This is a genomic window from Pontibacter pamirensis, from assembly GCF_010015475.1.
Classification (GTDB): domain Bacteria; phylum Bacteroidota; class Bacteroidia; order Cytophagales; family Hymenobacteraceae; genus Pontibacter; species Pontibacter pamirensis.
Genome location: NZ_SSNI01000032.1, coordinates 1 through 57,671 on the forward strand (window position 1 = coordinate 1; position 57,671 = coordinate 57,671).

Annotated in this window: 51 protein-coding genes and 2 pseudogenes (1 of these 53 running past the window's edge); 27 read left to right on the top strand and 26 right to left on the bottom strand. The window is 48.6% G+C overall.

All coding sequences use genetic code 11. The annotated features are described in order from the left end of the window. Positions 1 to 416 precede the first annotated feature (416 nt). From kynU to E1919_RS20460, 5 genes are all read left to right on the top strand, one after another. Positions 417 to 1,691, top strand: coding sequence for a kynureninase (gene kynU / locus E1919_RS20440; protein WP_162055351.1), 1,275 nt, complete (start codon positions 417 to 419; stop codon positions 1,689 to 1,691). A 147-nt stretch (positions 1,692 to 1,838) separates the two neighbouring features. After that, the gene (locus E1919_RS20445; RefSeq protein WP_162055285.1) at positions 1,839 to 3,299 is read left to right on the top strand and encodes a potassium/proton antiporter; all 1,461 of its coding nucleotides are present in this window, start codon (positions 1,839 to 1,841) and stop codon (positions 3,297 to 3,299) included. Between the two features lie 182 nt (positions 3,300 to 3,481). Further along, positions 3,482 to 3,925: a GNAT family N-acetyltransferase gene (locus E1919_RS20450; RefSeq protein WP_162055286.1), complete on the top strand. Its 444-nt coding sequence runs from the start codon at positions 3,482 to 3,484 to the stop codon at positions 3,923 to 3,925. 46 nt (positions 3,926 to 3,971) lie between these two features. Then, complete coding sequence (locus E1919_RS20455; RefSeq protein WP_162055287.1) at positions 3,972 to 4,601, top strand: CatB-related O-acetyltransferase; 630 nt, start codon at positions 3,972 to 3,974, stop codon at positions 4,599 to 4,601. Between the two features lie 258 nt (positions 4,602 to 4,859). Continuing rightward, positions 4,860 to 5,441: an EF-hand domain-containing protein gene (locus tag E1919_RS20460; protein WP_162055288.1), complete on the top strand. Its 582-nt coding sequence runs from the start codon at positions 4,860 to 4,862 to the stop codon at positions 5,439 to 5,441. Between the two features lie 134 nt (positions 5,442 to 5,575). On the opposite strand, the gene E1919_RS20465 is transcribed toward E1919_RS20460, so the two are convergent. Continuing rightward, on the bottom strand, positions 5,576 to 6,952 hold the full coding sequence (locus tag E1919_RS20465; protein WP_202915958.1) for an alanine/glycine:cation symporter family protein: 1,377 nt from the start codon (positions 6,950 to 6,952) through the stop codon (positions 5,576 to 5,578). 354 nt (positions 6,953 to 7,306) lie between these two features. Here E1919_RS20465 and E1919_RS20470 point away from each other — a divergent pair, with 354 nt between their 5' ends. The 4 genes from E1919_RS20470 (at position 7,307) to E1919_RS20485 (ending at position 11,395) form a co-directional block, all read left to right on the top strand. Then, positions 7,307 to 8,581 carry a cation:proton antiporter gene (locus E1919_RS20470; protein WP_237144720.1) on the top strand — a complete coding sequence of 425 codons (1,275 nt, stop codon included), beginning with the start codon at positions 7,307 to 7,309 and terminating at the stop codon, positions 8,579 to 8,581. A gap of 64 nt (positions 8,582 to 8,645) precedes the next feature. Continuing rightward, positions 8,646 to 9,224 carry an alpha-ketoglutarate-dependent dioxygenase AlkB family protein gene (locus E1919_RS20475; RefSeq protein WP_162055290.1) on the top strand — a complete coding sequence of 193 codons (579 nt, stop codon included), beginning with the start codon at positions 8,646 to 8,648 and terminating at the stop codon, positions 9,222 to 9,224. A 69-nt stretch (positions 9,225 to 9,293) separates the two neighbouring features. After that, a complete protein-coding gene (locus tag E1919_RS20480; RefSeq protein WP_162055291.1) occupies positions 9,294 to 10,673 on the top strand; it encodes an FAD-dependent oxidoreductase in 1,380 nt (459 codons plus the stop codon). 116 nt (positions 10,674 to 10,789) lie between these two features. Further along, positions 10,790 to 11,395: a hypothetical protein gene (locus E1919_RS20485; protein WP_162055292.1), complete on the top strand. Its 606-nt coding sequence runs from the start codon at positions 10,790 to 10,792 to the stop codon at positions 11,393 to 11,395. A 28-nt stretch (positions 11,396 to 11,423) separates the two neighbouring features. Here E1919_RS20485 and E1919_RS20490 read toward each other — a convergent pair whose 3' ends face one another. The 3 genes from E1919_RS20490 to E1919_RS20500 are packed head-to-tail and all read right to left on the bottom strand — an operon-like array spanning position 11,424 to position 14,016. Further along, positions 11,424 to 12,194: a LytR/AlgR family response regulator transcription factor gene (locus E1919_RS20490; RefSeq protein WP_162055293.1), complete on the bottom strand. Its 771-nt coding sequence runs from the start codon at positions 12,192 to 12,194 to the stop codon at positions 11,424 to 11,426. Beyond that, positions 12,194 to 13,297, bottom strand: coding sequence for a sensor histidine kinase (locus E1919_RS20495; protein WP_162055294.1), 1,104 nt, complete (start codon positions 13,295 to 13,297; stop codon positions 12,194 to 12,196). Before E1919_RS20495 ends, E1919_RS20490 begins: the two co-directional genes overlap by 1 nt. A gap of 20 nt (positions 13,298 to 13,317) precedes the next feature. Next, the gene (locus E1919_RS20500) at positions 13,318 to 14,016 is read right to left on the bottom strand and encodes a DUF2306 domain-containing protein (protein ID WP_162055295.1); all 699 of its coding nucleotides are present in this window, start codon (positions 14,014 to 14,016) and stop codon (positions 13,318 to 13,320) included. A 257-nt stretch (positions 14,017 to 14,273) separates the two neighbouring features. Here E1919_RS20500 and E1919_RS20505 point away from each other — a divergent pair, with 257 nt between their 5' ends. Then, positions 14,274 to 14,768, top strand: coding sequence for a DUF4168 domain-containing protein (locus E1919_RS20505; RefSeq protein WP_162055296.1), 495 nt, complete (start codon positions 14,274 to 14,276; stop codon positions 14,766 to 14,768). Between the two features lie 95 nt (positions 14,769 to 14,863). Here E1919_RS20505 and E1919_RS20510 read toward each other — a convergent pair whose 3' ends face one another. The 3 genes from E1919_RS20510 to asnS all read right to left on the bottom strand — a co-directional run bounded on the left by E1919_RS20510 (position 14,864) and on the right by asnS (position 19,612). Further along, positions 14,864 to 16,417 (bottom strand): hypothetical protein, encoded by a 1,554-nt coding sequence (locus E1919_RS20510; protein WP_162055297.1) that lies wholly within the window; start codon positions 16,415 to 16,417, stop codon positions 14,864 to 14,866. 141 nt (positions 16,418 to 16,558) lie between these two features. Then, entirely contained in the window at positions 16,559 to 18,055 is a 1,497-nt protein-coding gene (locus E1919_RS20515) for a hypothetical protein (protein ID WP_162055298.1), read from the bottom strand. A gap of 117 nt (positions 18,056 to 18,172) precedes the next feature. Beyond that, the gene (gene asnS, locus E1919_RS20520; RefSeq protein ID WP_162055299.1) at positions 18,173 to 19,612 is read right to left on the bottom strand and encodes an asparagine--tRNA ligase; all 1,440 of its coding nucleotides are present in this window, start codon (positions 19,610 to 19,612) and stop codon (positions 18,173 to 18,175) included. 335 nt (positions 19,613 to 19,947) lie between these two features. Here asnS and rpoN point away from each other — a divergent pair, with 335 nt between their 5' ends. The 3 genes from rpoN (at position 19,948) to E1919_RS20535 (ending at position 23,353) form a co-directional block, all read left to right on the top strand. Continuing rightward, positions 19,948 to 21,387, top strand: coding sequence for an RNA polymerase factor sigma-54 (gene rpoN, locus E1919_RS20525; protein WP_162055300.1), 1,440 nt, complete (start codon positions 19,948 to 19,950; stop codon positions 21,385 to 21,387). A gap of 174 nt (positions 21,388 to 21,561) precedes the next feature. Further along, entirely contained in the window at positions 21,562 to 22,545 is a 984-nt protein-coding gene (gene yiaK / locus E1919_RS20530) for a 3-dehydro-L-gulonate 2-dehydrogenase (RefSeq protein WP_162055301.1), read from the top strand. Between the two features lie 187 nt (positions 22,546 to 22,732). Continuing rightward, positions 22,733 to 23,353 carry a hypothetical protein gene (locus E1919_RS20535; RefSeq protein WP_162055302.1) on the top strand — a complete coding sequence of 207 codons (621 nt, stop codon included), beginning with the start codon at positions 22,733 to 22,735 and terminating at the stop codon, positions 23,351 to 23,353. Positions 23,354 to 23,486: 133 nt separating this feature from the next. Here the strand turns inward: E1919_RS20535 and E1919_RS20540 are convergent, their stop codons facing one another. Further along, positions 23,487 to 24,170, bottom strand: coding sequence for an ABC transporter ATP-binding protein (locus E1919_RS20540; RefSeq protein ID WP_162055303.1), 684 nt, complete (start codon positions 24,168 to 24,170; stop codon positions 23,487 to 23,489). A 208-nt stretch (positions 24,171 to 24,378) separates the two neighbouring features. Between E1919_RS20540 and E1919_RS20545 the strand changes: the two genes are divergently transcribed. Together E1919_RS20545 and E1919_RS20550 are read left to right on the top strand one after the other, a co-directional pair. Then, a complete protein-coding gene (locus tag E1919_RS20545) occupies positions 24,379 to 24,627 on the top strand; it encodes a hypothetical protein (protein WP_162055304.1) in 249 nt (82 codons plus the stop codon). Between the two features lie 208 nt (positions 24,628 to 24,835). After that, a complete protein-coding gene (locus E1919_RS20550; RefSeq protein WP_162055305.1) occupies positions 24,836 to 25,405 on the top strand; it encodes a DUF4142 domain-containing protein in 570 nt (189 codons plus the stop codon). Positions 25,406 to 25,457: 52 nt separating this feature from the next. On the opposite strand, the gene uvrA is transcribed toward E1919_RS20550, so the two are convergent. The 8 genes from uvrA to E1919_RS20590 all read right to left on the bottom strand — a co-directional run bounded on the left by uvrA (position 25,458) and on the right by E1919_RS20590 (position 34,503). Then, positions 25,458 to 28,373, bottom strand: a complete 2,916-nt coding sequence (gene uvrA, locus E1919_RS20555) for an excinuclease ABC subunit UvrA (protein WP_162055306.1) — start codon at positions 28,371 to 28,373, stop codon at positions 25,458 to 25,460. A gap of 127 nt (positions 28,374 to 28,500) precedes the next feature. After that, on the bottom strand, positions 28,501 to 28,884 hold the full coding sequence (locus E1919_RS20560; protein WP_162055307.1) for a YidH family protein: 384 nt from the start codon (positions 28,882 to 28,884) through the stop codon (positions 28,501 to 28,503). 164 nt (positions 28,885 to 29,048) lie between these two features. Continuing rightward, on the bottom strand, positions 29,049 to 30,422 hold the full coding sequence (locus E1919_RS20565; protein WP_162055308.1) for an alpha-amylase family glycosyl hydrolase: 1,374 nt from the start codon (positions 30,420 to 30,422) through the stop codon (positions 29,049 to 29,051). 74 nt (positions 30,423 to 30,496) lie between these two features. Continuing rightward, complete coding sequence (locus E1919_RS20570; RefSeq protein ID WP_162055309.1) at positions 30,497 to 31,066, bottom strand: TetR/AcrR family transcriptional regulator; 570 nt, start codon at positions 31,064 to 31,066, stop codon at positions 30,497 to 30,499. Between the two features lie 141 nt (positions 31,067 to 31,207). Further along, positions 31,208 to 32,071 (bottom strand): LOG family protein, encoded by an 864-nt coding sequence (locus tag E1919_RS20575; RefSeq protein ID WP_162055310.1) that lies wholly within the window; start codon positions 32,069 to 32,071, stop codon positions 31,208 to 31,210. A 126-nt stretch (positions 32,072 to 32,197) separates the two neighbouring features. Continuing rightward, positions 32,198 to 33,448, bottom strand: a complete 1,251-nt coding sequence (locus tag E1919_RS20580) for an ABC transporter permease (protein ID WP_162055311.1) — start codon at positions 33,446 to 33,448, stop codon at positions 32,198 to 32,200. Between the two features lie 582 nt (positions 33,449 to 34,030). Further along, positions 34,031 to 34,336, bottom strand: a complete 306-nt coding sequence (locus E1919_RS20585; RefSeq protein ID WP_162055312.1) for a hypothetical protein — start codon at positions 34,334 to 34,336, stop codon at positions 34,031 to 34,033. After that, on the bottom strand, positions 34,279 to 34,503 hold the full coding sequence (locus E1919_RS20590; protein ID WP_162055313.1) for a hypothetical protein: 225 nt from the start codon (positions 34,501 to 34,503) through the stop codon (positions 34,279 to 34,281). Before E1919_RS20590 ends, E1919_RS20585 begins: the two co-directional genes overlap by 58 nt. A gap of 210 nt (positions 34,504 to 34,713) precedes the next feature. Between E1919_RS20590 and E1919_RS20595 the strand changes: the two genes are divergently transcribed. Further along, positions 34,714 to 35,808, top strand: coding sequence for an acyltransferase family protein (locus tag E1919_RS20595; RefSeq protein WP_162055314.1), 1,095 nt, complete (start codon positions 34,714 to 34,716; stop codon positions 35,806 to 35,808). Positions 35,809 to 36,084: 276 nt separating this feature from the next. On the opposite strand, the pseudogene E1919_RS20600 reads toward E1919_RS20595, so the two are convergent. Further along, a pseudogene (locus E1919_RS20600) lies at positions 36,085 to 36,222 on the bottom strand (IS3 family transposase); the annotation flags it as partial. A gap of 56 nt (positions 36,223 to 36,278) precedes the next feature. Continuing rightward, a pseudogene (locus E1919_RS27955) lies at positions 36,279 to 36,476 on the bottom strand (transposase); the annotation flags it as partial. Positions 36,477 to 36,778: 302 nt separating this feature from the next. Here E1919_RS27955 and E1919_RS20610 point away from each other — a divergent pair. After that, entirely contained in the window at positions 36,779 to 37,072 is a 294-nt protein-coding gene (locus tag E1919_RS20610) for a hypothetical protein (protein WP_162055316.1), read from the top strand. Between the two features lie 75 nt (positions 37,073 to 37,147). On the opposite strand, the gene E1919_RS20615 is transcribed toward E1919_RS20610, so the two are convergent. Next, positions 37,148 to 37,639, bottom strand: a complete 492-nt coding sequence (locus tag E1919_RS20615) for a CIA30 family protein (RefSeq protein ID WP_237144721.1) — start codon at positions 37,637 to 37,639, stop codon at positions 37,148 to 37,150. Between the two features lie 829 nt (positions 37,640 to 38,468). Between E1919_RS20615 and E1919_RS20620 the strand changes: the two genes are divergently transcribed. The 4 genes from E1919_RS20620 to E1919_RS20635 all read left to right on the top strand — a co-directional run bounded on the left by E1919_RS20620 (position 38,469) and on the right by E1919_RS20635 (position 43,034). Beyond that, entirely contained in the window at positions 38,469 to 39,629 is a 1,161-nt protein-coding gene (locus E1919_RS20620; RefSeq protein WP_162055318.1) for a putative sensor domain DACNV-containing protein, read from the top strand. Positions 39,630 to 40,310: 681 nt separating this feature from the next. Beyond that, the gene (locus E1919_RS20625) at positions 40,311 to 40,517 is read left to right on the top strand and encodes an SPW repeat domain-containing protein (protein ID WP_162055319.1); all 207 of its coding nucleotides are present in this window, start codon (positions 40,311 to 40,313) and stop codon (positions 40,515 to 40,517) included. Positions 40,518 to 41,158: 641 nt separating this feature from the next. Beyond that, positions 41,159 to 42,205: a tRNA preQ1(34) S-adenosylmethionine ribosyltransferase-isomerase QueA gene (queA, locus tag E1919_RS20630; RefSeq protein WP_162055320.1), complete on the top strand. Its 1,047-nt coding sequence runs from the start codon at positions 41,159 to 41,161 to the stop codon at positions 42,203 to 42,205. Between the two features lie 151 nt (positions 42,206 to 42,356). Next, a complete protein-coding gene (locus tag E1919_RS20635; RefSeq protein ID WP_162055321.1) occupies positions 42,357 to 43,034 on the top strand; it encodes a 2-C-methyl-D-erythritol 4-phosphate cytidylyltransferase in 678 nt (225 codons plus the stop codon). 139 nt (positions 43,035 to 43,173) lie between these two features. Here the strand turns inward: E1919_RS20635 and E1919_RS20640 are convergent, their stop codons facing one another. From E1919_RS20640 to E1919_RS20650, 3 genes are all read right to left on the bottom strand, one after another. Beyond that, complete coding sequence (locus tag E1919_RS20640) at positions 43,174 to 43,896, bottom strand: ABC transporter ATP-binding protein (RefSeq protein WP_162055322.1); 723 nt, start codon at positions 43,894 to 43,896, stop codon at positions 43,174 to 43,176. 98 nt (positions 43,897 to 43,994) lie between these two features. Next, positions 43,995 to 44,216 (bottom strand): DUF2795 domain-containing protein, encoded by a 222-nt coding sequence (locus E1919_RS20645; protein ID WP_025608825.1) that lies wholly within the window; start codon positions 44,214 to 44,216, stop codon positions 43,995 to 43,997. A gap of 300 nt (positions 44,217 to 44,516) precedes the next feature. Then, positions 44,517 to 45,830, bottom strand: coding sequence for a DUF349 domain-containing protein (locus tag E1919_RS20650; protein WP_162055323.1), 1,314 nt, complete (start codon positions 45,828 to 45,830; stop codon positions 44,517 to 44,519). Between the two features lie 354 nt (positions 45,831 to 46,184). Between E1919_RS20650 and ettA the strand changes: the two genes are divergently transcribed. The 3 genes from ettA (at position 46,185) to E1919_RS20665 (ending at position 50,632) form a co-directional block, all read left to right on the top strand. Beyond that, positions 46,185 to 47,855, top strand: a complete 1,671-nt coding sequence (gene ettA / locus E1919_RS20655; protein WP_162055324.1) for an energy-dependent translational throttle protein EttA — start codon at positions 46,185 to 46,187, stop codon at positions 47,853 to 47,855. 639 nt (positions 47,856 to 48,494) lie between these two features. Then, on the top strand, positions 48,495 to 49,481 hold the full coding sequence (locus tag E1919_RS20660) for a GNAT family N-acetyltransferase (protein ID WP_162055325.1): 987 nt from the start codon (positions 48,495 to 48,497) through the stop codon (positions 49,479 to 49,481). Positions 49,482 to 49,714: 233 nt separating this feature from the next. Further along, a complete protein-coding gene (locus E1919_RS20665; protein ID WP_162055326.1) occupies positions 49,715 to 50,632 on the top strand; it encodes an ion channel in 918 nt (305 codons plus the stop codon). A 14-nt stretch (positions 50,633 to 50,646) separates the two neighbouring features. Here E1919_RS20665 and E1919_RS20670 read toward each other — a convergent pair whose 3' ends face one another. Both E1919_RS20670 and E1919_RS20675 read right to left on the bottom strand, forming a co-directional pair. Next, positions 50,647 to 51,624 (bottom strand): zinc dependent phospholipase C family protein, encoded by a 978-nt coding sequence (locus E1919_RS20670; protein WP_162055327.1) that lies wholly within the window; start codon positions 51,622 to 51,624, stop codon positions 50,647 to 50,649. Between the two features lie 72 nt (positions 51,625 to 51,696). Continuing rightward, on the bottom strand, positions 51,697 to 52,581 hold the full coding sequence (locus E1919_RS20675) for a DUF3078 domain-containing protein (RefSeq protein ID WP_162055328.1): 885 nt from the start codon (positions 52,579 to 52,581) through the stop codon (positions 51,697 to 51,699). A gap of 385 nt (positions 52,582 to 52,966) precedes the next feature. Here E1919_RS20675 and E1919_RS20680 point away from each other — a divergent pair, with 385 nt between their 5' ends. Together E1919_RS20680 and E1919_RS20685 are read left to right on the top strand one after the other, a co-directional pair. Then, complete coding sequence (locus tag E1919_RS20680) at positions 52,967 to 54,616, top strand: alpha-amylase family protein (RefSeq protein ID WP_162055329.1); 1,650 nt, start codon at positions 52,967 to 52,969, stop codon at positions 54,614 to 54,616. Positions 54,617 to 54,855: 239 nt separating this feature from the next. Continuing rightward, positions 54,856 to 56,115 carry a hypothetical protein gene (locus E1919_RS20685; protein WP_162055330.1) on the top strand — a complete coding sequence of 420 codons (1,260 nt, stop codon included), beginning with the start codon at positions 54,856 to 54,858 and terminating at the stop codon, positions 56,113 to 56,115. Between the two features lie 102 nt (positions 56,116 to 56,217). On the opposite strand, the gene def is transcribed toward E1919_RS20685, so the two are convergent. After that, positions 56,218 to 56,787, bottom strand: a complete 570-nt coding sequence (gene def / locus E1919_RS20690; RefSeq protein WP_162055331.1) for a peptide deformylase — start codon at positions 56,785 to 56,787, stop codon at positions 56,218 to 56,220. Continuing rightward, positions 56,784 to 57,200 (bottom strand): Holliday junction resolvase RuvX, encoded by a 417-nt coding sequence (gene ruvX / locus E1919_RS20695; protein ID WP_162055332.1) that lies wholly within the window; start codon positions 57,198 to 57,200, stop codon positions 56,784 to 56,786. Before ruvX ends, def begins: the two co-directional genes overlap by 4 nt. Positions 57,201 to 57,641: 441 nt before the next feature. On the opposite strand from ruvX, the gene E1919_RS20700 reads away from it, so the two are divergent. Beyond that, a protein-coding gene (locus tag E1919_RS20700; RefSeq protein ID WP_162055333.1) for a S41 family peptidase crosses the window boundary here: on the top strand, positions 57,642 to 57,671 show its 5' portion. Its footprint extends 1,632 nt past the window's final position; only the first 30 of its 1,662 coding nucleotides appear in the window; its start codon is at positions 57,642 to 57,644; its stop codon lies off the right edge, out of view.

The following is a 57,671-nucleotide window of genomic DNA, read 5'->3' on the forward strand; positions in this document are numbered from 1 at the left end:
CCAATGACAAACAGCTGCCTTACTCTTTTCCCCTTCTTCTTTTGCTTTTAAAGCTACAGACTCAGCCCTTCTTTGTAAAGACTATTTTAGGACTCTTGCACATCCATTCAAAGATAGGATGACAAAATAAAGCTTAAGTTGACGGCATTACCCCTAACCCCTTCTTATCCAAGGCAGGGAATCTGTAGTTGCTGGTTTGTAGGCTGTTTTTGCATTGCATCTGTTCTCCTTGATACAGAACAGATGCTAGTATATGTTGCGCCTGCTCTAAAGACCTCGCAGCGTGCGCAGCTCCTGCGAGCGTCTGCCACAGTAGCCTTTCTTACTCGTAACTCAGCACTCATTTCCTTATATTAGCAGCATTCAGAAAACATTAGCTGCGTAAAGTAGCTTACATGTACAATATTCGCACAGGCATGAACTACCAGAATACCCTCGCTTTCGCACAGGAGCAGGACCAGCAAGACCCGTTAAGGCATTTTAGAGACCGCTTTTACTTTCCGCAGGTAAACAAACAAGATGCTATTTACCTCTGTGGTAACTCCCTTGGCTTACAGCCGAAGTCGGCACAGATGTACATCGACAATGAAATGTATAAATGGGCCAACCTGGCGGTGGAGGGGCACTTTAAAGGAGAGGAACCTTGGGTGAACTATCACGAGCTGCTGGCTGGAGGTGCCGCCCGTGTGGTAGGTGCCAGAGAAAGTGAGGTAGTTATCATGAACCAGTTGACGGTGAACCTGCACCTCATGTTGGTCTCTTTCTACAGGCCGCAGGGCAAGCGCTTTAAAATTATCACGGAGGGAGGGGCTTTCCCCTCGGACCAGTATGCCCTGGAGACGCAAACCAGATTCCACGGCTATGACCCGGATGAAGCCGTGATAGAGCTTTTTCCGCGCGAGGGCGAGCATGCCCTGCGCACCGAAGACATCATCGAAAGCATAAAAGAACATGCCGACGAGCTGGCGCTGGTGATGATGGGGGGTATTAACTACTATACTGGACAGGTATTCGACATGGAGACCATCACAAAAGCAGGCCATGAGGCAGGCGCTTTTGTAGGTTTCGACCTGGCGCATGCTGCCGGTAACGTGCCCCTGCAACTGCACGACTGGGATGTGGATTTCGCCGTGTGGTGCAGCTACAAATACCTTAACTCCGGTCCGGGCGGCACTTCTGGGGTATATGTGCACGAGCGGTTTGGCAACGACCCCAGCATACCCCGCTTTGCAGGCTGGTGGGGGCACAATGCCCAAGAGCGCTTCCAGATGAAAAAGGGCTTTAAGCCGATGGAAGGCGCCGCAGGCTGGCAACTGAGCAACAGCCAGATTCTACCAATGGCCGTACATCGCGCTTCACTGGAACTGTTCGACGAGGCAGGCATGGAAAACCTTCGCGCCAAAAGTGAAAAACTCACAGGCTACCTGGAGTTCCTGATTGATGATGTACCGGTGGGGGAGGATGTGCTGGAGATGATTACGCCGCGCGACCCGCAGGCCCGTGGCTGCCAGATATCTTTGCTGGTTAAACAGAATTCCCGCCAGTTATTCGACAGGCTGATGGAGGCTGGCATTATCGTGGACTACCGGGAGCCAAACGTGATTCGGGTGGCTCCTACGCCACTTTACAACAGCTTTGAAGAAGTATATCGCTTTTCTGAAATCCTGCACGATTGCCTGCAAGGGCATTGATTATTTGTGAGGTTTATGCAGAAACGGAGAGGGAGTACGTAAACTACCTCTCCGTTTTGCGTTGTATAGCAGCAGAAGTTGCAGGTTTACCTTGCCGCCTGTTTTCAGTATACAACAGCAATTGTTAGTGCAGCCATAAAATCAGATATGAATTTTACGATTGAAGATATATTACTGAGTGCGTCTATTCTACTCTTTCTGAGCATCCTGATTAGTAAGAACCTGGGCAAGCTGGGCATTCCCTCACTGGCGCTTTTTTTAGGGGTAGGCGTGCTGGCCGGTTCGGAGGGTATTGGCGGTATCTACTTTGATGATTCCCAAACGGCGCAGTCGTTGGGAACCATAGCGCTGACCATTATTCTTTTCTCAGGCGGCTTGGACACGCGCTGGGAGAGCACTAGGCCCATCCTTTGGCGTGGCATCACGCTGTCTACGCTGGGGGTGTTGATTACGGCCATGCTGGTGGGGCTTTTTGCCACCTATGTATTAAACTTCACGCTGCTGGAGGGGCTGCTGTTGGGAGCCATCGTGTCCTCTACAGATGCAGCAGCTGTATTCTCTATTCTCCGCACCAGAAACATCGGCCTTAAGCACAACCTGCGGCCTACGCTGGAGCTGGAGTCCGGCAGTAACGACCCGATGGCCTATTTCCTGACCATTAGCTTTACCTTTCTGCTCACAAACGAGGAGGCCAGCATCTGGCAGTTGGTGCCCATGTTCTTCCTGCAGATGACGATTGGTGCCGTAATGGGTGTGGTGATGGGCCGCGTCATGGTCTGGACAATCAACCGCATCCGGCTGGACCAGGAGGGGCTTTACCCGGCGCTGACGCTGGCGATGGTGATTTTTACCTTTGCTTTCACAAACCTGATTAGCGGAAACGGTTTCCTGGCAGTGTATGTTTCGGCGGTTATCATGGGCAACCATAATTTTATACATAAGCGTAGCCTTACCAAGTTCTATGACGGCATTGCCTGGCTCATGCAAATCCTGATGTTCCTGACGCTGGGGTTGCTGGTGTTCCCGTCGCAAATGTTGCCTGTTATAGGCTCTGCCATCCTTATTTCGCTGTTCCTGATTCTGGTAGCCAGGCCGGTCAGCGTATTCATCGGTATGGCCTTCTTTAAAACGTCCTGGCAGGACAAGCTGTTTGTGTCGTGGGTAGGCCTCCGAGGGGCAGTGCCCATTGTGTTTGCCACGTACCCTTTGCTGGCCGGTGTAGAAAGGTCAAACATGATTTTCAACATCGTGTTTTTCATCGTGCTTACATCTGTTATGCTGCAGGGCACCACTTTAAAACTGGTAGCAGACTGGCTGAACCTGAGTGAGCAGGATAACAGCCCGAAGCGCGTGCAATTAGGCGAGGACTTAGGGTATAAGTCCAGCAGTTCGCTGGTAGAGCTCCATCTTCCTGGCAGCAGCTCCGCCGTTGGGAAACCATTGGTGGACCTGCAGTTGCCCAAAACTTCTTTGATTGTGCTAATAGACCGGGGCGGCAAGTTTGTAACACCAAACGGGGCCACAGAGCTGGCAGCAGGAGACAAACTGATGGTGATGGTCGACCAGGACGAGGCGTTACAGGAGGTAAATCAGGTGCTGGGGTTATAGTATTCAGTGCAGATGTGTATGGTTGCTAAGAACAACGGGTGAAAAATCAGGCTATATCAGGCATTACCGACAGAAGGAATAAGGATAGTGTAATCAATCATCCTGGCTCCATTTACCTAGCCATGTAAGGTTGATACTGCAATAACTTATTTGATACAGCAGCTAACAGTAACAAGAGAATCATGATCAGAGCCTACACAAGTAGAGATAAAGAGGAGCTTTTAGACCTGCTCCGGCTTAATACGCCACAATATTTCGATGCATCCGAAGAAGCGGACTTCATAGAATATCTTGACAATCGGTTGGAAGACTATTTTGTTGTAGAGGAGAAAGGGAGAGTCATCGGTTCGGGCGGCATCAATTACTTTTCGGAGTCTAAATTAGCCCGGATATCCTGGGACATCATTCACCCAGCCTTCCAGGGAAAAGGCGTTGGAAAACAACTGATGCTTCACCGAATTGAGCACATCAACAAGAATGCAGCTGTCAATCTAATTGTCGTCAGGACAACCCAATTCGTGTATAGGTTTTATGAGAAGATGGGGTTTGAGTTAGAAAAAACGGAGAAGGATTTTTGGGCAAAAGGATTTGATCTTTACCAAATGAAGATGACCTTGAAAGAGTAAGTTTTTTCATATAAGAATAGTTTTTCATTTAACCATCCTAAAATATATGACAGGTCCGAATAAAGACGATACTTTTCCCTTAGCCCACTACAACAGGCTTTGCTTCTTAAAGAATATCATTACCAACCCAAACATTGTAGTGGGCGATTATACCTACTATGATGATTTTGAAGATGTGCATAATTTTGAGAAGAACGTAAAGTATCATTTTGACTTTATAGGCGACAAACTGACCATCGGGAAGTTTTGTATGATAGCGTCAGGAGTCACCTTCATAATGAATGGGGCCAACCACCTGACAGACGCTATTACATCCTATCCATTCGCCATTTTTGGCAATGGCTGGCAGGATGCCATGAACCGAAAAGCCTACCCCAGCAAAGGCGACACGGTGATAGGAAACGATGTTTGGATAGGGTATAAAGCTACTATCATGGCAGGCGTAAAGATTGGTGACGGAGCAATAATTGCGGCTAATGCTACTGTAACCAGAGATGTAGCGCCTTATACTATTGTGGGAGGAAACCCGGCAAAAGAAATAAAAAAACGCTTTTCAGAAGAACAGATAAGCGAGTTGCTAGCCATAAAATGGTGGGACTGGGACATAGTGAAAATAACGCAGAACCTGCATCACCTAACGGGCAACAGCATAGGTAACCTGAGCGGTAGCGAATAAACAGCGCCTTCGGCAGGCATTCTTCGTTCGCTTTCCCCTTCACGACCTACACCTTCAAGCCTCATTCTCTTCAAGCTCCTTCAACTGCTTATAAAATCCTTTGCCACATTCGCCGACACTGCAATCTGTAGGCGGGTGCGTCCGTTTTCTTCGCCAGTTGGCGACAGCGCTATACTGGAACTACAGTTGTTATGCTAATCCTATGACGGACTGGTATCGTAGAGGAAAGAAATAGATTTTGTACGAAAACAAACAACTATGAAAGAAAATCGATTAAACTTATGGAAACCGCTTCGTTACGGGCTGTGCTGCTCGCTAATGATAAGCATGGTGGCTTGCGGTGGCGGTGAAGAAGCAGAAACTGCAATAGTAGGAGAGCCCACTGACGTAGAAGAAAGTGCCGGTGTAATGGATAATTGGGATACGGAGCGCTTTAGCTCCTCCATCACCTCGTCTGGCCGTTTTAATGGCTGGGACGAAAATGATGACAACATGCTGGATGAAAATGAGTTTTACAGCGGCTACTTCGATACCTGGGATGTAAACGACGATAACGTTCTGGACGAAGACGAATGGAACAATGCCACCAGTGACTTTGGAATGGAAAACCAGAACATGTCTGAATGGGATACCGATGGGGATAGCCAGATAAATGAAGGCGAGTTTCGTACCGCAGTTGCAAGAAGCAACTATTTTGGTGAGTGGGATGTAGACGGTGACAGTATGATTAATGAGCGGGAGTATTCAGATGGCATCTTTGGCCTTTGGGACAATGACCGGGATGGTGCGATTACGAACGAGGATTATGACAGAAGGTACAACAGGTACTATGGTTCCTGATAGCATTACAGGATTTGGAATATAAAAGAAAGCCTGCAGGTTTAAGCGCTGCAGGCTTTCTTGTGTTATTTGCTGAATGCTAACTCGCCTTCTGCTCTTTAATAAGGGAAAGACCTTGGTTCGCCTTTCACAAATTATACCTTCATTCCCTCTTCCCTGAATTCTCTCATCCGCCTGAAATAATCTTTAGCTGCCGCCATTACCTTCGGCGACAAAAGCAGGGCAGAAGTCATGGTCGGAATCGCCATCATGGCGTACATGCCATCAATCAAACTGATAACAGCGGTGATAGAAGCAGTGGCGCCCAGTATGATTGTAAACACATAAAAGTAGTTGTAATAGGACTTATACTTTGCCCCGAAAAGGAAGCCGAAGCATTTGGTGCCATAGTAGGAATAGGAGAAAAGCGAGGTAAAGGCGAAGACAAGCACACATAGCACCAGGATGTAGCTTCCGAAGCCAGGCATGGCATCGTCGAAAGCCGCTGCCGTTACTGTAACCCCATTGGCCTGCGCGTCGTCCCAGGTGCCTGTTACAATAATGGCTATGCCTGTGAGAGTACATACCACCAGTGTGTCGATGAGCGGGCCTAGCATGGCCACCAGGCCTTCCCGGATAGGCTCGTCAGTTTTGGCGGCACCGTGCATCATAGCGGCTGTGCCTATACCTGCCTCGTTGGAGAAGGCGGCCCTGCGTGCGCCGGCTATAATGATGGCTCCAACGGCTCCGCCCAGCATGGCTTCTGCGGTAAACGCATCTTTAAAAATCATGGCAAAAGCGCCCGGGATGCTGGTGTAATTGGCAAACATAATATAAAACACCGCAAGCATATACAGCACCACCATGCTCGGCACCATTTTGCCTGCCACCTGCCCGATGCGCTTTATACCCCCGAAAATAACAAGTGATGTGATGAGCACCAGTGTAAGCCCTGTAGCAAGGTCAGAGTAGAAAGTATCGGTAGAGCCGAGACCATTCGGCACCAGCACCACTTCGCGTATAACCTGTGTTAATTGGTTTGCCTGGAAAATAGGCAAGGCACCAAACAAGCCAGCAATGGAGAAAAATACCGCCAATGGTTTCCACTTCCTGCCCAATCCCTCTACGATGACATACATAGGGCCGCCTTCAAGGTGGCCGTTACTGTCTTTGCCGCGGTACATGACTGCCAGTGTGCAGGTAAAAAACTTAGTAGCCATGCCTACAAAAGCACTCACCCACATCCAGAACAAAACACCTGGGCCGCCCATGGTGATGGCTACTGCCACGCCGCTGATGTTACCCATGCCGACTGTAGCAGCCAGCGCACTCGAAAGCGCTTCAAAGTGATTGATATCGCCTGGGTCGTCCGGGTCGTCGTATTTGCCGCGCAGCACGTTAACCGAATGCCCCAGATAGCGGAAGGGCAGGAACCTGGAGTACAGCATGAAAAAGGTGCCGCCTCCCATGAGCAGGAGAAGCAAAGGCAGGCCCCAGGCGGCATTGCTGAAGGCAACTAAAAAATTTTCTATCGCTTCCAATATTTTACTCAATGTAGTGTCCAAAGGATAAAGATAGGCATGGAACAAGTGTTAATGCTAATCTGTGAGCCCTTATACCTGGTTTGGAATACGTATTTATAACAGGTTTTCTTGCGGAACTGCTCATTCAAGCCAGATTTTTAAATCACATCAGGATGTGATTTGGGTACAGTAAAGTCATCTAACACTCTGACTCTTCTTGTGTCTGCCTAAATATTAGAGCAACACAAATTAAAATACGTATGTATGCCTATTTGTAACAAGCACTGCTGTACGGCATCATGCAGCGCCTGTTAATAAGCTTGATGCCCTTCTTAAGTCTCTGAACTAAGGATAGAATATCAGATGGATGATTATATAATTGCAATGACTGTGGTAGGGCTGGCGGCTCTCTCCATGACCTGGGTGCCAACTTTGATGGAGAAAACACCTTTCTCGTACCCTATTGTGTATCTGTTGTTAGGAGTTTTCATGTACCTGTTGCCGTTAGGGCTGCCTTCCCCCGATCCGATTTGGCGGGAAGAATATGTGGTGCGGCTCACAGAGCTTAGTGTTATAATCTCGCTGATGGGAACAGGGCTAAAAATCCGGCGAAAGTTTGGTTTTAGGAGGTGGCGGATTCCGCTTCGGCTGGTGAGCATTACCATGTTGCTGAGCATTGCGGCCATTGCGTTCTTAGGGTGGACCTTCCTTGGCTTTTCTGTGGCAGGTGCTGTTTTGCTGGGTGCCGTACTGGCACCTACTGACCCTGTGCTGGCAGAGCAGGTGCAGGTGGGCCCGCCGGATGATAAAGAGGAGGATGTTGTACGCTTCTCACTTACGGCAGAAGCTGGGCTAAATGATGGCTCGGCTTTCCCTTTTACATGGCTGGCGGTGGTGCTGGCTATATCGGCAGGAACAGGTAGTGAGTGGTTTACAGATTGGGTTTTGCGGGACTTGCTGTATAGGATAATGGTAGGTGCCGGAGCGGGCTACCTGATAGGGCGCGGACTGGCCTACCTGCTGTTTTCTCTTCCCAAGAAAACTGGTTTTCCGAAGGCAAAGCATGGTTTCCTGGCACTTTCTGCTACACTAGCTACTTACGGAATAACCGAATTATTGCATGGCTATGGCTTTATTGCTGTGTTTGTAGCAGGGCTTACTGTAAGTAGCATTGAAGCAGAAGATGAATATAACATCGAGATGCACAATTTCATTAACCAGGTGGAGCGAATTGTCATGGTGATATTGCTGGTCTTGTTTGGCGGTAGTCTTGTGACTGGTATTTTAGACTACTTATCCTGGCAGGGTGCATTAATTGGTATCGTATTCTTGTTTCTTATCAGGCCAGTGACAGCATTGCCAAGTATGCTGGGTACTTACTCTACCTTAAAGGAGAAGCTGGCAGTTTCATTCTTTGGCATTCGGGGCATTGGCTCGTTCTTTTACCTGTCTTTTGCTTTAGATAAAATTGGCCTGCCAGAGGCCAATGAACTGTGGTCTGTTGTTGCGTTTATCGTGATGCTGTCTATTATACTACATGGTATAACCGCTACAAGTGTTATTTCAGCCCTGGATGTTGCGCGTAAGAAAAGCGGACGGCCTATTCCTAAACCTGATCAAACTCCTGATGAGATTTAATAAGAAGCAAACGGAGCCACTCCATCTTAGTTTACCAAACGCTATCCAATATAAATTTACCTGATTGCAAAAACTACCGCTACCTGACGCTGAAGTATACTATGCCCCGCAGCTTTTCAGCTTGGAAGAAAGTGATGCTTATTTCCGGGAGTTGGAGCAAAGTATAGGTTGGCAGCAGGAACACATCCGTATGTTCGGCAAGGAACTACTCATGCCGCGCCTCACTGCCTGGTACGGCGACAAAGGCTATACCTACTCCGGGCTTTTTAACGCACCGCAACCATGGCTGCCGGTGCTGCTGGAACTGAAGGAACGGGTAGAGCAGGCCAGTGGCAAAAGCTATAACAGCGTGCTCCTGAACTTTTACCGGAGCGGCACCGACAGCATGGGCTGGCACTCCGACGATGAAGCAGAACTAGGGAAAGATCCGGCTATTGCCAGCCTGAGCTTTGGCGGCGAGCGCCGGTTCAGTTTGAAGCACCGCACCCGCAAAGACCTGAAGCCAATAAGTATAACCCTCACTCACGGCAGTCTGCTGCTAATGCAAGGCCCTACGCAACACCACTGGTTACACCACATCCCCAAGACCAGACGCCCCGTACAACCACGCATCAACCTTACCTTCCGGAATGTGAGAGGCTAGCATTTTTGCCAATCCGGGCCGGAAGCCGTTACTTTACATCGTCAAGAGGCCCTGTGGCCTGCATACAATATGACCGAGAAGAAGAACATCGCCATCATGGGAGCCGGTTTGGTGGGCTCGTTGCTGTCTCTGTACCTGGCCAGGCGCGGCCATAAAATAGACCTGTACGAGCGCCGCCCGGACCTGCGCACCACCATTATAGATGTCGGCCGTTCCATCAACCTTGCCCTCAGCGACCGTGGCTGGCGTGCCCTTAAAGGCATTGGCATAGAGGAGGAGGTGCGCAAGGTTTCTATCCCGATGCGCCGGCGCGTGATGCACGATGAGCAGGGCAACCTCACCTTCCAGCCCTACGGTAAAGAGGAGCAGGCTATTTACTCTGTGTCCAGAGGCGGGCTGAACATGGCGCTGATGAACCTCTCGGAGCCGAACCCGGATATTGCGTACCACTTCAGCCGCCAGGCTTTGGATGTGAACCTGCGTACCAACGAGGTGCAGCTGCGCAACCTGACTTCCGGTGAATCGGAAACTATACAGCCAGACCTGCTTTTCGGGGCCGATGGCGCTTTTTCAGTGGTGCGGGGTGCGATGCAGAAGACCGAGCGCTTCAACTATGAGCAGCATTACCTGGAGTATGGCTATAAAGAGCTTACCATACCAGCCACGGCAGACGGTGGCTGGCCAATCGAAAAGAACGCGCTGCACATCTGGCCGCGCGGCAACTATATGATGATTGCCCTACCCAACATCGATGGCAGCTTTACCTGTACCCTTTTCTTCCCCTACGAGGGCGAACGCTCCTTTGCCAACATTAAAAGCGAGGCTGATTTGCTGAATTTCTTCAATGAAGTGTTCCCTGATGCCGTTCCCCTGATGCCGGAGCTGGCAAACGAGTACTTCGAAAATCCCGTTGGCTCTCTAGTCACTGTTAAATGTTTTCCATGGAGCTATGAAGGGAAATCGTTGCTGATAGGCGATGCCAGCCACGCGGTGGTTCCTTTCTACGGACAGGGTATGAATGCCGGTTTCGAAGACATCACGGTGCTGGACCAGATGCTGGAAAGCTTCGATGGAGAAAACTGGGAGGAGCTGTTCGATAAATTCGAGCGCCGCCGCAAACCCAATGCCGATGCCATTGCCGACCTTGCTGTGATGAACTTTATCGAGATGCGGGACAAAGTAGCCAAGCCGAGTTTCCTGCTCCGCAAAAAGATTGAAGGCAAAATATCAGAGCAGTACCCCGATATCTGGATCCCACTCTACGCTATGGTTACCTTCACTGATCTGCCTTATTCTTATGCCATGGAAACAGGTTTGAAGCAGGAGGAGATCATGAAGAAGGTGATGAAACACGTTAAAACCGTAGAGGATTACAATAGGCCGGAAGTGCAGCAGCTACTGGAGAAGCAGCTAATTCAGAAAGAAAAGCTGAAGAAGTATAAAAGATAACTTTATCTGTCCCTTGTATAATCTTGCTTCAAACAGAATTATGGCTAAAGCGGAGCCTGATGTTGTTGTAGATTCTGAACTTACGTGAGCCTATACCTGACCTGAGAAATTTCTATATGAAGCAGCTCCTTTCTTTCCTCATACTTTACCTGCTGGTGTTCTCTGCCTTCAGCCAGAAAAAAGAGGCGGTTGCTATTCAGTACATCACTATAAAGGATACTTTTCTTGTGAAGGAGGTCGAAAAGCTTATTCAGGAGGAAGTTAACAGAGAAGTAGACACTACGAGTACAGATAAAGTGTTTATTGAAAATTTCTTCAAAAAGGGGTTGGGCTATATAAAGATATTTGTTGAAGGTAACCTTAAGGGAGACACTACAGCCAGGTACTATATTGATACATCTTTAATGAGTATTAGAGAAGATGCTGCAGATAATGTATACCCTTCCTTTTATACCTACATAGGAAGCCGCTTGGTTCTTGTGTATTTACCTGTACTCGAAAGTGTTGCTGAATTGAACTTCTCTGAAAAGAGTAAGAAGAAGCTTCGTAAGAAAGTAGATGTTTTTCTGGAGAAACCGCAGGATATGACAGTTTACAACATGGACGGAAGTGTAGCTTTTAGAGACAAGAACTTCCGGATAGACTACTTTCGGTTTCATTCAGGAAAATACATCTACGTGCTGAAAAGCGGGCCTCCCATTGTAGTGCAAGATGGTCTCTAAAGTAACAAGCTTGCCGTAAAAGACTCAATTACCTGTCCAGCCAGGCTTTAAACGCCCGCACCTTCTCCCGGCTTACTACCACCTCTCCGGCAGGCCCCGTATGGTGCAGCTCCAATTTTAGGCGGCTGTTAGACCAGGTGATAATGTCTTTGATAGCCTTTTGCCGAACCAAATAGCTGCGGTTCACCCTGAAAAAGATATCCGGGTTTACTAGTTGCTCTACCTGCTCCATGGTATAGTCAATCGCATAACGCTTCCCACTGACGCATTGCAGGAAAGTTCCTTTCTCATAGCTATAGAACGAGGCCACCTCCTCTATCGGAATCATGTGCAGGTGCTCTCCCACTTTCACCACAAACTGGTTCTTGTAGTTCTTTTTGCCGCTAAGTAATTGTATAGCCTCCTCCAGTGCGCCCGGTTGCGGGAAGGCAGCTGTGCTGGAGTGGCTGATTTTCCTGAATTTCTCCAGTGCAGCCTGCAGTTCATCCGCATCAATAGGCTTGAGCAGGTAATCGATGCTGTTTACTTTGAAAGCTTTGATGGCGTAGGCGTCGTAAGCCGTGGTGAAAATGACTGGCACCTCCACCGGCACCTGCTCAAATATCTCGAAGCTCAGCCCGTCAGCCAGTTGTATGTCCATGAAGACAAGGTCGAGTTGCGGCCTGAGCCCGAGTATTTCCACGGCTCTGCGTACGGAAGGTACAGTGGCCACTGTTTCTATGCTGGCATCACACGCTTGCAGCATGCTCGTTAACCGTTCAGCTGCCAGCCTCTCGTCTTCGATAATCAGTGCCCGCATTATGCCTTAAAGTTTAAGGTTGGAATTTTAGCGATAAAGTCCTGCGCCGTTTGCTGGATCAGCACAGGCTTGCCTGTGAGATACCCGTAGCGTGCCTCGATGTTAGCTAGACCAGTACCGGTAGACTCCTCACGGATGCGGCGCTCCTGCCGGTTGTTCTTTACCACAATATACTTCTGGTCCAGGTATAAACTAATCTTCAGCGGCTCCTCTTCCAGCGCCACGTTGTGCTTAATGGCATTTTCCAGCAGCATCTGAAGCGCCAGCGGCACTACCAGCAGGCTTGTGTCCTGCGGCAGATCATTGTACAGCAGCAGGGCATTGCCATGGCGAATCTTCTGCAGGTATATGTAAGACTCTAGAAAATACAGCTCCTCCGGCAGCGGCACTACCTCTTTCTGGCGGCTGTCGAGCACGTAGCGGTACACCTCGGAGAGCTTCCGGATAAACTTTACCGCCTGCTGCTGGTCTGTTTCTACCAGGCTGGTAAGCACATTGAGGCTGTTGAACAGGAAGTGCGGGTTTACCTGTGCTTTCAGCGACTCGTACTGCGAGGCGATATTTTCCTTCTGCAGCCTTTCAGCATTGATGGCCATTTGCCGCCAGCCCAGTAGAAAGGAGCGGCTGTGCATGGTCAGGGAGATGATGAAGGTGATAAACAGCGGGCCGTATACATTATTTCTTAGCGCCTGCGGCCCCAGTTCCTGAAACTGAATGCCTTTCAAAGCCAGGAAAACTGCATTGATGAAGACAGTAACGACAGTTGAAACCACCAACATGCCCACAATGCTCAAAACTAACCTCTTGCCTAGGTTTTCTAACCATGGCAGGTATTTGTTCAGCACAAGGGCAAGCTGTTTGTTGGCCTGCCACAGCCCCACGAACATTACAAACGAGAAGGTAATAGTATAGGTGGTCTGCTTCAGGTCGTTTAGAAAGCAGCTGGGGCAGATGATAAATACGATAGCCGTAATAGCGGCCAGTAAAAAGGCCAGCTGCTTCAGGAGCTTCCGCAGTTTGCCAGGGGCAGCATCCCTGGCAGGAGTTGTCACTTCCCCTGAGGTTTGATTGGTGGCTATGGGCTTGTCTTTGAGTAGTGCCATCGAAAAGTCTAAATCTTAATTTACTTATTTGCAGCGGTTTTTACTATCGCCTGCTCGTTTGTGGTTTTTCCTCGTTTGGCTTTCAGTTTATACTTCGTGATGAAAAAGCTGATAACGGCAGAGCCAATAACGGTTGGCCCCAGCCAGGCGACCACGGACGGAAGCACTGTGTTGTTCACCACCAGGAAAGCAGTAAAAGCAGCAATGTTGCCTGCCACCATGCGGGTGATGTGGTCGTAGAGCCAGAAGTTTTTATCAGCGGGAGCCTTGGTGTATTTGCGGATATCACTAACTGCCAACGCCAGTGCTATACTTCCGAAAACTACCGACACAATTCCGTTGCTACTGCTGATGCTCTTAACGCCAGTATATATAAAGTATGCAGCGAATACTGCCATGGTAAGTGTAATTACCCAATCCAGCAATTGTGGCTTTTGCCCTTTCACCAGGCCTTTCAGGTACAGTACCCGGTAGCCGGAGCTAACCAGGTAGGCGCTGAAAACCCCGATAATGAGTAGGAAGGGGCTGTGGTGGTTTGGCAAAACAGCCATGGCAACAGCTGTAACCGCCACCAGCATCATCGCATAAAAGAACACCCTGCCCGTGAGGCGGTGGTGTCTGCCGCCCTTCCTGTTGAACATAGACATAGGCCCTGAAATCAAGCTGATGGCACCTGCTGCAATGTGGAGGATGAGGAGCGGTGTAAATAAAGTTTCCATGGCAATTCTCGTTTTCTGGTTAGGATTTATACCAAAGGTGCAAAAGCCTATGTCCTTCCTAAACTATAAGTAGATGAACTGTCGAATCAGGTGGATGAAGTGTAGCATGAGGTAAAGCGATATATCCTGTTCCTGCTGGTAGGAGCGTAGCACAACTATTTGTACTAAAAACAGGTATAAATTAGCGGGTAACCGGAAATTTGACCTGCCTGATTATAATTTATTTAACACCTCTTAATTATCTAATTCAGAATCTTATGAGCTTATTTAATAAACTGAAGGGGGCAGCTATTGCTGCGCTCATACTAGGCTTTTCTGCTGCCGGTACAGTAGCAACAGCACAGCAAGCCACGCCTCCGGTGCAACAGGGAGCGCAGCAGAACTTTTCAGATGCTGATCTGAAGCAATTTGCAGATGCCAGCAGCCGCCTGATGCTGGTGCAGCAGGAAGGTGAGAAAACAATGCTGGGTATTCTGCAGGAAGAAAACCTGAGCATTGATAAATTTAACGAAATGGCACAGGCGCATCAGCAGCAAAAGCTAACCGAAGTGGATGCCACAGCAGAAGAAATGGCTGCTTTTAATAAGGCTGCGCAGCGCATGATGGAGATGCAGCCTGAAATGCAGAAAGAAGTGGAGACTGCCATACAGAAAGACGGCATGACCCTGGAGAAGTATGAGCAGATTATGATGGCTTACCGCCAGGACCCTGCACTGCAGGAGAGGGTAAACCAAATGATGGGGCAGCAGTAAACACGCCGCCTTTATCCATACCTACATACCTAATTAAAAAGCCCCGCCATACCTGGCGGGGCTTTAAACTTTTAGCGGAGCTTACTTATTCTAGATTACTTTTGCTTGTCCTGCTCCTGGCCGTGTGCAAATTCCATAATCCGGAAAGTTCTGGCCTTGCGGTCATAGTAACCATAGTGCAACTTATCGCCGTAGCGGTATACGGTCTTAAACTCGGGCTCTGGCTTTAGATCCTGCTCAAAGTTCTCGATTTTTTCCTGCAGTACTTCCGACTCTGCCTTCGACTCTACCTTTGCTAAATCATCAGCACTAAGCACAGACCTGAAGTAGGTGCTGGTGCCTGGTCCTGAGTTGAAACCGCTTCCCTGGCCATACGGGTCATAGAAGTAACGGCTGTAGTATGGCGAGTTCATGTAATAATTCGGGATAGTGTAAGCAGGCGTCCAGCGGCCCGGCACCATCATCAGTCCGCGCGATGTTCTAACATAGCGGTCTGGCGTGCGGACCATTCGGCTATCGTCGTTACGGCCGTTTCTTTCTGATGGCGCTTTATAAGAACCAATCGTCAATTGAAGCGTGCTGTCGCTGAAGGCATCCACCGTAATGGCCGGTACACCGTTAGCCAGGTTCTTCATCACCTTTGATGTCTTCTCTATTACCGACTTATCAGAAGAGAAGATGGACTTAGCGCCGCGCTGCTGTACAGGCGTAGACTTGATGGCTATCTCCTCATCGCCGCTATATGCGTACTCCTTAATCGGCTTTAGGGTGTTAAAATCGAATGCTGTTAGCCGAAACTTGTCTTTCTCCAGTTGTACCCTGAACAACTTATCCTTATGCAGGAAAGAGTTAAAGGTGGGCGTATTGCCTTGCTCAACTGCCGGAAGGGTGCGGTAGTTTGTCTCACCTGTGCTCCAGTCCAGCGTCAGGACCTCGGTAGTGGTCTCTTTCTTTCCTTTGCCTTTCAGGTCAAACCCGTCAAAAATCATATAGATTTTCTCGCCCCGGATATAGATTTTGCTGCGGTGATGCCCCGTAAACACATTTTGCTCAATGTTGTCGCTTACATAGATAAGGTCTGTTTCGCGGGCATAGCGGTCGCGGGTGCGCGGCATCTCAGGCTTGAAAGCCCTGTGTTCTAAGCGGGCTGCTTCCTCATCATTGTCGCGGTACAGGTGCAGGTTGTTGTCCTTATCGGTGTAGAGCATATAAAAGTGCTCCTTATTGCCGAAACCGCCCAGGAAATTAGCATTGCGGGCAACCTGCAACTGCTCGTCCTGCATGCTGCGGAAGGCTCCTGTTCTGCGGTGAACTGCAAAGGGGCGCACATACTCCCGGCGGCCGTTTGTATAGCGGCTGTAGAAGATGAACTCATCATCTGTTACGCGTGTGCCCAGAATCTGTGGCTCCTGCGACATGCGGTACGGAATATCGTGCTGCGCAATTTGCTTTCCGTCTGGTGAGAGCAACGAAAAGTTCAGTCTGCCGCCTTGGTAAAAGTAAATAACCACATTACCGCTCTCGTCTGCTACCGTTACTAAATCCTCGGCGCGGTTCATGGGAAGGTCTATATTTGCGAACTCTGTCTGAGCATTTGCCACGGTAGCTACGGCACCCATTAAGAGCAGGCTTAGAAATATCTTACGCATAGTATAAAGGCTTGATTGTTACAAGTGTAACGTACAAATTTTTGGCCAAAGTATACAAAATCAGCAGGTAAGCGTAAAAATTTTTAAGTGAGCCTGTTTGATGTTACGGTTGCTTATTCTAACGCTCTACATGCTCTCTTTCTATTGTGGTGCAGTTTCAGTGAACATAACCAGCTTTAAAGCTTTCTCATCTTTGTCTTCATAAACCATATAAGCTTTGCCGTTGTTTCGGAAATGTGTCTTAACGCCCACGGTGGTATTTATGCGGCGCAGTACTTCCTCGTAGGCTTCTAACTGGTCCTGTAGTGATGTAAACTTTGCGTTTTCTGTCTTTTGATATGTATCCGCATCCACAAAGGCTTTGAAGAAGGTACTTACTCCACTGCTATGGGTAGAGGTTCCTGGTGTTCCCATATACCTCCAGGTAGTAGGTGCGGGCACCATGCCACCTGGCGTTGAAAAGGAACCTCCGCCCACTGGCATCATCATACCGCCCCCGCTATACTGGACGGCTTCTTTATAGGAACCTACGGTAAGTTGAAGCACTTTATTGCCTAAGTCCTCTACCACTATAGCAGGCTTGCCTTTGTCCATCTTGTGGAGCACCTGGCTTGTTTTTACCAGCACTTTATTATCTGTATAAGAGTTATCAGCCACTCCGAGCATAGTTACTGGCGTAGACTTCAACGTTAGCTCATTGTCTTTCCTGAACAAATAAGCAGCTAACGGCTCTGTGGTATGCAGATCAAAAACAGTGATTCCAAGGTCGTGATGGCTTAAAAATAACCTGAAAATACGACCCTTAAAAAGGTATGAGTTAAAATCAGAAGAAGCTGCTATGGGCAGATCAGGGAGTTTGATAAGTTGTGAGGTGCCAGCGCTAATGTCAAGCTCCAGAATCTCAGTAGTGGCTTTTGTACTGTGTACAGGTGTATAGGCATCGAACACAAAATAAAGTTTGTTGCCTTGCTTGTACACTTTCTTTTGGTGATGTGTCGCAAAAACAGTTTTGGCTGTTTGATCATTTATGTAGATGATATCACCGTAGCGCAAAAAATGATCTGATGCGTTGTCGATGTTTACTGGTATCGTACTTAGGTGCTGCTGACCGGCCGTATCAATACGGACTACTTGTACACTACTTGGTTTTTTGAGGTAGTAGAGCATAACTACTTCATTTCCTTCAACGAAGCTGGTGACATACTTACTTTTCGGGTCAATGTTCAAGGTTATGGCAGGCAGGGAGGTAGAAAGACCAGTGCTTTTCTCTACCTGAAAACCAAGCACTCTATGCGTGGTCGCTTTTTTGTTGAAGCGATAAAAGTTAAAATGCTGTGGCCTTACTGAAACTCCGATTAGTTCCTGATTGGTAAATAGAACCGGATAGTGTTTTGCTTTTGACAGCACTTGCCCCTCCGGTGATAAACTTATTAACTGAACTGTGCTGGAATGTTGAAGTGAGTCGTCGCTGGTTATTTGAAGGCAAATGTTGCCTGCCTCGTCTGCTGCTTGCGCAATTCCGTTCACTGAGTTAACAGGCATCGGCAATTCTGAAAGTAGCACTACGGCCACCTCCTCCTGCGCCAGTGCCGCCATAGGCAATAGCAAGCCCAGCATAAGCTTGTAAAGTTTGTTCATCGCTTTTTCACAATTAATTGGGAGTCTAAATATATGGAAGATTATATTTATTGTATTGGTCGAATAAAAAAAGCCCGGCTGTTACAGCCGGGCTTTTTTTTAAGGTACAAAAGGATTTTAGAACTCAGCGTTCTGCGGCGTTCTCGGGAAAGGGATCACGTCGCGGATGTTGCCCATGCCAGTTACAAACTGCACCATGCGCTCAAAGCCTAAGCCAAAGCCAGCGTGTGGGCAGCCTCCGAAGCGGCGGGTATCCAGGTACCACCACAGGTCCTCTTCATGTATGCCTACGCCTTTCATGCGTTCAACCAATACATCCAGGCGCTCCTCACGCTGCGAGCCACCCACTATCTCACCGATGCCCGGTGCCAGGATGTCCATGGCGGCTACTGTTTTACCGTCGTCGTTCACACGCATGTAAAAGGCCTTGATGTCCTTCGGGTAGTCCGTCACGATCACTGGCTTTTTGAAATGTTTCTCCACCAGGTAGCGTTCGTGCTCGCTCTGAAGGTCTACACCCCAGCTCACCTCATACTGGAACTTCTTCTTCTTGTAGTGGTTTGAGTTCAGCAGGATATCGATGGCCTCGGTATACGTAACACGCTCAAAGCTGCTGTTCACCACAAACTCAAGCTTCTCCAGCAAAGTCATTTCCTGGCGCTCGTTCTGTGGCTTGCTCTTGTCTTCTTCTACCAGGCGCTGGCCCAGGAACTCGATGTCCTCGCGGTTGTTTTGCAGCGCATAGCGGATGATGTATTTGATAAACTCCTCCGCCAGGTCTGCGTTCATTTTCAGGTTGTAGAAAGCCATCTCCGGCTCAATCATCCAGAACTCAGCCAGGTGGCGCGTGGTGTTCGAATTTTCAGCTCTAAAAGTAGGTCCGAACGTATAGATATCGCTGAAAGCCATGGCAGCCAGTTCTCCTTCTAACTGCCCGGACACCGTCAGGTTAGTGGCTTTGCCGAAGAAGTCTTCTTCAAAGTTGATTTTGCCTTCCTCGGTGCGTGGTGGGTTATCCAGGTCCAGCGTCGTCACGCGGAACATCTCACCGGCACCCTCAGCATCAGAAGCGGTTACGATGGGTGTATGCATGTATACGAACCCCTTCTCGTTAAAGAACCTGTGTACCGCAAAAGCCAGTGAGTTACGCACTCTGAAAACTGCCCCAAACGTGTTCGTGCGGAAGCGCAGGTGCGCGATTTCACGCAGGAACTCCAGCGAGTGCGCTTTCTTCTGCAGCGGGTAAGTCTCCGGGTCGGCTTTGCCCAGCACTTCAATAGCGCTGGCCTGAATCTCGTAGGCCTGTCCCTTGCCCTGCGATGCCACCAACTCACCGGTCACAGCAATGGCCGCACCTGTAGTTACATCCTTCAGAACCTCTTCGCTGAATTTTTCAGTGTCGGCTACTACCTGTAAATTATGGATGGTGGAGCCGTCGTTCACGGCGATAAAGCTTACGAACTTGTTGCCGCGCTTGGTGCGCACCCAGCCTTTCAGCAGTACCTCTTTGCCTGCTTCGGCACCCGTTAGCAGGTCTTTTACTTTTGTGCGTTGCATGTGTTCGGTTATAATAGAGTATTAGCACACAAGTAGCAGGATACAAGACGAACGGACTATTTGTACCTTCTGATTCGCATAGTCCGGTAGGCGGCACAGGTGTTATCCTGAACAAGCATAACGGTATGAGGTGTTACTGTTACAATACGGAGTGTAACAGCATCCCCTGCTCACGTAGGCAATTTATAGTAACAAAGTCTTGTGTCTTATATCCTGCTACTTGTGTCTTCTTAAATTCCCTCAAAGTAACGATATTTTAACCTTTTTTGTAAATGCGAGTAAAATTATCCTAAATTTGAATGTGCACTTAAAAGCATTTTTTCTCACATAAACTTATGCAGCGACTCGATTTAAGACAACTTTTATCTCAGAAGCTATCGCCGCAGCAGATACAATTTATCAAGCTGCTGCAGATACCTACTGTTGAGTTAGAAGCGCGCATAAAAGAAGAAATGGAGATAAACCCTGCTTTAGAGGAGGGGCGTGAAGAATCTGCCGAAGAGTATAATGAGTCAGATGACTACGAAGGCGAAGAGGAATACGGCAAAGACGATGTTGATCTGAATGATTACCTGAATGACGACGAGATAAGCGGCTATAAAATGCAGGGAGATCGCGGCGGTGATGATGAGGACAAGGAGATGCCGATAGCTATGACCTCTACCCTCACCGACTCGCTAATGGACCAGTTAGGCTTCCTGGACCTGGACGACAGGCAATATGCCATTGGGATGCAGCTTATCGGCAGCATCGACCATGACGGTTACATCCGCCGTGACCTGAGCGCCATTGCCAACGACCTGGCCTTCTCGCAGAACATCGAGACGGGCGAAGAGGAGATTGAGCAGATGCTGCACCTGATCCAGGGCTTTGACCCTGCCGGTATTGCCGCCCGCGACCTTCCTGAGTGCCTCCTGATACAACTCGAGCGCCGGGAGCAGGATCCAATTACCGTACTGGCGGAACGGATTATTCGGGAGTCGTTTGAAGAGTTCACGAAGAAGCACTATCAGAAGATACAGAGCAAATTCAACATCTCGGAAGACGAGCTGAAGAAATCCATTGACCTGATTATCAGGTTAAACCCGAAGCCGGGTGGTGCGGGTGCCAGCATGACGCGGGTGCAGTACATTATCCCGGATTTTATACTCAATAATGAGAACGGGCAACTGCAGCTATCGCTGAATTCGCGCAACGCCCCTGACCTGCGCATCAGCCGCTCTTACTCCGACATGTTTGATGCCTATGACAAGTCAGACAAAAAGGATAAGAAGCTGAAGGAGACGGTGACCTTTGTGAAGCAGAAGCTGGATGCCGCCAAGTGGTTTATAGATGCTATCAGGCAGCGCCAGAACACGCTGCTGCGCACTATGGAGGCCATCATCAAATACCAGCACAACTTTTTCCTGGAGGGCGACGAAAGCGAACTGCGCCCGATGATTCTGAAAGACATTGCCGAGGAAATTGGGATGGATATCAGTACCGTGAGCCGCGTGGCCAACAGCAAAGCCGTGCAGACAGAGTTCGGTATTTACCCGCTCAAGTACTTCTTCTCAGAGGGTATAGCCACTGATTCCGGCGAGGACGCCAGCAGCCGCGAGGTAAAGCACATCCTGAAAGAGATAATTGAAGGTGAGAGCAAGCGCAAGCCACTCTCTGATGAGAAAATTGAGAAGATGCTGAACGACAAAGGCTATAACATTGCCCGCCGTACCGTCGCCAAATACCGGGAGCAGCTCAACATACCCGTAGCCCGCCTGCGCAAAGAGTTGTAGGAGCTGTGCCGCCGAACTGTATGTTCCTTTCACTCCAAAAGAATGTATGTCGTTCCTCTGCCATGTCAGTGTTACATGCTGATAGAGTATAGTGTCTTGCTACGTGCGTCGCTTCATCATAGCTAACCAAAGCTGCAGTTTATCACGTACACCCGAGAACATTAAATTACCGACATGAAAGTATCGTTTGAGGAGTTAAAAGCTGAGTTTGAGCGCGTGCTCTTAAAATTGGATTTTGAAGAAGAGCGGGCAGCAATGTGCGCGCGGATATTTGCCGGGAACAGCAGAGACGGGGTGTACTCGCATGGCCTGAACCGTTTTCCAGTTTTTGTACAGATGGTGAAGGACGGGCTGATTGATGTAGATGCCGAACCTGAGAAAGTAGGGCAAAACGGTGTGACAGAGCAGTGGGACGGCCACCTGGCACCAGGTATGTATACCGCCACAAAAGCAATGCAGCGGGCTATAGCACTGGCGAAAGAAAACGGCATGGGCTGCGTAGCGGTTAAAAACACCAACCACTGGATGCGTGCCGGAACCTATGGCTGGCAGGCGGCAGACGCCGGATGCATTGGTATTTGTGCCACGAACAGCATCGCCAATTTACCCCCCTGGGGCGGAAACGAACCCCGGTTAGGCAATAACCCACTCGTGGTTGCTATTCCTCGGAAAGAAGGACATATTGTGCTGGATATGGCCATTTCGCAGTTCTCATATGGTAAGCTGCAGGAGTATGAGTTAAAAGGGAAAGAGCTACCGGTAGACGGTGGATATGATGAACAGGGACAGTTAACGAAAGATCCGGCTCAAATTAGAGAAACAGAGCGGAGCCTGCCAATCGGTTTCTGGAAAGGATCAGGGCTTTCGCTTGTGCTAGATGTATTGGTTTCTTCTTTAAGCGGTGGGCGCTCTGTAAAGCAGATTACAGAGGCAGGAAACGAAGCCGGCGTTTCGCAGTTTTTCCTGTGCATAGATGCCAGCAGCCTGGATGATTCTATCAGCAACCGCATTATTGCATACACGAAAACCAGCGGAGTGATGGATGACGGGGGAGAGATCCGGTATCCGGGTGAAAGCTCTTTAGCCACACGGCACCGAAATCAAAAAGAAGGTATTCCGGTAAATGAGGAGATCTGGAAGCAGGTTTTAGATTTGTAGAATTGCCTTGCTTATAGGAGGCCACAGCGCTGTGTCAGGAGATGTTCTTCTATGTATGCTGATGTTCAGTGACTTGTGATGTATAACAGAAGGTGTGATGTCATACAAAATTTATTCAGTACTTAATTGATGCCTTCATACAGGCAACCATTCATAATTCATCATTTGTAATTCATAATTTTATAAAGTGAACCGTTCCCTTGCGCAGGTGCTGTCGGTTGTATTGCACCCGCTGTTGCTTCCGACTTACCTTTTCGCAGTCATACTCTACTACATGCCCACGGCTACCCTTACATTGCCCTACCAGATCCGGTGGATAGTGCTGTGCATGATCTTTTTTACCACGTTTATAATTCCGGGTGTGGCCGCCTACAGTATGGTGCGCCTCGGCCACCTCGATTCCATAGAAATGAACAGGCGCGAGCAGCGCAGCATGCCGCTGCTGTTTACAGGTGTCTGCTATGCCCTTACTTCCTATTTGCTGTATCGGGAGTCTACCTTTGATGCCATCTTTTACTTTGTGATGGGCATTATTGCCGCCTCTGTTTTCCTGACATTCATCATCTCGCAGTTCTGGAAAATAAGTGCCCATAGCATGGGTATGGGAGGCGGTTTAGGTTTGCTACTGGTGCTGAACTGGCTTGCCCCTGACGCCATGATGGTAGGGCCTATTGCCCTGGGTATATTGCTGACAGGTGCCGTGCTTTCGGCCAGGCTGTCGCTGCACGCACATACACCCGCCGAGGTATATGGTGGTTTTGTAAGCGGGTTCTTACTGGCCGTTGCTGCAGCCTATACAGGCCTTTAGTTATTCTTACTTTGTGTTAGAAATTAAAACGCGTGCTTTCAGACACTGAGGCATATTTGAATAGAATAGTAGCACTTTTCCCTGCTGTTAGCTGCCGCCAAGGTGCTACAAGTGCTCATTTGCAGCGCAAGACTTAGAATGCATAGCCAACAGAGAGATTTAGCTGTGGTAAGGGCACAGCAAAAATAGCAGAGTTGTTTTCTGCTATTACCGCATGGCCTATAATGTGGTCTGTCAGGAGATCGCCTGCGTTATTGGCAAGGGCATACTTCACCCGCCCCCCAAATGCGGCGGCAACATCTGCCGTCAGAAGGCCCATCAGGTTAAACTGTATCCCCAGTTGGTAGCTAAGGTCGAGTGAGTGCTGGTACAGGCGGCCCACACCATGATAAGTTGGGGCGTCTGGTGACTGTGCTAACTGCTCAAAGACATCCTGCTCATAAGCCAGGAAGCGATACCCGAATAACGGGCCATGGAAGAAACCGAATGGACGGCCCTCGTTCTTCAAAGTATACTTGCGCTGGCTCATTCGAACAGACGCCCCTTGCACAGGTTGGCTTTCAGGAGTTGATCCGTCACCTTTCATATAAGTACTGTAAATGTAGCTTAAGCCAAACTCATTCGAGATGCGATGGGTGCGCATTTTCTCGTAAGCCAGGTATGCTTCACCAAGCTGTAACGGGTATACTTTCAGCACCCGGTCATAGGCCTTATCTATATTGAGTACTTCCTTATCGCTCTGTGCGTTGGCTATAAATGGTGCAAGTAGCAGCGCAGCGGCAGCTAATATTCGATAAATGCGAATTTTCTTAATCATTTTTCAGGGCTTACTATTGCTGGATTCTATAAATAGTATATTTATATATTACATGTGTTATATACTATAGAAGTCTGATATTAGTTGAGTGATTTTAAGATTATTTTGCTATTTTCTGATAGCGTACTCAATAGTGTTAACCGCTATACAGCTCAGACATAGCAAATTCCGGTAGCTCAGAGAAGGGCAGGGCGTAGAATTAGTTTGTTTGCACAATAACCCGAACACTCAATCACACCAGAGCTATGAAGAAAATGCATCAACAGAACTTCTAATAGGCGCATTATTATTTGAAGTGGTTTCCTGCAACCAAGAGCAAGGTGCCGTAGGGGAAGCACAGGAAACGAATGAGCAACGGTTTGAAAACACTGCCATGGAAGATCGTAAAATCGACCAGGCAGAGTTCATAACGCAGGCGGCTTCAAGTAATATGCTGGAATCCAGTCGGGACAGCTAGCGGAAGAGAAAGGTCTGATAAAGGAGGTCAGAAACCTGGGGCAAATGATTATGGCAGATTATCACAGTTGGAGGAGACAGTAGGCGGTAATGGAACTGCGAGCTTAGGTACACCTACAGAGCAGTAGACTTAAATCTGTAACTTAATAGTAAAAGCATCTGTAAGTTTTATCTTGCAGATGCTTTTATACTTTAAACCAACAGGCACCATGAAAAAAACTATACTAACAGTGGTTTCCGCCACCGCCCTCTTATTTACCACTGCCTGCTCCCCCGACGATAGCATAGAACAGGCAACAGAGCAGAGCGTGCAGCAGTTTGAGGCAGCGGGTGTGGAAGGCATGCGAAACGATGCCTTGTTTGTCGCAGAGGCTGCCAGCGCCAGTCTGCTGGAGATGCAACTCGGAGAGGCTGCACAAGATGCGGCTGTAAGCCCTGAAGTGCGGGAACTGGCACAGGAAATGATGCAAGCCAATCAGCAAATGCTAAACGAGCTGCAACAGATAGCCAGCCAAAGCAACTTTGTGCTACCCACTACACTGGGGGCCAGGCATCATGACATATACCAGGAAATAACCGCCAAAACAGGTATTGCTTTTGACCTAGCCTATGTAAACCGCCTAAGCGATGAGCAGGAGGAGATTATAGAGCGCTACGAAGATATAGCGGAAAACGGGCAGGCAATGGAGCTGAAGCAGTATGCCTCTAAGCAGTTGCCCCTGCTGCGGCGGCATCAGCAATTGGTGGAAGCGCTGGAGGAAAAGATAAAGAATGCATAAAAAAAGGAGCGGCTGTTTAATGCCGCTCCTTTTTTTAATATATGCTGATGACTTAGCCTTTATCGCTGCTTTCACGGTAGTGGCTCGTCTCCAGTTCCTCTTTCAGGAACTTAGAGGTATAGCCTTTGCCTGCGGACACTACTTCCTCCGGTGTGCCTGTGGCCACAATGGCACCACCTGCTTCTCCTCCTTCCGGGCCGATGTCGATGATGTGGTCGGCTACCTTGATCAAATCAAGGTTGTGCTCGATAATAAGTACGGTATTGCCCTTGTTCGTCAGTTTGTGCAGCACGTCCGACAGGTGCTCGATGTCCTGGAAGTGCAGTCCGGTAGTGGGCTCATCGAGAATATAAAGCGTCTGGCCCGTATCCTTCTTCGACAGTTCTGTTGCCAGTTTTACGCGCTGTGCCTCACCGCCGGACAAGGTTGTTGCCTGCTGACCTAAGGTGATGTAGCCCAGGCCCACTTCGTTCAGCGTCTGTATCCTGCGCAGGATGCGTGGCTGGCTATCAAAAAAGTCTACGGCCTGCTCCACCGTCATGTCCAGTACATCTGTAATTGACTTGCCTTTAAAGCGCACTTCCAGTGTTTCACGATTGTAGCGCTTGCCTTTACAGATTTCGCAGGGCACATATACATCCGGCAGGAAGTTCATTTCGATAGTACGCATACCAGCTCCCTCACAGGCCTCGCAACGCCCTCCTTTTACGTTAAAGGAGAAGCGACCAGGCGAGTATCCTCTTATCTTCGCCTCCGGCAGCTGCGCAAACAAGGTTCTGATATCTGTGAAGACACCGGTATAAGTCGCAGGATTAGAGCGCGGCGTACGGCCAATCGGCGACTGGTCTACCTCAATTACTTTATCGATGTGTTCCAGGCCCTCTATTTTCTTGTATGGCAGCGGGTCACGCTTCGCCCTGAAGAAGTGCGTGTTCAGGATAGGGTATAAGGTATCATGAATCAGCGAGGACTTACCGCTACCCGACACACCCGTTACGCAAATCATCTTACCTAGCGGCAGATCCAGCGTCACGTTTTTGAGGTTGTGGCCTGTGGCACCAATCAGGCGCAGTGTCTGACCGGTTCCCGGTCGTTTCTCCCGCATAATGGAAATACCACGGCGGTTACTCAGGAAATCAGCGGTGGTGGTGCCTGCCTGCAGCATTTGCTCCGGCGTACCGGCAGTTACCACCTGGCCACCATGTATACCGGCACCCGGTCCGATATCCACCACATAATCCGCCTGCATGATCATATCCTTGTCGTGCTCCACCACAATAATGGTGTTGCCCAGGTCGCGGAGATCTTTCAAGGCGTTTATCAGGCGCTCGTTGTCGCGCTGGTGGAGGCCAATGCTTGGCTCGTCCATGATGTAAAGCACCCCCACCAACTGCGTGCCTATCTGCGTAGCCAAGCGTATGCGCTGGCTCTCGCCACCAGACAGCGTGCGTACCGGGCGGTGCAGGCTCAGGTACTCCAGGCCCACATCCAGCAGGAAGCCGATGCGTTTGCGGATTTCCTTCAGCAGTTCCCGTGCGATGACGTTCTGGCGCTCACTCAGCCTTTCTTCCAGGCCTTCAAACCAGGAGGCCAGCTTGTTGATGTCCAGCACCGACAGTTCGCCGATGTTCTTGCCGTCGATCTTAAAGTGCAGCGACTCTTTTTTTAAGCGATAGCCGTTGCACTCCGGGCAAACGGAGGTCTGGGTAAAGTCTTCAATCCAGGAGCGGATGTTGTCGGAGTCCGATTCCATCTGCCCTTTCAGGAAATTGATGATGCCCTCGAACTCTACAATGTAATTGCCTTTCTTGGTGCTTACCTCCAGGTCTTCCTCCAGGCCATACATCAGGATGTGCAGCAAATTTTCTGGCAGGTCTTTAATAGGTGTTGCTACAGAGGCTTTAAAGTGCTTGAACAACGCCTCAATCTGCTTGAAGATCCAGATGTCGCGGTACTCGCCAAGCGGGGCAATGCCACCACGGCGGATGCTCAGGCTCTTGTCCGGAATTACGGTTTCCTCGGTTATCTCCTGTATCTCGCCCAAACCATTGCAAACAGGGCAGGCACCGTATGGGGAGTTGAAGGAGAAGCTGTTCGGGGCCGGGTCGTCATAGGCAATGCCGGTGGCAGGGTCCATGAGGTGGCGTGAGTAGAAGTGCGTCTGGTTCGTGTCGGCGTCCAGTATCAACGCAGTGCCCTTGCCATGCGTCAGGGCGTTCTGAATAGAGCCGGACAGGCGGAAACGGTCTTCATCCTTCACCACAATCTTATCCACCACAATTTCGATGTCGTGAATTTTGTAGCGGTCTACCTGCATCTTCGGCGTAATCTCCACCAGTTCACCATCTACACGAGCCCGTATAAAGCCCATCTTGCGGATTTGCTGGAACAACTCGCGGTAATGCCCCTTACGGCCTTTCACCACCGGTGCGAGTACGATAATGCGCTTTTCGCTGAAATTCTCCAGGATGTGGTTCACAATCTGGTCATCGCTCTGGCGCACCATCTTGTCGCCACTCACATAACTGAAGGCTTCTGCGGTACGCGCCCAAAGCAGGCGCATAAAGTCATAAATCTCCGTGATAGTGCCCACTGTGGAGCGGGGGTTGCGGCTCGTTGTCTTCTGCTCGATAGAGATGACCGGCGAGAGGCCTTCTATCTTGTCTACGTCCGGGCGCTCCAGGCCACCCATAAATGAGCGGGCGTAGGCCGAGAAAGTTTCCATGTAGCGGCGCTGCCCTTCTGCGTAAATTGTGTCGAAGGCCAATGATGATTTACCTGATCCACTGATGCCGGTAAACACCACTAGCTTGTAGCGCGGCAGTTTAATGGAGATGTTCTTCAGGTTATGTTCGCGGGCACCGTATACTTCAATCTGTTGTGCTTCCCCGGCCATGGCAGGCGCGGTGGTGGCAGTATCAGGTGCAGTGGTGCCAGTCGTTATTTGTTGCTCTGGGTTGAAAGCCATTCAGCGTGTGTAATATTTAAATAGCAAAGGTACATAATCTCAGGCTTCTGCAGCAGCAAAATCCTAACCCTTCTTAACAGAAATCAGCAGCAATTGGTTTAGCCTGAGATAGGTTTGGTAAGCAGTTTTAGTCAGTATTACCGTAGTTGGAGGCTTCCTTTTTGTGTAAGTCAGCGTGTTTATGGCTGGTATGTGTGTAATCCTCCCGATGTTGCTCAATAAGCTTTTGTTTCTGGAAGTACCTGAAGAAGCTATAAGCAGCCAGTGCAAGCCCTATGGGCATGAGTATGATTCCTACAATCTCGATATATAATTGTTGGGAAAGCTTTATGGCGGCAAACCCACCGGCAAGGATCGTGATAGAAGTGCGCAGAAAGGCCATCAACGTGCGTTCGTTAGCAAAAATAGTGCGCTCTATGGCCATCTGGTCACGGATTTCTGCATTCTTCTTTTCCTGTTGCTTGAGCTTTTTCTTAAGCTTTCTGATTTCGTCTTTCTCAGTGCCTGACATATATTATCCTATAGATGCCATGCCAACTGGCAGTGGCGGCTATCTTATAACGTATTTGTGCCGGTGCAGGACAGGCCCAGTAAAGGAGCTGAGGGAGAAACGCTTTTTTACTGCTCTGCTAACTCAGCATGTGTGGTGCTCTACTCATGTTCAGCTAAATTTCCTTACTGCACCTGTAATATTCTGGCCCAGCATGCTGGTACTACGTCTATTTGCACCTGTCCATTCCGGGCGCTGAACTGTTGTTGCGGCTCCAGCAGGTCAACCAGTGTGCGCCCATCAGGCACCTCTACTTTTAAGGAAAGACTGGCCTGCGTGCTGGCGGCATTTACCACCACTATGAGATGTTCTTCCTTCGTGCGCCGGGCAAAGGCAAGCTGCTCGTGCGCGACATGCACCTGCTGATAGCTACCATACTTTAACGCGGCATGTTTTTTTCGGATGCCGGCTAAACGACTGATAGTATCTGCCAGTGCCGGGTGAGGCTTCTGCTCCAGCGCTTCCGGCTGCAGGAGCTTGGGCCGCAGTGGCGCATCAGTGTCAGGCAGTTTGGTTCCGCTGATTCCCCATTCGCTGCCATAATAAATAGAGGGCACCCCGGGCATGGTAAAGAGCAGGATATGGAGCGGGTAAAGGTGCGTTGGGTTCTGAAGGGTGCTGGCAATCCGATTTACGTCGTGGTTATCAACAAAAGAGTAAAGCGAAAGATTTTTATAAATGCCCTGCTCCCCAAACAGCCGGTTGAGCGAGTGCGCCAGTTCAAAGTAGTTCTTGTCGTTATGGCTTGAGTGCAGGCCTTTGTAGCACTCGTAATTGGTGGTGGAGTCCAACATCTCCGGGTTAGCCCAGCGGCGGTAATCCCCGTGTATAACCTCTCCTAGAAGCCAAAAATTGGCCTGCAGCTCATGGCAGAAGCGAGCCAGGTCGCGGAGAAAGGAGAGATCCATCACGTCAGCGGCATCCAGGCGCAGGCCGTCAATCTTAAACTCCTCCACCCACATTTTTATAGCAGCGAAGAGGTGGGCACGAACGTCTGGATGATGGAGGTTCAGCTTGACCAGGATATGGTGCCCGTTCCAACCTTCGTAAGCAAAGGCATCGCCGTAGGGGCTGCTCCGGCTAAAGTCTACGCCAGCGAACCAGTCGCGGTATGGAGAATTTTCGCCATTGGCCAGCAGGTCACGAAAAGCCCAGAAGTCGCGGCCCACGTGGTTGAACACCCCGTCCAGGATAACTTTGATGCCATTGGCGTGCAGTTGTGCGATGAGTTCTTTCAAGGTCTCATTTGTTCCCAGCCTGCGGTCGACGGTGTAGTAATCAGCGGTATCATAACCATGTGTGCCGGACTCGGACACAGGCCCAAGGTAAAGAGCGTTACAGCCTAAGTTCTTTATGTGTGAAATCCAGTTATGAACCGACTCTAATCGTGGCGCTGCCGGAGATACGAAGTCATTATAAGAGGGAGCTCCACATAGACCCAGTGGGTAGATATGGTAAAAGATGGCTTCTGAAGCCCATGAGGCTGCTATATGATTCATTTTATTACATTCTGTTTTAATTGTACATACCGTTCGGTATACAAAAGTACCAAATAAAAGTGACCCTATAAAATTCAGGAGTAAATTCCATAAGAAAACTGCTGTAATGCCTTCTTCACTGTCTCTGCATTTAGCTCTACCTGGTGGTGTGCCGCCTGTACCACGTACGTATTGATCATGCCCAGAAAAGAGGCCGCATACACCTGGTGGCGGTCCCTCATGTTGCCATGGTTCTTCGCCGCCTGCCGAAACATCGCTTCCAACAGTTGGTGCTGCTCTTGTATAGCGGGTGTGATGACTTGTGAGGCTTCGTTTTCGGGATTGCCATACCAGGCGGCAAGATGCATCTGGTACAGGGTAGGCTCGCGCATGGCAAACTGAAAATAGCTTTCCACCACACGTTGCAGTGTCAGTGGCAGGTCCCCTGTATAGGTTGCGGCCTCTTTCATTCTCCCCAGAAAAGGAGAGAACTGTTCATGCATGAGCGCCTCCAGCACACCGCGCTTGCTGCCGAAGTAGTGATAAAGCGTTGGCTTCTTTATGCCTGCGGCTTCCACTATCTGCTGCACCCCTACGGCATCGTAGCCTTTGGCGGCAAACAGGCTGAGGGAGCAATCTAGTATGGTGGAGCGGTTATCGGACATCAGGAGAGTTTAATGTATTTATACCCGAAGGTGGGTGTAGCAAAAATAAGGTAATTCCGGGTCTTTTCCTCTAAAACAGAAAAGCAGGCCCACGGAGGGAGCCTGCTTTTCTGTTTTGAGTATACTAAAGTACAAATGGAATTAAAAGTTTGGAGACAACAGGTATTGGCTGTAGAAGTCGTCGATTATTTTTACAGCTTCGGAGGCATCATCCACAATGTGCACCAAATCCAGATCCTCAGGGCTAATGTTGCTTTCCTCCTTCAGCATCACACTGTCAACCCATTCCATTAAGCCTCCCCAGAAAGAACGGCCCACCAATACAATCGGGAAGGCACCGATTTTTCTTGTCTGAATAAGCGTGATCGCCTCAAACAGCTCGTCCAGTGTTCCAAAGCCGCCTGGCATTACAATAAAACCCTGCGCATACTTCACGAACATAACTTTGCGCACAAAGAAATAGTCGAAGTTGATGAGTTTATCAGAATCTATATAAATGTTGTTGAACTGCTCGAACGGCAGCTGTATGTTAAGGCCCACAGACTTGCCGCCCTCAGAGTGGGCGCCTTTGTTACCGGCCTCCATAATGCCCGGGCCACCACCCGTAATCACACCATAGCCGTGGCGTACCAACTTGGCGGCAATTTCCTCTGCCATCTGGTAATACTTGTGCGTGCTTTTAGTGCGGGCCGAACCGAAAATCGAAACGCAGGGGCCTATTTTGGCCAGCTTCTCAAAGCCCTCCACAAACTCAGACATTACTTTAAATATCTGCCAGGAGTCGGCAATTTTTATCTCGTTCCAGTCTTTGTCAACAAAAGCCTGGCGTATTCTTTTATCCTCTTCAGAGGCAGGCGCTGCTGTGGACTCGCCGCTTTCGCGCAGATCACTTACTGAACGTGCTTTATTTTCGTTTACATTAGGTTTTAGAATCGTCTGCCCACTTCCCGTGTTCACGGTTTCCTCCTGCAGTTTTGTTTTACTCGTCTTTCTAAGTTTTGTCATAATCTATACATCTTCATCAGGAGCTTGCACTCCCGGGCGCCTTTCTTGCAGGCGCATTTCATGTCAAAAAATCTTATGTGGCATGCAGCATTGTGAAGAGAACTACAGTAGCCTGGTTATTTTAATTTATTTGGATCGAATGGCAATAACAGGATCTAGATTTGAGGCCAGAACAGCTGGAATGATACCTGAGAGCATCCCTATCACGGCCGATACGCCAAGTCCGAGTATAATGTTGCCTGCTGAAAGCCCTACCGCCATCATATCCTGCGGAATAAGCGTGAGCAGGAACACCAGCAGGATGCCGGCAGCACCGCCTAATACACTCAAGAACACCGACTCAAACAAGAACTGAAACAGGATAAAATAGTTTTTGGCACCCAAAGACTTTTGTATCCCGATGATGTTGGTCCGCTCTTTTACCGATACGAACATGATGTTGGCAATGCCGAACCCTCCTACAAGTATAGCGAAGCCTCCAATCACCCATCCGGCCAAACCTACTACCTCAAAAAAGCCGCTGATAGCCTGTGTGGCCATTTCAGGGCGATTCATAGCAAAACTATCCTCGTCGCGGGGCCGCAGGCCGCGTATCGTGCGCATGATACCGCGCGTCTCATACTCCAGTTCCAGTAGCCCGGGGTCATCCTCACGGCCTTTTACCACAATAGTAGAACCTACGCCATTGGGCCCGGTGGCGAACATTTTGCTATATGCCAGATACGGCATCATGCCCATTTGGTCGAATGGCGGTCCGCCAAACAAGCTTTCTCCCTGCTTCTCAAAAACCCCGATAATGCTAAACCGCTGGCCGCCTACTTTAATTTGCTGCCCTATTGGTTCCTGCCTGGGGAAGAGCGTTTCAGCTACTTCGCTTCCGATAATGATAACGTTCCGGCCCGCGTCTACCTCCTGTGGGATAAAGTAGCGACCTCTCTCAACAGGCACCTCCATTACGTTGTTAAACTGGTATGATACACCCATTAAAGTGGCATCGCTGAAGCTGTTGTTGCCACTCTTAAAGGTATTGCTTCCTCTGTCAGAAAAGATGGCGATACCACCATCCATCGTGAGGCGCCGCTCTAGCTGGCGAAATTCCCGGATGGTAGGCTCCGGACGCTGAAAATACTTCCACCAGGGATATCCTCCCCCTCCGAAAGCCCATGGCCATTTCTGAACATAAATAACTTTTTCACCTATAAAGCTCATACTGTCCCTTACGTTACGCTCCAGCGAGTCTACCAGCGTAAACACAGAGATAATAGCGAATATACCGATGGTTACCCCCAGCAGGGAAAGAAAAGTGCGCAGCATGTTTGCCCGAAGCGCCTGCCACGCAAACCGGAAGCTTTCTGCTACAAGGCGGATGTATATCATAGTTTTTTTCTAAGTCAGGTTATAAAGGGACTAAGTAATTTCCTTAAAAGTAATAAATATTCGGCCAAACTGAGTAAATTTGCGGCTTGATTTTTTGGTTTCTACAGAACGGATATCTACGAACCCCTGAAGGTGGTTTAACTGTTAACGTATCAGAAGCAGAACATATTAAATACCGTGATATTCATAACGCTGTGCGACGGAGTGCAAAAACAGCACTGAATATAGCTTGAAGTGGGTTTTGCTCCTCCCTTAGTTTGCCCCAAACACCCCGAAAACTGCATCAGGATGACGTTGCAGGCGTTCTTCTACACCTTGGTAAGTCCCTCTGCGTGCATGAGCGAAAGCAGCTACTCAGCGGTAGGACGCAGCAATGGTTTGTCGTGCTCCTCCTGTGGCGGGATGTCGAAGGGGTTGGGCATACGCGGTAGTCAGCCTTCCAGCACAGCGTTCTTAAAGAAGGTTCTGTAGTTGCGTAAGGCGAGGTTAATAGTGGTGGTCTCCATGCCCTTTTTCTTCTTTGACACAGGAACAGTCTTCAGGTGCCGAATCAGCTAACTGATTACCGTTGGGGTAAGTAACTCAGGAGCGTCCGCACGCTTGTCCCACAAACCAAGGAAGTAGGAAAGGCATATCTCGTATACTTTGGCCGTGCCGGCCTTTGCTGTGCTTTCTTTTTATCCACTCGCGGGCAAAGGTAATGAAACCCTGCCGCTGCTCGGGTTCTTCTTCCGGTGTGGTGTAGGCATCGCGCACCTGCTCCGCTGTGAAGGTGGGGTTGTTGGCCGCTATACTGTTAAGGCCGTCATAGGTTTCCTTTATCCGGTCGTTTAGCTGGCATGGTCGCGGTGCTTGGTGCGCACCCAGTTCTTCTTCTCCAACTCCCACTCCTCATTCCACTCGGTTTTGCGCTTGTACTCGCTGTATAACAGGAAAACTCCCGTGTTATAGTAACGCACCTTGCGGTCACGGGTGATGCGGATGCGTACGGCGCTCCTGCCGTCCTCGCGTTGCTGGTCGGTGCGGATAGTTACTTTACAGATTGCTCTGGCCATGGTGGCGCCCTCCTCTCACAAGTACAGGAGATAACGGGTGGTACTTACAGTTGTTGTTGCTGATTCTGGTAACATGGGGGTAATGGGTATGCTGGGAGAGTTACAGGACTTCATGATATATATAATTTATATATACCGATTAATATATTGTTTAATTTTAGTATGTTTAAAGTCTGTTCATCTAAGGTTCACTCCCTTTAATGTAGCTAAATGAAAATAAAGGTACTCGACGGTCTGCGGGGATACGCTGCGCTCTCCATCATTATAGCCCATTCCCCGTTAATCTCAGGGCCTGCCATCATCGAAACCCTGCATGGGTATGTGCAGCACTACAAACTGGCCTACCTCGGAGTGGATGTTTTCTTTGTGCTATCAGGATTCCTGATCACCCGTATCCTCCTCAAGGAAAAGGCAGAAGGCAGGTTCTCCTTCAGAACTTTCTACCTGAAGCGCTGCCTGCGTATTTTCCCTGTCTACTACCTGGTGATGCTGATTTGCGGGGTGCTATTCACCTGGCAGGGGATGGATTACGTGTCGCTGTACTGGTCAAACTATTACTTTGCATTGAATCAGGACCCGCACCCGCTGCGCCATACGTGGTCTTTGGCGGTAGAGGAGCATTTCTACCTTGTGTGGCCTGCCTTGCTGTACTTCTTTTCTCTGAGGCGTGCAAAGCAGGTTATTCTCTTCGGGATACCTGCCCTGGTGGTACTGTCTCTTTTCTACACCTACAGCCAGTACAATGCCTTAGAGGCAGAGTACTTGATCTACAAGGGGAGCCAGTTTCGTATCCTCTCCCTTGCCATAGGGTCTTGTTTTGCCTTTAAGGAGAAGACCATCCGAAACATCAGTCCGAAGAACCAAGCCTTTTTGCTCCTTTTGTTCGCCGTGACTTATGTGCTGGCCGTGAAAATAAAGTGGACCTTCCTTGTGAACTATATCCCTTCGCAGGCGCTGCTGCTGAGCCTGTTTGCCATAGCTTCCGCCTCTATTTTTCTCCTGGTGCTGCAGTTTGAGAAAAGGCAAGGTCTTATTCACACGCTTTTAACCAACAAGCTAATCTCATTTATCGGGATGATAAGCTATGGTCTGTACCTGTACCACTTTCCGATATTCTATTTTTTCGGGATTACCCAGAAGCAGCTTCAGGGAGAGGCAGTCTCCTTAGGCAGTTTTATCTTACCGCTGTTGCTTGTATTCTTAATCCCAGTTGTCTCTTATTATGTAGTTGAAAAGCCCCTGCTGAAACTCAAAGACAGAATAGAGAAGAAGAAAGCTGCCGTCAGGGAGTTGGTGCCATCATAAACAGTAAAACCAACTGGTAGTAGGTGGCTTTACTGTTTATGATGAGGTGTTTGCTCTATTGTTGAGATTGCCATTACAAAATTATTAGAAAGAGAGGTTAAAGTTTATCTGTTTCTTCGTCCTTACGTCTTGGCTTCTTTGTTCCTTTGTTATCAGTTGAAGCGGTTTCTATGTCTTCTTTTGCTGTATTCCATATGTGAGAAAAGGCGTCAAACTTTTTCTCCAACTTATCTAACCTATTATTTGTGGAACTGCAGTGTTTTATTGGAGACTTTATCAGGCAGCCACAGCTTGGTTGCACAACAGGCTTTCATATTGGCAAGACGTCAGGTATCCAAGTGCTGAATGCCTCCTCTTCCGGTTGTAAAAGCCTTCGATGTATTCAAACACGGCCAGCCGGGCCTCCTGCCTGGTGGCCAACCCACCACTTTCCTGTCGGCCAGGTCCAGCACCGCCTCCTTCAGCTCCTTTTGCAGCCGCTTTATCTCCCTTTGCTCGTCTGTTAGCCCTTCCGCGGACCGGACTGGCAAGCTGTCCTTCTGCCGCCATTTGCTCAGCCGGCCGGGATCTATTCCCAGTTCCTCAGCTACTTCTTTTATCGAACCCCTCGCGTAGGAAAGGTCAATGGCCATCCGCTTGAAGGAGGCATCAAATTCGCACCTGTTCATAGTAGTCAAATTTAAACCTTTATTTAAATCTGCCTAAGAAAAAGACTCCAGTCAAAGGTAGCAAGTCCAGTTTTGAGGTACTAGTATTGGTATAAATATATACCAATATATTTAAAAAAGTTATTGAAGTAGTTAAACAAATAGGTACCTTTACAGTTCTCTGCTTAAATACTTATTTTATGCTCCTCTACAATGGTATCATCACTCTTGACTATAATCCCGCGACAGACGTGTTGGTGACCAGCATGCCCGACGTCAGGCTGTTCGGGTTGTCAGAGGTTGGCTTCTGCCTGGACCTTATCGTGGAGAGCGTGAGGAACTATGACATCAAGCACCTGCTGCTCGACTCCAGCCAATCCGTTGTGGAGGTGGAGGACCAAGCCTACAAGGCTGTCACCGCAAAGTTCGGCATGGACCTGATGAAAACCCGCCTCAGGAAGATAGCGCGGGTAGCAACTGCAGACGCCAAGCGGGAGGAAAAGTCCGCCCGGATTTCCGCAGAGCTCCGGCAGGAACTCAACCTGCCCATGGCGTTCCAGAGCTTCCCCAGCCAGGACGAGGCGATGGACTGGCTGCTCTCACCAGTGCCGGCTTAAGGGAAGCAAATTCTGCTGTAGCCTTAACATGTAAATAACATCACCCTGAATTTATTTCAGGGTATTCGTTGCTCTTTACTGTAACTCGATCTTGTCTATTTCCAGCCTGAAATTCTCGGCTTTTCCATTGCCAATCATAAACCGGATTTCCTGGATCTTATTGGCGTTGAAGTTGGGCTGGTTCAGCTTATTTCCGCGGAAGGTGGGTTCCATTTTGTTAAGCGGGATGTCTATGTTTTGCCATTCTCCGCTGGTTTTGAAGGTGTATACATAGGATGCCCTTTCATTCAGATTAGCTTTTATCCTGAATTGGTATTCCTTTCCGTCTCCTTTTAAACGGATGACTGCCTTATCATAGCCACTTATGTCTTTGGGTTCAAAATGATACTGCATAGAAGCAAATCCGCCGTCGTTCTCCAGGGAAACATATCCTGTAAAAACCGCATTTCCCTCTTCACTTCGCGAGAGTTCGCTGGTGGAATTCCCACCCATCACCACGTCGTTTTCTATTTCCCACACTGACCAATCTGATGAGGAACTAAAATCAAAAAGGAGTAAGCTGTTCATAATTATTGTTGTTAAAAATAAAGCTTTCATTGCTGCAATCTTTACATCAGGTTAAATTCAATCTTTCAGACTTCTAAGTAACTTCTTCGGCTTTAAATAGTTTTTGATCGCTCAGTTTTCGATGAGTGGTAGAAACAAGCATATTATTTAGCTCATGTTGTAGGACGCTTTTACCTTTCGGTTTATAACCTAATTTATTGAGTAATAAACACCAGTCATTTCTTCTCCAGACCGCCAAAGTCTATTTGTAATTTCTTTGCATTTTGTATCTTTATGTTAATTAAATGCAATTTAACAGATAAAAGGTAGCAGTAACGAGAAAAGCACCGTCATTTAGTGCAATTCATTTAAACGTATATATACGGATGATGCGCTTCTACTCGGTTATACACGGCTACAGCTATAAAAGCAACTCATATCGGTAGCTCCAAGCAGAGAGAGCATGAGTAGAAGTGTCTTCCACGAGGTCAACAGTTGGCGTGCCCAGTGCAATTGCTCTAGCTTACAGGCTGTGGTTGCGGAAGCATGTTAACTTAATGATTGCACTGAAATTGATCATTGAACCCTTTAGGATATTATAAGAATATGTTTGTTCTGCTACAGCTCTAACGCTAAACGATGCTTTATCTTGCCAGCTGAAGCAGAGAAGGGAGAGGGATAATCCTTAGACGACATAGAAATAAATAAGGAAACAGGGAGTGGTGCGGTTGCGTACAATAGATAAGCCCCCTTGCATTCAGTGAAGCAGGCTCTAAATGAATTGTGCAAAGCATGACTTTGTACAGGCGCTCTAGTTGTCTTGAGCACCTCATCCTCTAACAGTACTCAGATGAAGAGCGAGACAACACAACCGACTCCCATTAAAAAATACCATGCGGCCCTGACACTCGTCGAAACGGTGGAAAGGCACTACTCTCACTATATATCCACGACTCGTCATCACAGTGGCCAGAGGCAGGCGACCCAGCCCCATGCGCAGGCTATCGAGGCAATCATTGATACAGCGTTCTGGACAAGTCTCAGGCGGGAGGAAGGGCTTGCTCCTAAAATATCACTGGCCTTCCTCTCCCCGGAGCAGGCCAGGCAGCCACTACTCTTCAGGCAGCGTCTGGAGCTTACCACAAAAAACCTCACGAAGATAGCCCCTGGTGTTGAGCGCCCCGGAATTCACCTTGGGGTATGGTATGAGGAAGGGGAGCTGTACGTATGGGGAACCACACGCCAGCTTCCCTATTCCTGTTTTGTCGTAGACGTAACCGAGCCCGGCGTGCTGGTCATCAAGCATAAGCGAGGCGAGGGGCTCGTTAAATTCAAGAATATGGCTGTGCTGATTGGGGAGGAGGTAAAGGTAATAGATGAGACCAGCGCCCATCTGCCCGACTGCCCGACGTTGGTAACCTCACTGCTCGGCCTGGAGCCCTCTTCTTCCTGGAACGACCCTGTAAATGCGCTGGTGCAGGTAGCCATATCTATGCGCGCCCACAGGCATGGCGGAGCCCTTCTGATTGTACCGGCTGGCACCGATACATGGCATAAGTCAATTGTGCACCCGATCCTGCACTTGATAGAACCTCCCTTTTACGGGCTCTCCGAACTGATGAAACAGGACCTGAGCGAGAGAGGGAGCCAGTGGCAGGAAGCACTCCATGATTCTATTGACACCATTGCCTGCCTTACGGCTGTAGACGGCGCAACCATTATCAGCGATGAGTATGAGCTGATCGCTTTCGGCGCCAAGATAAGCCGGTCAATTGGAAGGGGGCCGGTGGAGCGGATTGTGGTGACCGAACCGGTTGTTGGCTCTGAAGCCAGCATTGTTCATCCAACGCAGAACGGGGGAACCCGGCATATGTCGGCGGCACAGTTCGTGCATGATCAGCAGGATGCCATCGCGCTGGTAGCATCACAGGACGGACGCTTTACAGCTTTCGCCTGGTCACCGTGCGTGGAAATGGTACAAGCACATAGAATTGACACGCTGTTGATGTAAGAACTTGTGTTGATGGGACATAAATGTGGCGATTTAGCAGCAGTAGAAAGGTGCCTGTAGGACATTAAGTTGCTGGTGCGCTGTTAAGAATATTTTACAACATTATGAAAAGCAGAATCTTAACAGTACTACCAAATCAAAGCAAGTCAAAATAAACCAATTTTAATTAGTACAACTAATATATAAGGTTGGATTAAAGATAAAAATAAGACCAGCCAGACTAACACGAAATGTAAGTTCATTGCTGCGGGTATTGTTCAGTAGAAGTATTTTATATGTATCAGTGCATCTTGTATACATACACATCCTCCACCCCTAAAGCTGGAACTCTATTGTCTCTTACACTCTAGTCACAGTTGAATTATGGCTTTGTTTACAAAAGGGGAAGAAATAATGAAGTTTATGAACCTAACGATGAGGATTAACAGCGCGCGCCTTCATGGTAAAATTGCAAAGGCATAAAAAAATATATAGAAATTATAATATATTTTGCAGCGTAATATTCGTAGAGATGGCAGCAGATGCCATTGCCCTAATTTAAAACGTGCCGGTGCTGCGGCAGGTTAACAGGCTGCAGTTCCCTGTGTGGCTTTAATGGGAGCCCTTGAGAGGCATCTTGGGAAAGCAGGGGCGTCAGGAGCGTCTATTTTAGTACTTCACACTTCAAAAGAGGAGAAAACCATGAGATTCATACCAACCCGCTTTCACGGGATATTAGATTATATGGTGGGGCTGTTGCTGTTGGCCTCGCCCTGGCTGCTGGGCTTCAGCGAAATAGAGGCCGCCACCAAGGCAGCAATTATAGCAAGTGCCGTGGTGGTGGTGCAGGCAGTTGTGACAGACTTTGAGGCTGGCATCCTCACAAGGTGCCAATGGGTGTGCACCTGATGATGGTACTGGTGCTTGGCACTGCGCTGGCGGCTTAACCATGGCTGCTCAGTTTTGACGAAAGAACTTACCTGCCGCATCTGATTCTCGGCCTGTACCTGCTTCTAGCTTTGCTTACGACACATCGCAGGCCCAGTCGCCCTTACCAAAGCGGGTATGTTTGTCCTAGGTATGTGCGACGAGGCGCAAATAAGCTCTTTTGCGGGCAGGGAAGGCACTGTGGAAGATATGCCGTACAGGAAAGGCGCTGCTGCTACCTCAGAGTTATCCCACAGCATCAAGTGCCGCGGATGGTGCGCTTCTCAAAGTTCATGTGGGAGATAAAGTCATACGAGGTGAGCAGCACCCCGCTGGTGCTTTCGTCCTCTATCTCGAATTCCACGCGGGAGGCCAGTATGGTGTTGCTGTTTGAGTAGAAAAGGTAAACGCATAGGTAAAAAAATCCCTGCTATGGCGTACAAGGCATGGAACCTAAATTATTCAATTTAGATTTTAATAATGTACCTTTGTGCCCTACTTTTGCAGCAGTAGCGCGTAACTTCAGTTGTAATTGTTTACCTGTGTCAGAGACAACAATAGTGTAACTTATTGATATATAACAAGATATATTGTTAGTTATTAAATACCGTAATATTTAATATATGAAATTATCCGAATTTAAATTCGACCTTCCTGAAGAATATTTAGCCACTCACCCCTCCGCAAACCGCGATGAATCCCGTATGATGGTGGTGCACCGCGACTCTGGAAAAATTGAGCACCGCGTTTTCAAAGACATCCTGGAGTATTTTGATGAAGGCGATGTGATGGTGGTGAACGATACAAAAGTATTTCCGGCGCGCCTATACGGTAATAAAGAGAAAACAGGCGCTAAAATTGAAGTTTTCCTGTTGCGTGAGTTAAACAAAGACATACACCTATGGGATGTGCTGGTAGACCCTGCCCGTAAAATCCGTGTGGGCAACAAGTTGTACTTTGGCGAAAGCGACCTGGTGGCCGAGGTAATCGACAACACCACCTCCCGTGGCCGCACCATCAAGTTCCTGTTCGATGGCTCGGATGAGGAATTTTATAAAGCTATCAATGACTTGGGCGAAACGCCGCTTCCGAAGTATATTAAGCGCGATGCCGAGCCTGAAGACCGTGAGCGTTATCAGACCGTGTATGCCAAAAACGTAGGTGCCGTGGCTGCCCCTACAGCTGGTTTGCACTTCACAAAGGAAGTGCTGAAGCGCCTGGAGATTAAAGGTGTGGACGTTACTCCTCTGACGCTTCACGTTGGCTTAGGAACTTTCCGCCCGGTGGATGTGGAAGACCTGACGAAGCACAAAATGGACTCAGAGAACTTTATGGTTCCGGCAGAGACTGTAAGCATGGTAAACAATGCGCTCGATAACAAAAAGCGTGTAGTGGCTATCGGTACTACCACCATGCGCGCCCTTGAGTCTTCTGTGTCGGCTAACAACCGCCTTAAAGCGAACGAAGGCTGGACAGACCGTTTTATCTTCCCTCCGTACGATTTCAAAATTGCAAACTCGTTGGTAACAAACTTCCACATGCCGGAGTCTACGCTGCTGATGATGACCGCTGCCTTCGGTGGATACGAATTGATTATGGAAGCCTACCAGCAGGCTATCAAAGAAAAATACCGCTTCTTCAGCTACGGCGACGTAATGCTGGTGCTGTAGTAGTTGTCAGATAAATCTTTTCAAAAATGCCCCGGCCACTCAAGTCGGGGCATCTTGTTTTATACACGCTTAGCTCCTCCCGCACTATATTCTCTAACTTTTTGACCTTCTAACTCTTTAACTTTCTAACTCCCAAACTCTCTAACTTCTCATGTCTCAACTTTCCGAATATGGCATTATAGTGGCAGGCGGCTCAGGCAGCCGGATGCAGCACGAGGTGCCTAAGCAATTTATAGAGGTGGCTGGCAAGCCCATCCTGATGCATACCATCGAGCGGTTTAGTGAGTATAACCCTGATTTGCGCCTGATTGTGGTGCTGCCGCAGCAACAGCTGCAAACGTGGCGCGACCTATGCCGGAAACACAGCTTCAAAGTTTTCCATATGGCGGTAGCAGGCGGGGCGACTCGTTTTGGCTCAGTGAAGAATGGGTTGGATGCGGTGCAGGGAGAGGGGCTGGTGGCGGTCCACGATGGCGTGAGGCCGTTTGTGGAGGCCGCTACTATAAAAGCCGCTTTTGAGGCAGCTGCTGTACATGGCAGTGCCGTGGTAGCGGTGTCGCCCAAAGACTCTATCAGGGAGCTCATACCGGAGGGAAGCCGTGCCGTGCCGCGGGCTAACTATAAGCTGGTGCAAACGCCACAGTGTTTCCGGGCAGGTGTACTGCGCAGGGCTTATGAGCAGCCGGAGCAGGAGCACTTTACGGACGATGCCTCGGTGGTAGAGCAGTTAGGGGAGAAGATTGTGCTGGTAGAAGGGAGTTACCGCAACATCAAGATAACCACTCCGGAAGACCTTGTTTTAGCAGAAGCTTTTGCAAAGGAGCAATAGAAGCTATAACATATGATTTACTGTGCATGCCTGCATCAAAAGTGAGTCTGAAAACTCACGCCCACTATACATTACCGGTTGGATACCGGCGCCAGTAGATAAGTCTTCTGTTTTTCATCTTATGTCTTTTGTCCGGGTTCTACACTGGCTGCCGTCCTTCTTCCAGAAAAGCTTGGTTGGCCTGTACAGATTCAGGTGTGATGGCTTCCAGGGTTGGTGCAGGTTTAGAGAGGTTGAGCAGGTAACCCTGCAGCGATGGCAGGTTCTGAAGATCGTGGGTAATGCAAAGCACTGTCTTCTTCTGTTGGTGCACCCACTGCTGTAGTAGATTAAACACTTGGTTTTTATAGTACACGTCGAGCTGCTGCGTCGGCTCGTCCAGCAGGTTTATCGCAGCATCCTGTAGTATGAGCTGCGCCAGCCATACCAGTTGCTGTTCGCCACCGGAAAGGGTTGTGAAGTCGTGCTCTATGAGGTGGGAGAGCTGCAGTTGCGCGAGTGTTTGAGCGGCCAACTCATAATCAGCGGCATTGTAGTTCTGGAAAAAGCGCTTTTTCCGGAACAGCCCCATCACCACGAGATCGTGTACTTTTATGGGGAATCCAACAGTATTCTTTTGAGGAAGGTAGGAGAGCAGGCCCTGTTCTGTCGCGTCAGTGAGTTGCTTCAGGTCTTTATTTTGCACCAGCAGCTGCCCCTCGTAAGCTACTTTCTGCTGAAAGGCCTTGAAGAGTGTCGTTTTACCAGCGCCGTTATGCCCGATGATGGCGATAAAGGCTGGGGCTGGTACAGAAAAAGAAAGGTTGCGGATAAGGACGCGCTGTCCGTAGCCCGCAACCAGGTTTTTTACTTCAATGATCAAGCTTAAACCAATTATGAATTACAGATTATGAACTATGAATTACAGATAGTTCTAAGACAAACCATTCATAATTCGTAATTCATCCTTCATAACTAATCTTAGTACTCGTCTTCGTTAAACATGAAATCCTCTTTGGTAGGATAGTCAGGCCAGATTTCTTCAATGTTCTCGTAAGGCTGTCCGTCGTCCTCAAGGGCTTGCAGGTTCTCTACAACTTCCATTGGGGCGCCTGAGCGAATAGAAAAATCGATAAGTTCATCTTTAGTGGCTGGCCAAGGTGCGTCCTCCAGGTATGATGCTAATTCTAGTGTCCAGTACATAGTATTTTCTCCTTTAAAATATTGGCTTTTTGAAATGGTTTGCAAAAGTATGAATAAAAACAAAAACAAAAATTTTCAGCAAAAATAAATTTGTTTTTTTGTCTGTTTTTACCAACACAACGCAAAAAATACCTAAATGTTCAAAAAGGATGTAATATTTTTTTGCCTTTTTAGAGCATCTATAACAACAGCTACAGGAGAGACATGAGGGTGAGCAGAGTCTAATAAAACAGCACCTGCCGCAGGTGCAACAGGTGCTGTTCATCAAAAACTATAAATGACTATAGCTTGAAAATATTCTTATCTGCTGATAGCGCTAAGCTGGTTTTGAAACGTTTCGATCATCTCTGTCTTCGTGTTGATCTTGCGCTTAAAGTTTCGGATTTTACCCTGCAGCATGTTTCGGAAAGTATCGTTGCCAGGGGTGTCACTCAGCTTGCCCAGGTTGCCCTCCAGTACCTCTAGCTCGTTTCTGTCTGATTTAATAAAGTCTTTGAGCGCATTGATGCGGGCCTGCAGGTCATCTGTCTCAGATAGCGGCTCGTTAGCGGTTTGCTGGCGCTTTCGGATATAATGTTCCAGGCTGCTCATCTCAAACACCTTATCGCAGGCCTTAATAAAGCGCTCCCAGATCATATCCGATACCTCGGGGCTAACAGGGCCTACTTTTTTCCACTCTGCCTGCAGCTCTTTCGCACGCTTCACGGCATCTCCGAGGCTGCGCTGCTGCAAAAGCTGCTCGCCTTCCTCTACCAGTTCTTTCTTACGCTCAAAGTTGGTCTCGTAGTATTTCCCTCTCGACTCGTTTTTCTCGTTGTTGATTTTCTTTTTCAGGCGCTCAAAGAAATGGTTGTGCGCCTTCCGGAAGTCTGTCCACAGCCGCGTCATGGTTTTGCGCGGCAGGGTGCCGCCTACTTCTTTCCATTGGTTTTGCAAAGCCTTCAGCTTGGCAGTGGTGCCTTCCCAGTCCTCAGAATTCTGCAGGGCTACTGACTGCGAAATCAGATCGCGGTATTTGTCGTAGATGCGGTTCTGCATCTTCTTCTTGTCTTCGAAGAAGTTTTTCTTCCGCTCAAAGAAGTTCTCAATAGCTGTTCTGAAGCGCTCCTCAATCTCCTCTGTCAGCTCTTTCTCCACAGGCCCTGTTTTAATCCAGGTGCCCCGCAGCTCTTTCAGCTTCTCCGTTGTCTCTTGCCATTCAATGCTTTCGGTCAGGGCCTCGGCCTCCTGTGTGAGCGCAATTTTGGTAGTCAGGTTCTTTTCGCGGTTCTGCTTTATTGTCTCGTTTATGTCTTCCTCCGCCTTGGTAAGGGTGTGGTAGATTCTCTCAAATTCACCTAAGGCATCGTAACTTCCCACCTGCTCTTTCATGTGCAGCACTTTCATCAGAAAAGAGCCTTTGTTTTCAGAGGTATCAATACGGTCGAGTAAGTTCTTTACTTTGTCCTGGAACATCTCGAAACGCTTCGAGAAATACACCAGCGAATCATCTTCAGACTCTTTTACTTCGCCTACCTGCCGTGCGGGGTAGTTCATAAAGGGCTTTAGCCACACTTGCTGGTCCTGAATAAAGCCATACTTTTTGGCTTCTTCCAATAGATCGTTGTTTTCCATTAACTGGATAGGGTTATGGGTCGAAAAAATAGGGTAAGGCGACAGAATTAGACTAACCTTTGCATACGCACGTTAACCTGCAGCGTTTGTAATTACTTCTATATAGTAAATTTTATTTAGTAACACTACCGATCGGTTATCTGGTGCTAAAATAAGTCGGGACATACTATACCCATACAGTTTTTTTACAAGTTTAATGATTTCAACCAATTATGTGAAGCGCGTAGCATGAATTTTTACGATATTTGTAATTCTTTAACAAATAAAATATCAGAGAGATAGAATACAGCGGCAGGGGGCAGCATACCTTCGCTTTATTAAGTGGAATATTAGCATAACACTATAATTTACAGCATGAGTAACGAAACCATAATTTTCTCGATGGCTGGGGTAAGCAAGATCTACCCGCCAAAGAAGCAAGTGCTTAAAAACATTTACCTGTCATTTTTCTATGGCGCCAAGATTGGGGTGCTGGGTCTGAACGGATCTGGTAAGTCTACCCTTCTTAAAATTATTGCAGGTGTTGAGAAAGAGTACCAGGGCGAAGTGGTATGGTCTCCGGGCTATACAGTAGGTTACCTGGAGCAGGAGCCGCAGCTGGACCCGACCAAAACAGTGCGAGAGGTGGTGGAAGAGGGCGTGAGCGAAGTAGTAAACCTACTGCGTGAGTTCGACGAAATCAACATGAAGTTTGCCGAGGAGATGACGGACGATGAGATGAACAAGCTCATTGAGCGGCAGGGCGAGGTGCAGGAGAAGCTGGACCAGCTGAACGCCTGGGAACTAGACAACCGCCTGGAGCGTGCCATGGACGCACTGCGCACCCCTCCGGAAGATGCTATCGTCGGAAACCTGTCGGGTGGTGAGAAGCGCCGCGTAGCCCTTTGCCGCCTGCTGTTGCAGGAGCCGGACGTGCTGTTGCTGGACGAGCCAACCAACCACCTTGACGCAGAGTCGGTAGACTGGCTGGAGCAGCACCTGCAGCAATACAAAGGCACCGTAATCGCCGTAACCCACGACCGCTACTTTCTTGACAACGTGGCCGGCTGGATCCTGGAGCTGGACCGTGGCGAAGGTATTCCGTGGAAAGGCAACTACAGCAGTTGGCTGGAGCAGAAGGCAAACCGCCTGGCATCAGAGGAGAAATCGGAGAGCAAGCGCCAGAAGACACTGCAGCGTGAGCTGGAGTGGGTGCGTATGGCACCGAAGGCACGCCATGCCAAATCCAAGGCGCGCCTTAGCCAGTACGACAAGTTGGCCGGAGAAGACGCTTCGAAGAAAGAAGAAAAACTGGAGCTTTTCATACCGGATGGTCCGCGACTGGGTGCACAGGTAATCGAGGTAAACCACGTAAGCAAGGCATACGGCGATAAACTGCTGTTCGAAGACCTGAACTTCGCGCTGCCGCAGGGTGGTATCGTAGGAATCATCGGCCCGAACGGTGCTGGTAAAACGACCTTATTCAAGCTGATTACGGGGCAGGAGAAACCGGATGCCGGTGACTTCCAGGTGGGTTCTACCGTGCAGATTTCTTATGTAGACCAGGAGCACACCCAGCTGGAACCAAATAAGTCTGTATTTGAAGTTATTTCCGGCGGTACGGAACATATGATGATGGCTGGCCGCCAGGTAGTGTCCCGCGCTTATGTGAGCAAGTTTAACTTCACAGGTGGCGATCAGGAGAAGAAGGTAGACAAGTTGTCGGGTGGTGAGCGCAACCGCGTGCACCTGGCCATGACGCTGAAAGAAGGCGGTAACCTGCTGTTGCTCGATGAGCCGACCAACGATCTGGACGTGAACGCCATCCGGGCGCTGGAAGACGCACTGGAGAATTTTGCCGGTTGCGCCGTTATCATCTCCCACGACCGCTGGTTCCTGGACCGTATCTGTACTCACATCCTCGCGTTTGAAGGTGACTCGCAGGTATACTGGTTTGAAGGTAACTACACCGAGTATGAGGAGAACAAGAAGAAGCGCTTAGGTGATGCAGAGCCGCAGCGTATCCGCTACAAAAAACTGGTATAGGACGTATTTCAGGAGTATTAACTGATTCCAGATACTGCTTATAAAAAGGCCGCTGCTTAATTGCAGCGGCCTTTTGTGTTTTCTTCCTTTTTAGAAGAATTGCCTGGGCCCTCCGCTTGCCAAGGTTTTCACCACGCGCTCTCCAAAGAGTAAAGCCATTTCCTCTGTTAATACTTTTTAGAAGGAAGAAGAAGTTCCTGGAGCGCTTAAGCCATCTAATTATCAGTGTTATAACTTTGTAGAAACGTTGCTTTTTTATGTGATAATATTTAACAAAGTTAAATTCGTCTCGTAAACTAAGTTATAGACAGCCAGGGGTTTATAAGTGTTTTCTAACTTTGATGGATGTCAATCATGAAAAAAATTTACTCCAATAGTGATGCGATAGCCTACTGGCTTATTGCTGGCTATTTTACCATTGTAGGTACTATTGCTCTGGTGGTATCCTAAAACCTTTACTCCAACGTGTAACCCAGAAGAGGCTGTCCGAATAGGGCAGCCTCTTCTGGGTTATGGCATGTTCAAAATAACGCCCTGCGCCCTTTCCGTTTGCCCGGGGTAGAGGCAGGGAAGGCGCTGTAGATGTTGCCGCACTTTTGTATCTTGCTGCTCTCATCAAAGCCCTGCTATCCATACCTCATGCCGATTCTCTACCTCAAACACGCGGACATTGACCTGGAGCAGTGGAATGCCGTGGTAGCGCTTTCACCGCAGCGGCAGGTGTACGCCATGTCCTGGTACCTCGATGTGGTGTCGCCAAATTGGGAAGGCATGGTGGAAGCAGACGCCGCAGGCATATATAAGGCAGTGATGCCGGTGCCGTGGCGGCGTAAGCTGGGCATGCGCTATGTGCAGCAGCCTTTGTTCTGCCAGCAGCTAGGCATCTATACTTTAGAACAAAGTATACCCAAAGCTACTTACCAAGCCTTTACTGAGGAAATATACAAGCGCTTCCGGTATGTGGTGGACTATAACTTCAATACCGAGAACCAACTGCCCCCTTTGCCGCTGCCCGAAGTGCAGGTGGAGCATACCTTAACGCTGTACCTGAACCTGTGCATCAGCTACGAGCAGCTATATGAGGGCTACTCCCGCGACAGAAAGATGAATCTGAAGCGTGCCCAGAAAGCATCTTTGCAAATAGGGGAGAGCGACGACATAGAGCCCATTATCCGGTTTTTTAAGGAAGAAACAGCCGCGCGGATTTATGGCGGTGTAGCAGAAGGGGCCTATGAAATGCTTCGGCAGTTATACCAGGTGCTGAGGGAGAAGTGTGTAGGAAGGCTTTACTATACAACGGATAAACAAGGACGCAAAAACAGCGGCTGCCTTTTCATTGTCTGGGGCGGGCGTATTGTCTATATTTTTAACGCTGCCCCGCAGCACGGCCGGAAGCAGAATGGCCGTACCCTTCTCATCGACCACATGATTCGGGAGCACGCCGGGCAGGAGGTGCTGTTCGACTTTGAGAGCCCTGATGAGCGGGAGCCGGATATCCTCCACTTTTACAAAAGCTTTAGCCCTGAGGCAAAGCCTATCCCGGTGCTAAAGTACAACCGCCTGCCGAAAGGGGTAAAACTCATGCGGGAGGCCCGGATGCGCCTGGTCCGGAAACTAAGGGGGTAGAAGAATAGCAAGCGCTTCAGCTGTATAACAGCATGTTTAAATATCCTTCGTCAGAATCAAAAACTACTTATTTTACATTCAAGAACCGCTCTTTGCTTTTAAATCAGAAGCAATTCCAAGCAGCGTTATTCTCATCTACCGAGCCGCCTGTTTTAGCCTGGCAGCGAAACGCTACTATAGATTCGTCCGCTATACTTTTGTATCTTGCTGTACCCGATTAAACCAAAAGAAAGATGTGGAGGCGAACCATAGATCCTGGACTAGGAGAAGAGTATAATAGTCGAATTAAGCGACTCATCAATAAAGACGGCACGTTTAATACTGTGAAGCTGGGAAGAGAGCTACGCTTGTATGATGCTTACCAGTACCTGAAGAACGTCTCTGTGCAACGGCTTTCTTTCCTTATACTGGGCTTTTACCTGCTCATTAATATCCTGTTTGCCCTGCTGTACCTGTTGTGTGGTATCGAGAACCTGCAGGGCACGGAGCCTGACCTTCCGCCTTTCCTGAATGCTTTTTTCTTTAGTGTACAAACATTTACTACAGTAGGTTATGGCATTTTAGCACCGCAGGGCATGGCAATGAACCTAGTGGTGACTTTGGAATCTCTTATGGGGTGGGTAGGCTTCGCAATTATTACCGGTGTCGTGTTCAGCCGTTTCTCCAAGCCACATGTTCGTATCTTATACAGTAATAACGCGATTATTGCTCCTCATGAAGGAGAGAAAAGCCTGCAGTTCCGGCTTGCCAACAAGCGAAATAATGTGTTGCTTGAGATGGAGGCTAAGGTCATGCTAATGGTGCACGATGCCACCTATGAACATCAATTCTATAACCTGAAGCTGGAGCAGTCTTCGCTGCAGTTTTTCCCCCTCAACTGGACTATTGTGCACCACATAGATAAAGACAGCCCACTCTACAATATAGGCTCAAAGGAGTTAGAGGAGCAGCGTGCTGAGGTGATAATCTTGATAAAAGGCTATGACGAAGCATATGGCCAGACGGTTCATTCCCGTTTCTCCTATCGGTTTGATGAAATACTGTGGGACGTTCGTTTCAAGAAAGTTTATGATACGGACGCAGAAGGGGAAATCGTTTTTGATTTGCACAAGCTGCATGAAACGGAGCCTGTAAGTGAGCCTGCGTTATAAGTATTGGCAGATGCTTAATTATCACCTTCTTCACGGGGTTTGTGCGGACCTGCTTCATAATCCTTTTTCTCCATTTCGAGCCGCTGTTGCTCCTCTGCTGTCAGCGCCTTCGGGTAAGCACTCAGGTCTGGCTGGCCGGCATCTACCCAGGCGGTGTACCAGTAGCTGGCAATAGTACGAATGGCCAGGCGCATCTGCCGCTCTACCTGTCCGTTCAGCTTGTCGCTGTAGGCCTGTGAAAAGTCGCGGGAGTACACGCGGGTGGTGAGGTTGTTGCGCACTTCAAAGGAATATTTCTTTTCCTCGTCAAACGTTTGTGTCAGCTGCTTTTCAAAGAACAGCACAGAGTCGAGGGCGGTGTGGGCGCTGGCTACTAAATCCCAGGCCCGCAGCTGTGGCTGCTCAATATACTGCGCCTGGCCAACAAAGAAATCATAGTTGCCGGAGAACAGCTCTGGCAGGCGCGATTCCCAAAAACCGTGTATGCCGCGTTGGCCCGTAAACTGACCGTTGTAGTTTTGGGTGGTATGTAGCGGCACACAGGCGTCAGCCACATAATGCCCCATCTCGGTACTGAGGCGCAGGATACGATCGAGGTCCCGCTCCTTAAATGCCTGCGTCAACTGGTACTTCATCAGGCTGATGTGCCAGGGCACAATGCCGTACGCCTGCAAAGTGTCTTCGGTATACTGCTCCACGGCCTGCTGCCAGAAACGCGGCATTTTATACAGGGCGCTGTCGCCATACACATCCAGGTCGATGTAATGGCGGGGTGCTTCCCATTCCACGGCATAGCGGCGGCGGTCCGGGTTCACGGCATTTTCAGTGATGTAGCGAATGTGCTTTTTATAAAAGCCAATCATTTCCGGTGGCAGCGTGAACACTGCCAGCCTGTTAATGCGCTGATGCGCAAAGAAGCCCCAACTGTAGCCCAGTTGTGGGAGGAGGAATGCGAACAGGAGAAAAAGAACAACGCGTTGTTTACCAGCCATATCTGCCTCATACGGGAATGGCCAGATTATTGGTTTTCTTTGCTATACCTCTACCACAGGAATGGCTGCAAACTACCTGCTCAGCGAGAATCCTTCCAGTGAGTACAGTATGCCCAGGCCCAGGGATTGGCTGTACTGTATCTCTGTATCCTGGTCGTAATCATAAACCACGTTACCCATCAGGTTCACATTTATGTAACGGTTTACTTTGGCATTTAGCACAGCATTAAGGCGATGGTCCACTCTTTTAAAAGAAAACTCACCGTAGTTAAGGTAGCCCATGTAATTGAGCCTCATGTTTATATTGGTGGCAATGTCGCGCTTAAACGTAGCCTGCACCATGGCCGCCAACCACTCAATGCGTACTTTGTCTCCTTCCGGTACGCCGTAGCGGTCGTCGGCTACTACTTCGTCATCCACTAGAAAAGTAAAACGCGGTGCAAAGGGGCTCAGGCGTAGGGAGAATGAGGGGGTAGGTTTATATTCTGCGCCCAGGGCAAATGTCAGGTAACCTGGTGACAGAAAGTTAGACACCAGTATTTCATTTCCGTCAGCATCGGTTACATCATCATAGCCCGGTGCAAACTGGGAGAGAAAATTGGCAGAAAGAAAAGCGTTCCATTTAGGCGCGAACTTGTAGCCATACTTCGAGTCGAGGTAAATACGGTCAATGCTCTTGCGCATTTCATCGCCCTTGTTTTTGATAAGGCCGTACTGCAGTTGCGCCTCATTGTCCCAGGTTACCTGGCCCCTGCTATAGTCGGCCCGGGCATCCAGGTGTGTGTTGAGGGCAATAGAGCTAATGCCTCCTGCTCTCCAGTTATCGCTGAACGCCGCCTGGTTTAAGTTTATGCCCGCTGAGAAGGTTCTTCGCCAGGTGGTGTCTGCTTCTGTCTGTGCCAGCACTATAGTAGAATTTAACAGCAGTACAAACAGCGTAAGTAAAAGTTTATTCATGATAAAGGTATTCGATGGTTCGTTTATCAATCTCAGGCAGCCTGAAGAATGCAGAGACAATGATGCTGGCCGTGCACGCTTTGCCGACACCACATTTTGCCCGTGCCAGATAAAACAGCTTTGCCAGATAACCGGATAGTTAAAAACATGTTTCAACTGTCCGGTTATCTGGCAAAGCTAATGCTATGAAGGCGGTAAAACCAAAACTAAGACCGGGAAAGACTGTGTGAGGAGCAGAACATGGCCAGGAGGACTGATGCCCGGAGCTCATAAATCGAACTACAGTTGACAAGTCCCGCTCGCTACCTTAACCTTTTTCCCTGTTTAGTTACGTATACGCAAAACCAACTTTGCATTTTAAGGCATCAATTATAAGCAGCACCTCATGATAGAAGACCTCTGGTATAAAAACGCAATCATTTACAGCCTCGACTTGGAAACCTTTATGGATATGAATGGGGACGGTGTAGGTGATTTTGAAGGACTTGCCCGCCGCCTCGATTATCTCCATGCCATGGGCATAGATACCGTCTGGCTGGCACCGTTTCAACCTACCCCCAACAAAGACAACGGGTATGATATACGCGACTACTACGGCGTAGATCCACGGCATGGCTCCAGCGGCAACTTTGTAGAGTTTATGCACCAGGCAAAAAAACGCGGCATCAAAGTTATCATCGACCTGGTTGTCAACCACACCTCCGACCAGCACCCCTGGTTTCAGGATGCCCGGAGCAGCGAAAATGCCAAATACCGAGACTGGTACGTCTGGTCCAAAAAGAAACCGGACGACTGGGATAAGGGTATGGTATTTCCTGGCGAACAGGAAGCTACCTGGACCTATGACAAAAAAGCCAAGGCTTACTATTTCCACCGCTTTTATGAGTTCCAGCCTGACCTGAACATAGATAACCCCGAGGTGCGCGCCGAGATTCGCCGGATCATGGGGTATTGGCTGGAATTAGGTGTGGCTGGCTTCAGGGTGGACGCAGTACCTTTCTTGTTGGAAACCCAAATCCCTGGTAAAACAAAGCGGGAGATTAGATTTGAATACCTGCATGAGTTCCGGAAGTTCCTGCAGTGGCGGCGGGGAGATGCCGTGTTGTTGGGTGAAGCCAATGTGGCGCCTGATGAAAGCCAGCAGTACTTTGGCGAGGATGGGGAAGGTATTCACCTGATGTTCAATTTCTACGTCAACCAGTATATGTTTTACGCCCTGGCCACAGCCGATACGGAGCCGCTGGAGGAGGCGCTGGAGGCTACCCGAAACAAGCTGCACGCTACCCAATGGGCCCAGTTTCTGCGCAACCACGACGAGCTGGACCTGGGGCGCCTTACAGAGGAGCAGCGTCAAAAAGTGTTTGCACGTTTCGCTCCCGAAAAGCACATGCAGTTATACGACCGTGGAATTCGGCGGCGACTTTCCACTATGCTCGGCAACCAAAGGCAATCTGAGTTGGCTTACAGCCTGATGTTTTCCCTGCCCGGAACACCGGTCATCCGCTATGGTGACGAGATAGGCATGGGAGACAACCTTGAGCTGGAAGAACGGGATGCCGTGCGCACCCCTATGCAATGGTCGGGTAATGGGCAGGCTGGCTTCTCGGAAGCAGCAAAGCTGGTGCACCCTTTAATAAATGAAGGACCGTATGCCTATAAACATGTAAATGTGGAAACCCAGCGGCGCGAACCAAACTCCCTGCTCAACTGGATGACTTCCCTGATCCGCCTGCGGCAGGAGTGCATAGAGATAGGCTGGGGGCAGTGGCAGATACTGAACACGGGGCTTGCCCAGGTATTAGGGATGCACTATAGCTGGCAGGGCAGTTCCTTGATTATCCTCCACAATTTTGACGAGAAGGCCCACGAGGTGACCCTGGATCTAAAGCAGGAGAAGGAAGTCAGGCTTGTAGATCTGATGGCCAATGACGAAAGTAGGGCCGATGAAAAAGGCATTCATCATATTACGCTGGACGCGTATGGCTATCGCTGGTTCCGTGCCGGTGATCTAAGTCATTTGTTTCACAAAGTTTAAATGATGACAGAAGACGGTATTTATGAACGCTGCTTTGGTGTATTACAAGCAAAGCAACAGGGGAATTTGTATAGAAAGTATTTCTACTGAAAGGCAGAAAATAGTCGCCAATTTTCTTAATACTATTTTTAATATATAGTATATTCGGCAGTCTGGTCCCGTTCATCTATTGCTATAGGTATATGATGCGTTACTGATGACGCAAAAGTAGCCTTCAACAATATAATCATATAAGACCAGTGAAACAGAAATTTTGGATTACCCTTTTTAGCTCTCTTCTATTCTTTGGCTGTGAAAAAGACAAGGATGGAGGAGAGCCTAGTTTATTGCCTGTTTCTCAACTAAGTATCAGCTTAGAACCAGCTAATTACAGTATAGATACAGCCGAGTTGATTCTCTCTGAACATAGTGGGAAAATCCTGTTAGACACTTTGCTGTCAACACGTCAGCAGCATACCCTCGAAGTCAGAACTTTAGAGACAGAATTCGTTGTAACGACTGTTTTTCACGCAAAGGACTATGATAAAATAATTGTAGATTCCTATGTACAGGCAAATCCAAATAACTGGCAGATAACCCCCAGCGACAGTTACCAATATCTTCCTTACAATAACGATCCAGCTTTTGGAGAAGGTTTTGAAGCCGCTACGGTTAAGTACTTGAACGTTCCGCCTATTCCAGGTGATGATTTTCATTTTTCAAACACCTACGCGCTGCGCTCAGGTTATACTTACAATCCTTCCGAAGGCTCACTAGAAATAGAGTATACCAAGCGCAACTCTACTAATCACACCTATTTTGTTGTGCCAGAAAGCAATTTGTACAAGATTTCTGCAGAAGTTCAGAAGAATGCTACCATAGATCTGACGCAGATGAAAGAGGCTACGAAAGCTACCTATAGAACTTCTCAGGATCTTCAGGAGAAATCAACCCTCTTGTTCGGATATCCTGTGGCAAACAATTACAATAATTACCTGTGGCTATATTATACTAACTTCATAAGATTCCAGTCGGGCTACGACATCATTTATCCTAAGAGTGATATCTATGCGTATAAATTCATCTCAACTTGGTCTGATGCATCATCTAATGCTTATCAGTATTATAGCTTCGCTGATTCAGTGCCGACGCATCTTTCTTTTATTGATGAATCTTATATCAAGTTAAATAGTAAGTCATTCGAGAGTCTGAGTGTGCAGTTTGACAAAGATTTGCCTACCTATTATGCTTCTACCTGGACAGATAGTGGCAATGAAATCTTCTGGACGATTTTCTCTCCAACTACTAAAACCGCGTTCAATCCAAAGCAGTTTATCAACTCTTTGAATGCGTCCCTCTTGAAAGACAGGAGCCTGTCAAATCTGAAATTAGCTAAAGTAACTATTGAAAAAGCTGATGATCTTTCTTACCAGGCGTTCTTTAATAGTGTATTCAATCTGAACGTCAACAAAGAAAACAAAATAGGACTGGCAAGGAGGTTCACCAAGAATGTGAACTAAATAAACTACTTCCAGAGGTGCTTTCGTAGCTCATATAAATAGTTAAGCCGCCTGCTACAGTTTTTGTGGCAGGCGGCTTAACTATTTATATAGTATCGTGGTCTACCTTCTCTTCGAAAGAGCCGGAAACTTCATTTTATAATCAGCGTCCACGTCTCCCTTTGATATTTTAGCCAGCCTGTTTTTGATAAGGCGCTTCTTCAGGCCGTTCAGGTGGTCCGTGAACAGGATGCCTTCAATGTGGTCGTACTCGTGTTGAATAACACGGGCATTCATACCATCATAGCTGTCTTCATGCTCATTCCACTCTTCGTCAAAGTAGCGTATCACAATGCGCTCCGGGCGATACACAACCTCCCGCACACCTGGTATGCTCAGGCAGCCCTCCTCAAAACCCCATTCCTCCCCGTCTTCCTCTACAATCTCCGGGTTGATGAATGCTTTCTTCACACCTTTTCCTTTGTCCTTTTCATCCATCATTGGCTCAGAGTCAATCACGAACAGCCGGATGCTCTTGCTAATTTGTGGCGCGGCCAGGCCTACGCCGTGGGCAAAATACATCGTTGAATACATATCCTCGATCAACTCCTTCAGGTCCGGGTAATCTCTAGGGATATCTTCTGCTTCATCTTTTAAAATTGGATCGCCGTAAGCGGTAATCGGGTAAATCATATAGTTCTGCTTTCTAAATACGATTGTAAAATAATGGCGGCACTCACACGGTCTACCGTGCCTTTGTCCTGGCGGTCTTTCTTTTTCAGGCCGCCGGCCAGCATGGCCGCCTGTGCCATTTTAGACGTGAAACGCTCATCCGCGGTATGCACCGGTATGGCAGGAAGCTCCTTCTGCAGCTTCCGCACAAAGCCTACCACGTGCTGAGTCGCCTCTGTGTCTTCGCCGGAGAGGCGGCGCGGCATTCCCACCACAATGGCCTCCACCGGCTCACGCTGTACATACGCCTTCAGGAAGGATAACACATCTTTGGCATGAACGGTTTCTAAAGGGCTGGCGATTATCTGCAGCGTGTCGGTTACTGCTATTCCCACGCGCTTTGTCCCGTAATCAATTGCCATTATCCTGCCCATTTGTCTGTTCTTAAGCCACAAAGGTAAGGAATTATCTTGTTTCTTATAAGCCAGGAAGTGGCTGCTCCTACACATTCCGTTACATCTGCCGATGTTCTGTAGTATCTGCCTGCAGTGGCTGGCAGAGCTAAACTTTTATCTGTTGTTCTGAGGCTCTATATCGGTTACGTCGATGAAATGAAGCGGTACATCTAAAAAGTGGGGCTTAATAGTATGAAGGAGATGCAGTATAAATTAAATTATTTTAAATTAGATGGTGTTATAGATACAGAGGGGGCGTAATATAGCCGGTATACTTTGCAACCTTCACAACGTGTGCTTGTATAGCTAAACAACCCCTCTGTATAATTTTATTAACTTGTGGCACCTCTTTTGACAGCAGCACTGGTTGCTGTGGTACATTTGGGCAGACAGGTATATTGACCTCTAATTTGTAAGAATATGGATAACATGGAGCACGGGGAAGAAAAG

Coding starts and splice junctions, on each gene's coding strand:
- kynU (WP_162055351.1), top strand. CDS start 417: ATGAACTACCAGAATACCCTCGCTTTCGCACAGGAGCAGGACCAGCAA.
- E1919_RS20445 (WP_162055285.1), top strand. CDS start 1,839: ATGAATTTTACGATTGAAGATATATTACTGAGTGCGTCTATTCTACTC.
- E1919_RS20450 (WP_162055286.1), top strand. CDS start 3,482: ATGATCAGAGCCTACACAAGTAGAGATAAAGAGGAGCTTTTAGACCTG.
- E1919_RS20455 (WP_162055287.1), top strand. CDS start 3,972: ATGACAGGTCCGAATAAAGACGATACTTTTCCCTTAGCCCACTACAAC.
- E1919_RS20460 (WP_162055288.1), top strand. CDS start 4,860: ATGAAAGAAAATCGATTAAACTTATGGAAACCGCTTCGTTACGGGCTG.
- E1919_RS20470 (WP_237144720.1), top strand. CDS start 7,307: ATGGATGATTATATAATTGCAATGACTGTGGTAGGGCTGGCGGCTCTC.
- E1919_RS20480 (WP_162055291.1), top strand. CDS start 9,294: ATGACCGAGAAGAAGAACATCGCCATCATGGGAGCCGGTTTGGTGGGC.
- E1919_RS20485 (WP_162055292.1), top strand. CDS start 10,790: ATGAAGCAGCTCCTTTCTTTCCTCATACTTTACCTGCTGGTGTTCTCT.
- E1919_RS20490 (WP_162055293.1), bottom strand. CDS start 12,194: ATGCGGGCACTGATTATCGAAGACGAGAGGCTGGCAGCTGAACGGTTA.
- E1919_RS20495 (WP_162055294.1), bottom strand. CDS start 13,297: ATGGCACTACTCAAAGACAAGCCCATAGCCACCAATCAAACCTCAGGG.
- E1919_RS20500 (WP_162055295.1), bottom strand. CDS start 14,016: ATGGAAACTTTATTTACACCGCTCCTCATCCTCCACATTGCAGCAGGT.
- E1919_RS20505 (WP_162055296.1), top strand. CDS start 14,274: ATGAGCTTATTTAATAAACTGAAGGGGGCAGCTATTGCTGCGCTCATA.
- E1919_RS20510 (WP_162055297.1), bottom strand. CDS start 16,417: ATGCGTAAGATATTTCTAAGCCTGCTCTTAATGGGTGCCGTAGCTACC.
- E1919_RS20515 (WP_162055298.1), bottom strand. CDS start 18,055: ATGAACAAACTTTACAAGCTTATGCTGGGCTTGCTATTGCCTATGGCG.
- asnS (WP_162055299.1), bottom strand. CDS start 19,612: ATGCAACGCACAAAAGTAAAAGACCTGCTAACGGGTGCCGAAGCAGGC.
- rpoN (WP_162055300.1), top strand. CDS start 19,948: ATGCAGCGACTCGATTTAAGACAACTTTTATCTCAGAAGCTATCGCCG.
- yiaK (WP_162055301.1), top strand. CDS start 21,562: ATGAAAGTATCGTTTGAGGAGTTAAAAGCTGAGTTTGAGCGCGTGCTC.
- E1919_RS20540 (WP_162055303.1), bottom strand. CDS start 24,170: ATGATTAAGAAAATTCGCATTTATCGAATATTAGCTGCCGCTGCGCTG.
- E1919_RS20550 (WP_162055305.1), top strand. CDS start 24,836: ATGAAAAAAACTATACTAACAGTGGTTTCCGCCACCGCCCTCTTATTT.
- uvrA (WP_162055306.1), bottom strand. CDS start 28,373: ATGGCTTTCAACCCAGAGCAACAAATAACGACTGGCACCACTGCACCT.
- E1919_RS20560 (WP_162055307.1), bottom strand. CDS start 28,884: ATGTCAGGCACTGAGAAAGACGAAATCAGAAAGCTTAAGAAAAAGCTC.
- E1919_RS20565 (WP_162055308.1), bottom strand. CDS start 30,422: ATGAATCATATAGCAGCCTCATGGGCTTCAGAAGCCATCTTTTACCAT.
- E1919_RS20570 (WP_162055309.1), bottom strand. CDS start 31,066: ATGTCCGATAACCGCTCCACCATACTAGATTGCTCCCTCAGCCTGTTT.
- E1919_RS20575 (WP_162055310.1), bottom strand. CDS start 32,071: ATGACAAAACTTAGAAAGACGAGTAAAACAAAACTGCAGGAGGAAACC.
- E1919_RS20580 (WP_162055311.1), bottom strand. CDS start 33,448: ATGATATACATCCGCCTTGTAGCAGAAAGCTTCCGGTTTGCGTGGCAG.
- E1919_RS20590 (WP_162055313.1), bottom strand. CDS start 34,503: ATGGCCAGAGCAATCTGTAAAGTAACTATCCGCACCGACCAGCAACGC.
- E1919_RS20595 (WP_162055314.1), top strand. CDS start 34,714: ATGAAAATAAAGGTACTCGACGGTCTGCGGGGATACGCTGCGCTCTCC.
- E1919_RS20615 (WP_237144721.1), bottom strand. CDS start 37,639: ATGAACAGCTTACTCCTTTTTGATTTTAGTTCCTCATCAGATTGGTCA.
- E1919_RS20620 (WP_162055318.1), top strand. CDS start 38,469: ATGAAGAGCGAGACAACACAACCGACTCCCATTAAAAAATACCATGCG.
- E1919_RS20625 (WP_162055319.1), top strand. CDS start 40,311: ATGAGATTCATACCAACCCGCTTTCACGGGATATTAGATTATATGGTG.
- queA (WP_162055320.1), top strand. CDS start 41,159: ATGAAATTATCCGAATTTAAATTCGACCTTCCTGAAGAATATTTAGCC.
- E1919_RS20635 (WP_162055321.1), top strand. CDS start 42,357: ATGTCTCAACTTTCCGAATATGGCATTATAGTGGCAGGCGGCTCAGGC.
- E1919_RS20645 (WP_025608825.1), bottom strand. CDS start 44,216: ATGTACTGGACACTAGAATTAGCATCATACCTGGAGGACGCACCTTGG.
- E1919_RS20650 (WP_162055323.1), bottom strand. CDS start 45,830: ATGGAAAACAACGATCTATTGGAAGAAGCCAAAAAGTATGGCTTTATT.
- ettA (WP_162055324.1), top strand. CDS start 46,185: ATGAGTAACGAAACCATAATTTTCTCGATGGCTGGGGTAAGCAAGATC.
- E1919_RS20660 (WP_162055325.1), top strand. CDS start 48,495: ATGCCGATTCTCTACCTCAAACACGCGGACATTGACCTGGAGCAGTGG.
- E1919_RS20665 (WP_162055326.1), top strand. CDS start 49,715: ATGTGGAGGCGAACCATAGATCCTGGACTAGGAGAAGAGTATAATAGT.
- E1919_RS20670 (WP_162055327.1), bottom strand. CDS start 51,624: ATGGCTGGTAAACAACGCGTTGTTCTTTTTCTCCTGTTCGCATTCCTC.
- E1919_RS20675 (WP_162055328.1), bottom strand. CDS start 52,581: ATGAATAAACTTTTACTTACGCTGTTTGTACTGCTGTTAAATTCTACT.
- E1919_RS20680 (WP_162055329.1), top strand. CDS start 52,967: ATGATAGAAGACCTCTGGTATAAAAACGCAATCATTTACAGCCTCGAC.
- def (WP_162055331.1), bottom strand. CDS start 56,787: ATGATTTACCCGATTACCGCTTACGGCGATCCAATTTTAAAAGATGAA.
- ruvX (WP_162055332.1), bottom strand. CDS start 57,200: ATGGGCAGGATAATGGCAATTGATTACGGGACAAAGCGCGTGGGAATA.